This window comes from Sphingobium chlorophenolicum (assembly GCF_000722875.1).
Lineage (GTDB): Bacteria > Pseudomonadota > Alphaproteobacteria > Sphingomonadales > Sphingomonadaceae > Sphingobium > Sphingobium chlorophenolicum.
Genome location: NZ_JFHR01000019.1, coordinates 1 through 55,616, shown reverse-complemented (window position 1 = coordinate 55,616; position 55,616 = coordinate 1). Strand labels below are relative to the sequence as shown.

General features: G+C 66.2%; 57 protein-coding genes and 1 tRNA gene (1 of these 58 running past the window's edge). 32 read left to right on the top strand and 26 right to left on the bottom strand.

Annotated elements, in window-relative coordinates:
- The 4 genes in view from BV95_RS10215 to BV95_RS10200 are tightly spaced (at most 26 nt apart) and all read left to right on the top strand, a layout consistent with a single transcriptional unit that may run on beyond the window.
- Positions 1-1,726, top strand: the 3' portion of a protein-coding gene (locus BV95_RS10215; RefSeq protein WP_037450982.1) for an acyl-CoA dehydrogenase family protein. 14 nt of this gene lie to the left of the window's left edge; the window shows 1,726 of its 1,740 coding nt (coding positions 15-1,740); its start codon lies off the left edge, out of view; its stop codon occupies positions 1,724-1,726.
- A complete protein-coding gene (locus BV95_RS10210; protein ID WP_037450978.1) occupies positions 1,723-2,175 on the top strand; it encodes a MaoC family dehydratase in 453 nt (150 codons plus the stop codon). Before BV95_RS10215 ends, BV95_RS10210 begins: the two co-directional genes overlap by 4 nt.
- Positions 2,176-2,201: 26 nt before the next feature.
- Positions 2,202-3,374, top strand: a complete 1,173-nt coding sequence (locus tag BV95_RS10205; RefSeq protein ID WP_037450975.1) for an acetyl-CoA C-acyltransferase — start codon at positions 2,202-2,204, stop codon at positions 3,372-3,374.
- Positions 3,375-4,379: an NADPH:quinone oxidoreductase family protein gene (locus BV95_RS10200; RefSeq protein ID WP_037450973.1), complete on the top strand. Its 1,005-nt coding sequence runs from the start codon at positions 3,375-3,377 to the stop codon at positions 4,377-4,379.
- A 6-nt stretch (positions 4,380-4,385) separates the two neighbouring features.
- Here BV95_RS10200 and BV95_RS10195 read toward each other — a convergent pair whose 3' ends face one another.
- Both BV95_RS10195 and radA read right to left on the bottom strand, forming a co-directional pair.
- Entirely contained in the window at positions 4,386-4,901 is a 516-nt protein-coding gene (locus BV95_RS10195) for a CvpA family protein (RefSeq protein ID WP_037450970.1), read from the bottom strand.
- 10 nt (positions 4,902-4,911) lie between these two features.
- A complete protein-coding gene (gene radA, locus BV95_RS10190) occupies positions 4,912-6,279 on the bottom strand; it encodes a DNA repair protein RadA (RefSeq protein WP_037450967.1) in 1,368 nt (455 codons plus the stop codon).
- An 89-nt stretch (positions 6,280-6,368) separates the two neighbouring features.
- Here radA and BV95_RS10185 point away from each other — a divergent pair, with 89 nt between their 5' ends.
- The 3 genes from BV95_RS10185 to BV95_RS10175 all read left to right on the top strand — a co-directional run bounded on the left by BV95_RS10185 (position 6,369) and on the right by BV95_RS10175 (position 10,139).
- Entirely contained in the window at positions 6,369-7,067 is a 699-nt protein-coding gene (locus BV95_RS10185) for an endonuclease/exonuclease/phosphatase family protein (protein WP_174544466.1), read from the top strand.
- Between the two features lie 160 nt (positions 7,068-7,227).
- Positions 7,228-9,564, top strand: a complete 2,337-nt coding sequence (locus BV95_RS10180) for a patatin-like protein (protein WP_037450961.1) — start codon at positions 7,228-7,230, stop codon at positions 9,562-9,564.
- Positions 9,561-10,139: a hypothetical protein gene (locus tag BV95_RS10175; protein ID WP_037450958.1), complete on the top strand. Its 579-nt coding sequence runs from the start codon at positions 9,561-9,563 to the stop codon at positions 10,137-10,139. Before BV95_RS10180 ends, BV95_RS10175 begins: the two co-directional genes overlap by 4 nt.
- Here BV95_RS10175 and BV95_RS10170 read toward each other — a convergent pair.
- The gene (locus tag BV95_RS10170; protein ID WP_037450954.1) at positions 10,131-10,418 is read right to left on the bottom strand and encodes a 4a-hydroxytetrahydrobiopterin dehydratase; all 288 of its coding nucleotides are present in this window, start codon (positions 10,416-10,418) and stop codon (positions 10,131-10,133) included. The two genes, BV95_RS10175 and BV95_RS10170, sit on opposite strands and share 9 nt — an antisense overlap.
- Before the next feature lie 101 nt (positions 10,419-10,519).
- Between BV95_RS10170 and BV95_RS10165 the strand changes: the two genes are divergently transcribed.
- From BV95_RS10165 to BV95_RS10155, 3 genes are read left to right on the top strand one after another with little or no spacing between them, the layout of a single operon-like run.
- Positions 10,520-10,927, top strand: coding sequence for a metallopeptidase family protein (locus BV95_RS10165; protein ID WP_174269608.1), 408 nt, complete (start codon positions 10,520-10,522; stop codon positions 10,925-10,927).
- Complete coding sequence (gene ccmA / locus BV95_RS10160) at positions 10,924-11,532, top strand: heme ABC exporter ATP-binding protein CcmA (RefSeq protein WP_037450948.1); 609 nt, start codon at positions 10,924-10,926, stop codon at positions 11,530-11,532. Before BV95_RS10165 ends, ccmA begins: the two co-directional genes overlap by 4 nt.
- Positions 11,529-12,176, top strand: a complete 648-nt coding sequence (locus BV95_RS10155) for a heme exporter protein CcmB (protein WP_037450945.1) — start codon at positions 11,529-11,531, stop codon at positions 12,174-12,176. Before ccmA ends, BV95_RS10155 begins: the two co-directional genes overlap by 4 nt.
- Positions 12,177-12,247: 71 nt before the next feature.
- Here BV95_RS10155 and BV95_RS10150 read toward each other — a convergent pair.
- The 5 genes from BV95_RS10150 to BV95_RS10130 all read right to left on the bottom strand — a co-directional run bounded on the left by BV95_RS10150 (position 12,248) and on the right by BV95_RS10130 (position 14,733).
- Positions 12,248-12,324: transfer RNA gene (locus tag BV95_RS10150), tRNA-Arg, on the bottom strand.
- A 34-nt stretch (positions 12,325-12,358) separates the two neighbouring features.
- Positions 12,359-12,841: a DUF1178 family protein gene (locus tag BV95_RS10145; RefSeq protein WP_037450941.1), complete on the bottom strand. Its 483-nt coding sequence runs from the start codon at positions 12,839-12,841 to the stop codon at positions 12,359-12,361.
- A complete protein-coding gene (locus tag BV95_RS10140) occupies positions 12,838-13,668 on the bottom strand; it encodes a carbon-nitrogen hydrolase family protein (RefSeq protein ID WP_037450938.1) in 831 nt (276 codons plus the stop codon). Before BV95_RS10140 ends, BV95_RS10145 begins: the two co-directional genes overlap by 4 nt.
- A 5-nt stretch (positions 13,669-13,673) precedes the next feature.
- Complete coding sequence (grxC, locus tag BV95_RS10135) at positions 13,674-13,931, bottom strand: glutaredoxin 3 (protein ID WP_037450935.1); 258 nt, start codon at positions 13,929-13,931, stop codon at positions 13,674-13,676.
- A gap of 43 nt (positions 13,932-13,974) precedes the next feature.
- Positions 13,975-14,733 carry a ComF family protein gene (locus BV95_RS10130; RefSeq protein WP_037450932.1) on the bottom strand — a complete coding sequence of 253 codons (759 nt, stop codon included), beginning with the start codon at positions 14,731-14,733 and terminating at the stop codon, positions 13,975-13,977.
- A gap of 41 nt (positions 14,734-14,774) precedes the next feature.
- Between BV95_RS10130 and BV95_RS10125 the strand changes: the two genes are divergently transcribed.
- Complete coding sequence (locus BV95_RS10125; protein WP_037450929.1) at positions 14,775-15,623, top strand: class I SAM-dependent methyltransferase; 849 nt, start codon at positions 14,775-14,777, stop codon at positions 15,621-15,623.
- Positions 15,624-15,911: 288 nt separating this feature from the next.
- On the opposite strand, the gene folP is transcribed toward BV95_RS10125, so the two are convergent.
- A complete protein-coding gene (gene folP, locus BV95_RS10120; RefSeq protein WP_037450926.1) occupies positions 15,912-17,033 on the bottom strand; it encodes a dihydropteroate synthase in 1,122 nt (373 codons plus the stop codon).
- A gap of 287 nt (positions 17,034-17,320) precedes the next feature.
- Here folP and BV95_RS10115 point away from each other — a divergent pair, with 287 nt between their 5' ends.
- Complete coding sequence (locus BV95_RS10115) at positions 17,321-19,384, top strand: acyltransferase family protein (protein ID WP_234703140.1); 2,064 nt, start codon at positions 17,321-17,323, stop codon at positions 19,382-19,384.
- A gap of 6 nt (positions 19,385-19,390) precedes the next feature.
- Here BV95_RS10115 and BV95_RS10110 read toward each other — a convergent pair whose 3' ends face one another.
- A complete protein-coding gene (locus BV95_RS10110; protein WP_234703139.1) occupies positions 19,391-20,104 on the bottom strand; it encodes a FadR/GntR family transcriptional regulator in 714 nt (237 codons plus the stop codon).
- Positions 20,105-20,364: 260 nt separating this feature from the next.
- Here BV95_RS10110 and BV95_RS10105 point away from each other — a divergent pair, with 260 nt between their 5' ends.
- The 3 genes from BV95_RS10105 (at position 20,365) to rpsI (ending at position 22,573) form a co-directional block, all read left to right on the top strand.
- Positions 20,365-21,411, top strand: coding sequence for a COX15/CtaA family protein (locus tag BV95_RS10105; RefSeq protein WP_037450922.1), 1,047 nt, complete (start codon positions 20,365-20,367; stop codon positions 21,409-21,411).
- A gap of 149 nt (positions 21,412-21,560) precedes the next feature.
- Positions 21,561-22,040: a 50S ribosomal protein L13 gene (rplM, locus tag BV95_RS10100; RefSeq protein ID WP_037450920.1), complete on the top strand. Its 480-nt coding sequence runs from the start codon at positions 21,561-21,563 to the stop codon at positions 22,038-22,040.
- Positions 22,040-22,573 carry a 30S ribosomal protein S9 gene (gene rpsI / locus BV95_RS10095; protein WP_037450917.1) on the top strand — a complete coding sequence of 178 codons (534 nt, stop codon included), beginning with the start codon at positions 22,040-22,042 and terminating at the stop codon, positions 22,571-22,573. Before rplM ends, rpsI begins: the two co-directional genes overlap by 1 nt.
- Before the next feature lie 255 nt (positions 22,574-22,828).
- Here the strand turns inward: rpsI and BV95_RS10090 are convergent, their stop codons facing one another.
- The 5 genes from BV95_RS10090 to glmM form a co-directional block, all read right to left on the bottom strand.
- On the bottom strand, positions 22,829-23,467 hold the full coding sequence (locus tag BV95_RS10090) for a L,D-transpeptidase family protein (protein WP_409372091.1): 639 nt from the start codon (positions 23,465-23,467) through the stop codon (positions 22,829-22,831).
- A 52-nt stretch (positions 23,468-23,519) separates the two neighbouring features.
- Positions 23,520-24,119 (bottom strand): ribonuclease HII, encoded by a 600-nt coding sequence (locus BV95_RS10085; RefSeq protein ID WP_037450914.1) that lies wholly within the window; start codon positions 24,117-24,119, stop codon positions 23,520-23,522.
- A complete protein-coding gene (thiD, locus tag BV95_RS10080; RefSeq protein WP_037450912.1) occupies positions 24,112-24,873 on the bottom strand; it encodes a bifunctional hydroxymethylpyrimidine kinase/phosphomethylpyrimidine kinase in 762 nt (253 codons plus the stop codon). Before thiD ends, BV95_RS10085 begins: the two co-directional genes overlap by 8 nt.
- Positions 24,870-25,094, bottom strand: coding sequence for a DUF1272 domain-containing protein (locus tag BV95_RS10075; protein ID WP_037450910.1), 225 nt, complete (start codon positions 25,092-25,094; stop codon positions 24,870-24,872). The genes thiD and BV95_RS10075 overlap by 4 nt, the downstream gene beginning before the upstream one ends.
- A 144-nt stretch (positions 25,095-25,238) precedes the next feature.
- Positions 25,239-26,579 carry a phosphoglucosamine mutase gene (glmM, locus tag BV95_RS10070; RefSeq protein ID WP_037450908.1) on the bottom strand — a complete coding sequence of 447 codons (1,341 nt, stop codon included), beginning with the start codon at positions 26,577-26,579 and terminating at the stop codon, positions 25,239-25,241.
- A gap of 90 nt (positions 26,580-26,669) precedes the next feature.
- Here glmM and BV95_RS10065 point away from each other — a divergent pair, with 90 nt between their 5' ends.
- Positions 26,670-28,043: an alanine/glycine:cation symporter family protein gene (locus BV95_RS10065; protein WP_037450905.1), complete on the top strand. Its 1,374-nt coding sequence runs from the start codon at positions 26,670-26,672 to the stop codon at positions 28,041-28,043.
- 73 nt (positions 28,044-28,116) lie between these two features.
- On the opposite strand, the gene BV95_RS10060 is transcribed toward BV95_RS10065, so the two are convergent.
- From BV95_RS10060 to BV95_RS10050, 3 genes are all read right to left on the bottom strand, one after another.
- A complete protein-coding gene (locus BV95_RS10060; RefSeq protein ID WP_037450902.1) occupies positions 28,117-29,439 on the bottom strand; it encodes an aminopeptidase P family protein in 1,323 nt (440 codons plus the stop codon).
- Positions 29,440-29,566: 127 nt separating this feature from the next.
- Complete coding sequence (locus BV95_RS10055) at positions 29,567-29,749, bottom strand: general stress protein CsbD (protein ID WP_037450899.1); 183 nt, start codon at positions 29,747-29,749, stop codon at positions 29,567-29,569.
- 228 nt (positions 29,750-29,977) lie between these two features.
- A complete protein-coding gene (locus BV95_RS10050) occupies positions 29,978-31,117 on the bottom strand; it encodes a site-specific DNA-methyltransferase (protein WP_037450896.1) in 1,140 nt (379 codons plus the stop codon).
- Positions 31,118-31,406: 289 nt separating this feature from the next.
- Between BV95_RS10050 and BV95_RS10045 the strand changes: the two genes are divergently transcribed.
- Entirely contained in the window at positions 31,407-31,748 is a 342-nt protein-coding gene (locus BV95_RS10045) for an ArsR/SmtB family transcription factor (RefSeq protein WP_037451076.1), read from the top strand.
- Positions 31,749-31,797: 49 nt separating this feature from the next.
- On the opposite strand, the gene BV95_RS10040 is transcribed toward BV95_RS10045, so the two are convergent.
- Both BV95_RS10040 and BV95_RS10035 read right to left on the bottom strand, forming a co-directional pair.
- A complete protein-coding gene (locus BV95_RS10040) occupies positions 31,798-32,595 on the bottom strand; it encodes a nucleotidyltransferase family protein (protein WP_037450893.1) in 798 nt (265 codons plus the stop codon).
- A gap of 36 nt (positions 32,596-32,631) precedes the next feature.
- Positions 32,632-34,158 (bottom strand): M23 family metallopeptidase, encoded by a 1,527-nt coding sequence (locus BV95_RS10035; RefSeq protein ID WP_037450891.1) that lies wholly within the window; start codon positions 34,156-34,158, stop codon positions 32,632-32,634.
- A gap of 238 nt (positions 34,159-34,396) precedes the next feature.
- Here BV95_RS10035 and BV95_RS10030 point away from each other — a divergent pair, with 238 nt between their 5' ends.
- The 4 genes from BV95_RS10030 to BV95_RS10015 all read left to right on the top strand — a co-directional run bounded on the left by BV95_RS10030 (position 34,397) and on the right by BV95_RS10015 (position 38,592).
- A complete protein-coding gene (locus BV95_RS10030; RefSeq protein WP_409372092.1) occupies positions 34,397-37,051 on the top strand; it encodes a helicase-related protein in 2,655 nt (884 codons plus the stop codon).
- Entirely contained in the window at positions 37,044-37,340 is a 297-nt protein-coding gene (locus BV95_RS10025; protein ID WP_007683584.1) for an RNA-binding S4 domain-containing protein, read from the top strand. The genes BV95_RS10030 and BV95_RS10025 overlap by 8 nt, the downstream gene beginning before the upstream one ends.
- A gap of 103 nt (positions 37,341-37,443) precedes the next feature.
- Positions 37,444-37,782: a ferredoxin FdxA gene (gene fdxA, locus BV95_RS10020; protein WP_007683583.1), complete on the top strand. Its 339-nt coding sequence runs from the start codon at positions 37,444-37,446 to the stop codon at positions 37,780-37,782.
- Positions 37,783-38,064: 282 nt separating this feature from the next.
- On the top strand, positions 38,065-38,592 hold the full coding sequence (locus BV95_RS10015; protein ID WP_013847408.1) for a CarD family transcriptional regulator: 528 nt from the start codon (positions 38,065-38,067) through the stop codon (positions 38,590-38,592).
- A 191-nt stretch (positions 38,593-38,783) separates the two neighbouring features.
- Here the strand turns inward: BV95_RS10015 and BV95_RS10010 are convergent, their stop codons facing one another.
- Together BV95_RS10010 and BV95_RS10005 are read right to left on the bottom strand one after the other, a co-directional pair.
- On the bottom strand, positions 38,784-39,032 hold the full coding sequence (locus tag BV95_RS10010) for a hypothetical protein (RefSeq protein WP_037450887.1): 249 nt from the start codon (positions 39,030-39,032) through the stop codon (positions 38,784-38,786).
- Between the two features lie 70 nt (positions 39,033-39,102).
- Complete coding sequence (locus BV95_RS10005; RefSeq protein WP_037450885.1) at positions 39,103-39,570, bottom strand: hypothetical protein; 468 nt, start codon at positions 39,568-39,570, stop codon at positions 39,103-39,105.
- A 128-nt stretch (positions 39,571-39,698) separates the two neighbouring features.
- Here BV95_RS10005 and BV95_RS10000 point away from each other — a divergent pair, with 128 nt between their 5' ends.
- From BV95_RS10000 to ahpF, 3 genes are all read left to right on the top strand, one after another.
- Positions 39,699-40,349, top strand: coding sequence for a TetR family transcriptional regulator C-terminal domain-containing protein (locus BV95_RS10000; RefSeq protein WP_037450882.1), 651 nt, complete (start codon positions 39,699-39,701; stop codon positions 40,347-40,349).
- Positions 40,350-40,469: 120 nt separating this feature from the next.
- The gene (gene ahpC, locus BV95_RS09995) at positions 40,470-41,033 is read left to right on the top strand and encodes an alkyl hydroperoxide reductase subunit C (RefSeq protein WP_013847412.1); all 564 of its coding nucleotides are present in this window, start codon (positions 40,470-40,472) and stop codon (positions 41,031-41,033) included.
- Between the two features lie 156 nt (positions 41,034-41,189).
- Positions 41,190-42,770 carry an alkyl hydroperoxide reductase subunit F gene (gene ahpF, locus BV95_RS09990; protein WP_037451075.1) on the top strand — a complete coding sequence of 527 codons (1,581 nt, stop codon included), beginning with the start codon at positions 41,190-41,192 and terminating at the stop codon, positions 42,768-42,770.
- A 227-nt stretch (positions 42,771-42,997) separates the two neighbouring features.
- Here ahpF and BV95_RS09985 read toward each other — a convergent pair whose 3' ends face one another.
- Together BV95_RS09985 and fsa are read right to left on the bottom strand one after the other, a co-directional pair.
- Complete coding sequence (locus BV95_RS09985) at positions 42,998-43,339, bottom strand: antibiotic biosynthesis monooxygenase family protein (protein WP_037451073.1); 342 nt, start codon at positions 43,337-43,339, stop codon at positions 42,998-43,000.
- 69 nt (positions 43,340-43,408) lie between these two features.
- Positions 43,409-44,062, bottom strand: coding sequence for a fructose-6-phosphate aldolase (gene fsa / locus BV95_RS09980; RefSeq protein ID WP_013040855.1), 654 nt, complete (start codon positions 44,060-44,062; stop codon positions 43,409-43,411).
- 142 nt (positions 44,063-44,204) lie between these two features.
- Between fsa and BV95_RS09975 the strand changes: the two genes are divergently transcribed.
- Genes BV95_RS09975 through BV95_RS09965 form a run of 3 tightly spaced genes read left to right on the top strand, consistent with a single transcriptional unit; the run spans position 44,205 to position 47,259 of the window.
- On the top strand, positions 44,205-44,870 hold the full coding sequence (locus BV95_RS09975) for a DUF2490 domain-containing protein (protein ID WP_037450880.1): 666 nt from the start codon (positions 44,205-44,207) through the stop codon (positions 44,868-44,870).
- Between the two features lie 46 nt (positions 44,871-44,916).
- On the top strand, positions 44,917-47,088 hold the full coding sequence (locus tag BV95_RS09970; protein WP_037450877.1) for a primosomal protein N': 2,172 nt from the start codon (positions 44,917-44,919) through the stop codon (positions 47,086-47,088).
- A 15-nt stretch (positions 47,089-47,103) separates the two neighbouring features.
- The gene (locus BV95_RS09965; protein ID WP_037450874.1) at positions 47,104-47,259 is read left to right on the top strand and encodes a DUF1289 domain-containing protein; all 156 of its coding nucleotides are present in this window, start codon (positions 47,104-47,106) and stop codon (positions 47,257-47,259) included.
- Here the strand turns inward: BV95_RS09965 and BV95_RS09960 are convergent.
- Both BV95_RS09960 and ada read right to left on the bottom strand, forming a co-directional pair.
- On the bottom strand, positions 47,228-48,727 hold the full coding sequence (locus BV95_RS09960; RefSeq protein ID WP_037450871.1) for a tetratricopeptide repeat protein: 1,500 nt from the start codon (positions 48,725-48,727) through the stop codon (positions 47,228-47,230). The two genes, BV95_RS09965 and BV95_RS09960, sit on opposite strands and share 32 nt — an antisense overlap.
- A 75-nt stretch (positions 48,728-48,802) precedes the next feature.
- Entirely contained in the window at positions 48,803-49,864 is a 1,062-nt protein-coding gene (gene ada / locus BV95_RS09955) for a bifunctional DNA-binding transcriptional regulator/O6-methylguanine-DNA methyltransferase Ada (RefSeq protein ID WP_037450868.1), read from the bottom strand.
- A gap of 117 nt (positions 49,865-49,981) precedes the next feature.
- Between ada and BV95_RS09950 the strand changes: the two genes are divergently transcribed.
- The 5 genes from BV95_RS09950 (at position 49,982) to BV95_RS09930 (ending at position 55,459) form a co-directional block, all read left to right on the top strand.
- A complete protein-coding gene (locus BV95_RS09950; protein WP_013846047.1) occupies positions 49,982-51,526 on the top strand; it encodes a S1C family serine protease in 1,545 nt (514 codons plus the stop codon).
- 211 nt (positions 51,527-51,737) lie between these two features.
- Positions 51,738-52,292: a F0F1 ATP synthase subunit delta gene (locus BV95_RS09945; RefSeq protein WP_037451071.1), complete on the top strand. Its 555-nt coding sequence runs from the start codon at positions 51,738-51,740 to the stop codon at positions 52,290-52,292.
- Positions 52,293-52,294: 2 nt separating this feature from the next.
- Positions 52,295-53,824, top strand: coding sequence for a F0F1 ATP synthase subunit alpha (gene atpA / locus BV95_RS09940; protein WP_013846045.1), 1,530 nt, complete (start codon positions 52,295-52,297; stop codon positions 53,822-53,824).
- Positions 53,825-53,944: 120 nt separating this feature from the next.
- Positions 53,945-54,571 carry a LysE family translocator gene (locus BV95_RS09935; RefSeq protein ID WP_013846044.1) on the top strand — a complete coding sequence of 209 codons (627 nt, stop codon included), beginning with the start codon at positions 53,945-53,947 and terminating at the stop codon, positions 54,569-54,571.
- A 3-nt stretch (positions 54,572-54,574) separates the two neighbouring features.
- The gene (locus tag BV95_RS09930; RefSeq protein ID WP_037450863.1) at positions 54,575-55,459 is read left to right on the top strand and encodes a F0F1 ATP synthase subunit gamma; all 885 of its coding nucleotides are present in this window, start codon (positions 54,575-54,577) and stop codon (positions 55,457-55,459) included.
- Positions 55,460-55,616: the final 157 nt, after the last annotated feature.

Sequence of the window (55,616 nt, the reverse complement as noted above, 5' to 3'; positions counted from 1 at the left end):
GGAAAAGCTGCCGTCCCGCGACCTGCTCGCCTTCCAGTTGTTCGACTGGCTGGACACGGGCAGCGCGGAAGAGCGCGAGACGCTGATGGCGATGATCGACGCCACGCAGCGTCTGGCGGCCGAAGCCTTCCTGCCCCATTACCGGCAGGGCGATATAGAGGAACCCCGGCTGGAGGCGGACGGCGTGCATGTCCTGCCCGCCATCCATCAGGCGATGGCCCTCTACGCCGAAATGGGCCTGTTCGGCGCCAGCTTTCCGGAGGAACTCGGCGGTCTTGGCCTGTCCTGCACGGCGTCGCTGGCGATCCACGCGGGCTTTGCGGCGGCGAACGTGTCGACGGCGGGCTATCCGATGCTGACCGCCGCCAATGCGCGGTTGATCGCCGCCTTCGGCACGCCCGCGCAGGTCGACCGTTTCGCCCGGCCGCAGATAGAGGGCCGCTGGTTCGGCACCATGTGCCTGTCCGAACCGCAGGCGGGCTCCAGTCTGGGGGACATCCGCACCCGCGCCGTCGCCGATGGCGAGGATGAACTGGGCGCGCGCTATCGCCTTTCCGGCAACAAGATGTGGATTTCCGCAGGCGACCAGAATATCAGCGAGAATATCGTGCACCTCGTCCTGGCGAAGATCGCGCAGCAGGATGGCGGCCTGCCCGAAGGATCGAAGGGCATATCCCTGTTCATCGTTCCCAAGATGCTGCCGGACGGGACGCGCAACGATCTGGCCGTCGCCGGGCTGAACCACAAGATGGGCTTTCGCGGCACCGCCAATTGCCTGCTCAACTTCGGCGAGGGCGCAGGCGCGGTGGGCTGGCGCGTCGGCGGCGAGGGGCAGGGGCTGGCGCAGATGTTCATGATGATGAACGAGGCGCGCATCTCCGTCGGCATGGGGGCCGCCGCCCTCGCCTATCGCGGTTATCGCCAGTCTCTCCGCTATGCGCGGGAAAGGATGCAGGGCCGGGCGGTCGGCGTCCGGAACGGCGCGCCCATTCCCATTTTCAACCACCCCGACGTGCGGCGCATGCTGCTCCAGCAAAAGGCCTATGCCGAAGGGGCGCTGGCGCTCTGCCTCTATTGCGCGAAGCTGGTGGACCAGGGCGGCGAGGATGCCGAAACATTGCTGGCGCTGCTGACGCCCGTCGCCAAGAGCTGGCCGTCCGAATTCGGGCTGATCGCCAACGACCTCGCGATCCAGGTCCATGGCGGCTATGGCTATACCCGCGATTTCGACGTCGAACAGCTTTGGCGCGACAACCGGCTGAACCCCATTCACGAAGGCACGACCGGCATACAGGCGATCGACCTGCTCGGCCGCAAGATATTGCTGTCGGACGGCCGCCCGCTGGCGCTGCTGCGCGACCGGATCGGCGACACGGCCGGGCGGGCGGCGGAAACGGCCGAATGGGCCTCCGCCGCCGCCGCGCTGCTGGATTATTGGCGGCATGTGGAGGATGTCGTCGCGGGCCTGCGCGCCCTGGGTGGCGCCGAAGCCTATGACGACGCGACACTCTTCCTGCGCGCCTTCGGTCATGGCGTGTTGGCCTGGCTGTGGCTCGACCAGGCGCTGCATGCGCGGGGACATGCCGATTCCGCGATGGAAAGCGGGATCTCCTTCGCCTGCCGCTTCTTCTTCGAAAGCGAATTGCCGCAGGCCGATGCCTGGCTGCGCATCGTCGGCCAGCATGGCGATCTGACGCGGACCATGCCGGACGAGGCCTTCGCATGAGCGCGCCGCTGGACGCCCTGCATGCCGAAATCGGCGTCGCCCGCCATTCGGACTGGATGACTGTCGATCAGAAAATGATCGATGGCTTCGCGGAGGCGACGCTGGACCGCCAGTTCATCCATATCGACCCGGTTCGCGCCGCGCAGACGCCATTTGGCGGCACGGTCGCGCACGGCTTCCTGACGCTATCCCTGCTGCCGCATCTGTTGACGTCGATCCCCGATCCGGCGGCGGCGGGCATGGGCATGAACATCAACTATGGGCTCGACCGGGTCCGCTTCATCCACCCGGTCCGTTCGGGCAGCCGCATTCGCGCCCTGTCGAAGCTCATGTCCGTCGAACAGCGGTCGCCCGGACAATTTCAGCAAACACGGGATATGACCGTCGAGATCGAGGGCCAGGAAAAGCCGGCCCTGATCGCGACCTGGCACATTATTTTCACGATCTGAACCCCCTTCTCTCACAGGAGAATCCCATGCGCGACGCCCTTATCGTTTCGACCGCCCGGACACCGATCGGCCGCGCCTATCGCGGCGCTTTCAACGCCACGCCTTCGCCCACGCTCGCCGCCCATGCCATTCGCGCCGCCGTCCAGCGGGCAGGCGTCGCGCCGGACGAGATTGACGACTGCATCCTGGGCGCCGCCCTGCCGCAGGGCGTCCAGCACAGCGTCGGACGCACCGCCGCGCTGCGGGCCGGCCTGCCCGTCACCGTCGCGGGCATGACGATGGACCGGCAATGTTCGTCGGGCCTGATGGCCATCGCCACCGCCGCCAAGCAGGTGATCGTCGACCGGATGGACGTGGTCGTGGCCGGGGGCGTCGAATCCATCTCCATGGTCCAGACGCCGGATATGCGCGTCGCCCCGGACCCGGAATTGCTGGCCATGCACCCCGACATCTACATGCCGATGCTCCAGACGGCGGAGATCGTGGCGAAGCGCTACGGCATTCCGCGCGAGCGGCAGGACGCCTATGGCCTGCGCTCCCAGCAACTGACCGCGAAGGCCCAGCAGGAGGGCGCCTTCGACCAGGAGATCATTCCCGTCACCGCGACCATGGCGGTGGCCGACAAGGCGACGGGGGAGATTTCCTACCGGGAGGTCACGCTGGAAAAGGATGAGGGCAACCGCCCCGACACGACGGCGGAGGGGCTGGCTGCCCTCAAGACCGTCGTGGAAGGCGGCGTGGTCACCGCGGGCAACGCCTCCCAACTGTCCGACGGCGCGTCCGCATGCGTCATCGTCGACGGGAGCGTCGCGGCCCGGAACGGCCTCACCCCGCTCGGCCGCTATGTCGGCATGGCGGTCGCAGGCACCGAACCCGACGAAATGGGCATCGGTCCCGTCTTCGCCGTGCCCAAGCTGCTGAAGCGCTTCGGCCTCAATGTCGACGATATCGGCCTGTGGGAATTGAACGAGGCGTTCGCCGTTCAGTTGCTCTATTGCCAGAACCGGCTGGGGATTCCGGACGACAGGCTCAACGTCAGCGGCGGCGCGATCTCCATCGGCCATCCCTATGGCATGTCGGGCGCGCGCATGGTAGGCCACGCCCTGATCGAGGGCAAGAAGCGCGGAGCGAAGCATGTCGTCGTGACGATGTGCATCGGCGGCGGCATGGGCGCCGCGGGATTATTCGAGGTGCTGTAGATGAAGACGCTTCTTTCGGTCGATCCCGGCGGACCCGATACGCTTGAACTGCGCGACGTGCCCGACCCGGCGCCCGGCCCCGGCGAGTTGCGCGTGCGGGTGCTCGCCTGCGCGCTCAACTATCCCGACGTGCTGGTGATCGAGGATAGATATCAGGTCCGTCCGCCGCGCCCCTTCGCCCCCGGATTCGAGATTAGCGGCGTGGTCGAGGAAGCGGGCGACGGCGTGACGGGCTGGTCGCCCGGAGACCGTCTGATCGCCGTGCTGCCCTATGGCGGCCTTGCCGAAAAGGCCATCGTGAAGGTCGAGCGGGCGGTCCGCATCGACGCGGACCGCGATGCGGCGGAGGGCGCCGCCCTCATCCTGACCTATGGAACGACGATCTACGCGCTGGCCGATCGCGGCGGGCTGAAACCCGGCGAGACATTGCTGGTGCTGGGCGCGGCCGGAGGCATCGGCCTCTCCGCCATAGAGGTGGGCAAGGCGATGGGCGCGGTCGTCGTCGCCGCCGTCTCCAGCGAGGAAAAGGCGGCAGCCGCCAAAGCGGCGGGCGCAGACCGGACGCTGATCTACGGCCGGGGACCGTTCGACAAGGAAGGCGCGAAGGCGCTGGCGCAGGCGTTCAAGGAGGCCGTCGGCCCGAAGGGCGCAGACGTCATCTACGATCCGGTGGGCGGCGATTATTGCGAGCCTGCGCTGCGCAGCATCGCCTGGGAGGGCCGCTATCTCGTCATAGGCTTTCCCGCCGGCATTCCGAAACCGCCGCTCAACCTGACGCTGCTGAAATCCTGCGACATAAGGGGCGTATTCTGGGGCGCCTTCACGGAGCGCGACCCGGCGAGGAACCGCGAGCATATCGAACAACTGCTCCGCTGGTGGGGCGAAGGGCGGATCAGGCCCCGGATCGATCGCACCTACACCCTGGCCGAAGGCGGCGCGGCAATCGGCCGGCTGGGAAGCCGCGATGCCGTCGGGAAGGTCGTGGTGAAAATCTCCGATAGCTGAAGGGGGCTATTCCGCTTCGGCGGGCTTGCGCGCCCGGCGTTCGGCGACGAATTCGCTGATCGCCTGACCGCTGGCGTTCAGCAGCGGATAGGTGCGGGCGTCGGAAAGCCAGTCCGGCCGCCGCGCCCCGCTGCCGTAGAAAGTATCGTAGACTAGGCTGAACGCCAGAAAGACCAGCGTCGCGCCGATCAGCCCCTTCACCGCGCCGAACCCCGCGCCCAGCACCCGGTCGACCGGACCAAGGACGGACTGACGGGTGCGGCGGCCAATGGCGTGTGCGAGCAGCTTGCCCGCGCCGAAGGTGACGCCGAACACCAGCGCGAAGGCCAGCACCGCCGCCCCGCTGGTGGTGCCGACGAAGCCATCGAGCATTTCCGTGACCGATGCATGGAACAGGCGGATCGCGAAGATCGCCAGCACCCAGGCGATCAGCGACAGGGTTTCCTGCACGAAACCGCGCATCAGCCCGAAAATGGCGCAGCCGCCGATCAGCAGCAGGACAAGAATATCGATCGCGTTCATCGCGCCGTGGCTATCCGCGCCCAAGCATCTGGTCAACAAGTTGCGCGAGCGCGCGATAGCCGCTGACCGAAATGCCCTTCACCCCATCCGAAGCGGCGGCGGGGACGAAGGCGCGGTTAAAGCCCAGCTTGGCCGCTTCCCGCAACCGCAGCGGCGCATGCGCCACGGGGCGGATTTCCCCCGACAACGCGATTTCGCCGAACAGGACGACATCGGCGGGCACGGGACGTTCGGAGAGCGCCGACATCAACGCGGCGGCGACGGCAAGGTCGGCGGCTGGGTCCGACAGGCGATAGCCGCCCGCGACGTTCAGATAGACTTCGCAGGTCGAGAAGCTGAGGCCGCACCGCGCCTCCAGCACCGCCAGCACCATGGCGAGACGCCCGCTGTCCCACCCCACCACGGCGCGGCGAGGGGTAGCGCCGCTGGAAAGCCGCACCACCAGCGCCTGAATTTCGACCAGCACCGGGCGCGTACCCTCCAGCGCTGGAAAGACGGTCGCGCCCGTCACATTCTCGTCGCGATGGGTAAGGAACAGCGCGGACGGGTTGGCGACCTCCTCCAGCCCCTCCGCCACCATGGCAAACACCCCGATCTCGTCCGTGCCCCCGAAACGGTTCTTGATGGCGCGCAGGATGCGATATTGGTGGCTGCGCTCGCCCTCGAAGCTCAGCACCGTGTCGACCATATGCTCCAGCACGCGGGGACCGGCGATGCTGCCGTCCTTGGTCACATGGCCGACCAGGATCAGCGCCGTGCCGCGCTGCTTGGCGAAACGGATCAGTTCCTGCGACGAAGCGCGCACCTGGCTGACCGTGCCCGGCGCGCCCTCGATCAGGTCGCTGTGCATGGTCTGGATCGAATCGATGATCAGCAGGGCTGGCGGCGCGCCCTCCCCCAGCGTCGTCAAAATATCGCGCACGGAAGTGGCGCTGGCCAGTTGCACCGGCGCATTGCCCAGGCCCAGGCGCTGGGCGCGCAGCCGGACCTGATCCGCCACCTCCTCCCCGCTGATATAGGCGACGCTGTGCCCGGCCGAAGCGATGCGTGCGGCCGCCTGCAACAGCAGCGTCGACTTGCCGATGCCCGGATCGCCGCCGATCAGGGTCGCCGATCCGGAGACGATTCCACCCCCCAGCGCCCGGTCGAATTCCGCGATGCCGGTGGTGGTGCGCGGCGGCAGCTCGACCTTGTCGTCCAGGCCCACCAGCGTCAGGGCACGCCCCCCGCTATGCAGGTCATGGCGGGCGGAAAAGATCGTCTCCGCCGCTTCCTCGACGATGCTGTTCCATTCGCCGCAATCGTCGCATTGCCCCTGCCACCGGCCGGAAACGGTGCCGCATTGCTGACAGACGAATTTGCGCTTTGCTCTTGCCATGGCGCACGCATATCAGAACATATGCGGAACACAATTGCTCTTTGCATCTTCCCATGGAAACCGGGCGTGGAGTGGCGCATTGTTTCGCCATGAGGACCGTTCGCGTCGCCAGCTACAATATCCGCAAAGCCATAGGCACTGACCGCCGCCGGGTACCGGAACGGGTGATCGACGTGCTGAACGAACTCGACGCCGACATCATCGCCCTTCAGGAGGCGGACCGACGCTTCGGCGTGCGGTCGGCGGCGCTGCCGCCCTGGCTGCTGGAGAGCATCAGCCCCTACAAGCCTGTGCCGCTGAACGTGCATGTCGATTCCATGGGCTGGCATGGCAACGCCATATTGGTGCGCAAGGATGTGGAGGTCGGCGCGCATGACGTGCTGCACCTCCCCTGCCTGGAACCGCGCGGCGCGACCATGGCGGAGGTGACGCTGGACAAGGCCTCCCTGCGCGTCTTCGGCATGCATCTCGACCTGTCCGGGCTATGGCGGCGCAAGCAGGCGGCGGCGGTGATCCATGCGGCTTCCTCACGCGACGCCATGCCCACAGTGCTGATGGGCGATCTCAACGAATGGAGCGCGGAACGCGGATGCCTGGCGGATTTCGCCCGCCATTACAGCTTCGCACCCTGCGGCCGGTCCTTCCATGCGCGGCGGCCGGTGGCGCGGCTCGACCGGATCATGCATTGCGGGCAGTTGAAGCTGGTCGATTGCGGCGTGCATGAAAGCGCGGCTGCGCGGCGGGCGTCGGACCACCTGCCGATCTGGGCGGAGTTTGCGTTGAGGTGAAGGTTCATGTGCCGTGTTCCTGCGAAGGCAGGAACCCAGTTCCGCCCTCCGACTGCACATGCAAGCGCGGAGCTGGACTCCTGCCTTCGCAGGAGCACGACTCCCTGGGGAAGGAAACGCCCTCTCGACAATCGGCTCCCCCTCTGCAACTCTCAACCCCATGAAAGAGCGGGAACTCAGGCTCGCACTGGTCTGCTATGGCGGGATCAGCCTGGCCGTCTACATGCACGGCATCACCAAGGAAATCTGGCATCTGGCCCGCGCCAGCCGGGCTTTCCACGACGGCGTCCCCTCCCCAGGCGACAGCAGCGAGGCGGTCTATCGCAAGCTGCTGGAGGATCTGGAAAAGGCCTGCGGCGTCAAATTGCGGGTGATGCCGGACATCATCGCCGGGGCCAGCGCGGGCGGCATCAACGGCATCTTCCTGGCGCAGGCGATAGAGACGGGCCAGTCGCTGGACCCGCTGACCGACATGTGGCTGGAAAATGCCGATGTAGAGAAGCTGCTGGACCCCGACGCCCGCCCGGCGCGGCGGATCACCAAATTCTGGGCGACGCCGCTCGTCTGGATGGCGGCGCGGCATCCGGGCGACACGGTCGAACGCACCGTCGCCCCCGACACGCGGGAGGAGGTGCGGCACAAACTGTCCCACTTCATCCGGTCCCGCTGGTTCGAGCCGCCCTTCGGCGGGGAGATTTTCACCGCCATGATCCTGGACGCCTTCGACGCGATGGAGGCGACCGGGCGCGGCCCCGCGCTGCTGCCCCCCGGCCATCCGCTGGACCTGTTCGTCACCGTCACCGATTTCGAGGGGCATCCGCAAAGCCTGAACCTCAACAGCCCGCCGCAAGTGGTGGAGACGGAACATCGCCTCTCCATCGGCTTTCGCGCCCGTGGAAACGGCTCGCGCAACCTTGCCGATCCGGCCGAACTGGTGTTCGCCGCCCGCGCCACCGCCAGCTTCCCCGGCGCTTTCCCGCCCTTCACCGTGCGCGAACTGGATCGCGTGCTGACGCGCCGCCATCGCGCCTGGCCGACGCGGGACGCCTTTCTGGAGCGGGCGCTGCCCCGCCACGCCGCGAAGGGCCGGGCGGAGGACGCCGTGCTGATCGACGGTTCGGTTCTGGCCAACGCCCCCTTCGCCCAGGCCATCGGCGCGCTCAAGAACCGCCCCTCCCGGCGGGAGGTCGACCGCCGCTTCGTCTATATCGATCCCAAGCCCGGCCACCGGTCGATCCAGCTCAACCGACAGGGCGAGGCGGAGGAGGCTCCCTCCGGCGAGGATGCACCGCTGCCCGGCTTCTTCCGCACCATCTTCGGCGCACTCAGCGACATTCCCCGCGAACAGCCGATCCGCGACAATCTGGAGGCGATCGACCGGCACAGCGGCCGCATCCGGCGCATGGCGCGCATATTGAACGCGCTGCGGCCGGGGATAGAGGCGGAGGTGGAGAGCGCCATCGGCGGCATGCTGTTCCTGGACCGGCCCACGCCCGCTCGGCTTTCCGCCTGGCGCGGCAAGGCGCAGCAGCGGGCGGCCAGTTCCGCCGGTTTCGCCTTCCCGGCTTATGGGCATCTGAAACTCTCCGGAATCGTGGAGGATCTGGCCGACCTGCTGTTCCGCCTGAGTGGGGAGGAAAGCCCGCCGATGCGCGAAAGCTACCGCCAGGCCCTGTGGAGCCATGTGCGGGCCACCGGCGCGGACCGGTTGACGGAGGATGTCGGCCCCGCCTCCGCCCCCGTCGGCTTCTTTCGCCAGCACGACCTGCCCTTCCGCATCCGCCGCCTGCGCTTCCTGGCGCGGCGGTTGGCCGATACGCTGGAGGTGGACGCCGCCACGGACGACGCCGTCGTGCAGAAGATGCATGACGCCATCTATGCCGCCCTGTCGCACTATACCGAATGCGAGGGCATCGATTTCTACAATGGAGAGATTCGGGCGGCGGCGCGGGAAGTGCCCAATGATCCGGGCGCCGCGCTGGAGGCGGTGGCGCGGCTGCGCGGCCTGCGCGAGCGGGACGAAACGGCCGACATGATATTGGCCGACGCGCTGGCGGCGCTGCCCAGGGCGGAGCGGCGGACCATGCTGCTCGCCTATCTCGGCTTCCCCTTTTACGACATCGCCACCCTGCCGCTGCTGCAAGGCCATGGGATGGACGAATATGATCCGGTCAAGGTCGACCGGATTTCGCCGGAGGATTGCGTCGCGATCCGGCCCGGCGGGGCGGAAGCGATGCTGAAAGGCATTGAATTCAACAATTTCGGCGCCTTCTTCAGCCGCGCCTATCGCGAGAATGATTATCTTTGGGGGCGGCTCCATGGGGTGGAGCGACTGCTGGATATCGTGATTTCGGCATTGCCCGCAGCAAGCCGCCTTTCGCAGGAAGCGGTGCATCGCTATAGGCGAACCGCTTTTCTGGCGATCCTCGATGAGGAGGAAGAGCGGCTGGACCATGCCGCCGACCTGATCGCCAGCTTGCGAGAGGAGATCGGGTGAAAGCAGGCAAGACGCTGTTGCCGATGGTGATGCTGGCGCTGCTGGCCGGTTGTTCCCAAAGCCCCGGCGAGCGGACGGGCAAGGGGGATGGAACCGGCAGCCGGGCCGCCCTGCCCGATACGTCCATGACGGCGGATGCGTACAGCGACCCGACATCGGCCCCCGCCATCCTTCCCGACATCGATCCCACCCTTCCCGGCGCGCAGGTGGCGTCCGGCCGTGAACGCGCGCCCGCCGATCCGCCCGGCACGGCGCCGATGAAGCCCATGGCCGTCGACATCCCGCCCCCGGCCGATGTCCCGGACCTGCCGCCTGGCGAAGGCGCGGCCGACCCCCATCCCTTTCCCGACGAAGTGACCCGCTACATGGTCGACCGCGACGGGTGCGACCATTTCCGGGGCGAGGAAGCCTATGACGCCGAGCGGCTCGCCTATCTGCAGGATAATATCGCGGCGCTTTGCACCGGCACGGACACCCGGCTGGCGCTGCTGCGGCAACGCTACGCCCATGATCCGGCGGTCATGTCCGCGCTCAGCGGCTATGACGAGCGGATCGAGGGGAATGCCTCACAATAGCGCGTCGATCTGCGTGGCCAGGTCGATGTCGCGGCGCGACAGGCCGCCCGCATCATGCGTCGTCAATATGATGTCGACCCGGTTGTAAACGTTCGACCATTCGGGATGATGGTCCGCCTTTTCCGCCAGCAGCGCCACCTGCGTCATGAAGCCGAAGGCGGCGGTGAAGTCCTTGAAGGTGAACAGGCGGCGGATGCCGTCCGGCTCCTGAACGGCCGCCCATTCGGGCAGATCCCTGAGCGCCAGCGCCCTTTCCTCTCCATCCAGTTTCGCGATCATCGTCTTTCCTGCCTTTGTCCGCCCGATTCCGGCGGCATTAACCCATTTTCCGATGCGTCGGCGGTTTGCAGACGATTCGGAACATGCTTTATGTCTTCCCTATGGACGATGCCGGTCAACCGCCCCGATTTGCGCCGACGCGCGAGGATATCGAAAAGCTGGCGCTGACGGCCTTGTCGCGCCTGCCGGACCCGTTCCGGTCGCACCTGTCGAATGTGGTGCTGTTCGTGGAGGAATTCGCCGATCCCGCCATCCTCAAGGAAATGGAGATTGACGACCCCTTCGGCCTGACCGGCCTTTATTCCGGCCGCCCGGTGGGCGAAGCGGCGCAGACCGGCGACCTGCCCCCGACCGTGCATCTGTACCGCCGCCCGCTGCTGGACGAATGGGTGGAAACCGGGGTGCCGCTCGACATGCTGATCAGCCATGTGGTGGTGCATGAGATCGGCCATCATTTCGGCCTGTCCGACCTCGACATGCACGTGCTGGAGGATATGGTCACCCTATGAGCCGGGTGGGATTGCACCTGTCGGGCGTCGCCTGCGCGCGCGGCGGACGGCTGCTGTTCCGCGGCGTCGACCTGGCCATGGAACCGGGCGGCAGCGCGCTGCTGAAGGGACCGAACGGCATCGGCAAGTCCAGCCTCATCCGCATCTGCGCCGGTCTGCTGCGCGCCTCCACCGGAACGGTGGAACGGCATGGCCGGGTCGCGCTGACCGATGAGCGGCTGGCGCTGGACATGGAACAGCCGCTGGCCGCCGCGCTCGGTTTCTGGGCGCGGCTGGACGCGGCGCCGCCGGGCGCGCTGGACGCGGCGATGGCGGCGATGGCGCTGGAGCCGCTCCGCCAGGTGCCGGTGCGCATGCTGTCCACCGGGCAGCGCAAGCGGGCGGCGCTGGCGCGGGTGATCGCGGGCGGCGCGCCGATCTGGCTGCTGGACGAGCCGGGCAACGGGCTGGACGACGCGGCGCTGGAACTGCTGGGCGCATCCGTGGCGGCGCATCTGGCCGGGGGCGGCATCGTCGTGGCGGCGTCGCACCAGCCGCTGCCGCTGCCGACGCCGGTGGTGCTGACGATGCAGGACTATATAGCGGCGGAGGAGGAGGAGGCGTGAATATCCTCCTGACTTTGGCGATCCGGGATTTGCGGCAATCCTGGCAATCCGCCGGGCTGTGGCTGCCCGTCGCCTTCCTCTTGCTGGTCGCCAGCCTCTATCCCTTCGCCGTCGGCCCCAACGCGGCGCTGTTGCGGCGGACCGGCGGCGGCATGCTGTGGATCGCAGCGCTGCTCGCCAGCCTGCTGCCGGTCGACCGGCTGGTCGCGCCGGACCGGGATGCGGGCATGCTCGACCAGATCGCCCTGCGCGGCATTGGGGAGGAGATGGTCGTGCTGGCGCGGCTGATTGCCCATTGGCTGGGCTTCGGCCCCGCGCTGATGATCGCCACCCTGCCCGCCGCCGCGCTTCTGAAGCTGGACGGGACGACCATCGGCCTGCTGGAGGCGGGATTGCTGATCGGCACGCCCGCGCTGGCGGCACTGGGGCTGCTGGTGGCGACGCTGACGGCAGGGCTGCGGTCGAGCGGCGCGCTGGCGGGGCTGCTGGCCTTGCCGCTGGCCGTGCCGTTGCTGATCTTCGGCGCGGGGACATTGGGCGACGGCAGCGGCGCGGCCCTCAAATTCCTGGGCGCGGCATCCCTGCTGCTGGTCGCCATCACCCCCTTTGCCGGGGGCGCCGCCATTCGCGCCGGGCGCGAATAGGGACGTCGCCTCGCCTCGAACCCGATAGGGTTCGCAAGGCCGCCCGGCGCTTGAGGGCCAAAAAAGAGAAATGGTGCACCCGACGGGATTCGAACCCATGGCCCTCAGATTAGGAATCTGATGCTCTATCCTGCTGAGCTACGGGTGCCCGGTGACGGCTCTATTGCGGGAAAGGGGCGCGGTCAATTCTTCGCTTCGGGGGGAACCACCGGAAAAGGCAGGGGCGCGACCTCCACCCCCTCCGCGATCAGCGCCCGCGCCTCGCTGAGCGCGACTTCGCCGTGGATGCTGACCCGATCCTGCTCGCCATAATGCATGGCGCGGGCCTGTTCGGCAAAGCCGCGCCCGACCCAGGTTGAATCCTCCAGCGCCTTTTGCTGCGCCTTCGCCAGCGCGAGCACCAGTTCGCGCATCTTCGCTTCCTCGCCCGCGCCCATGATGATGGACGCGTCGCCCGACGATGCAACCTGCGGCATGGTTTCCGGACGGCTGTTGCCCTTCGGCGCGACGGCGGGGGCCATCACGGCCTTGCCCACATGTCCGTCGCCGCACAGCGGGCAGGACAGCAGGCCCCGCGCCTTCTGATCCTCATAATCGGCGCTGGAACCGAACCACGCCTCGAACACATGGCCTTGGGATTCGCATTTGAGGTCGAAAACGATCACGACACTGTCACATCCATGGGCAATGATCGCCGGTTGGCGAGCGCAGGCACCCGACCGCGCACCTCCTCTATGCGCGACAGGTCGACATCCGCAAGAGCCAGACCCGCCTGTTCGCCCATCTCCAGCACGATGTCCCCCCATGGGTCGGCGATCAGGCTGTGCCCATAGGTGTCGCGGCCGTCGGCATGATGGCCGGTCTGGGCGGCGGCGATGACGAAGCAGCCCGCCTCGATCGCGCGCGCCCGCAGCAATATGTGCCAGTGCGCCTTGCCGGTCGGCACGGTGAAGGCGGCGGGCGTCAGCAGCACCGTCGCGCCCGCATTGGTGAGCGACCGGTAGAGATCGGGAAAGCGCATGTCGTAGCAGACCGACAGACCCATCCGCGCCCAGGGGGTATCGACCGCGACGACCTGCTCGCCCGGCCCATAGACCGACGATTCGCGCCAGCTTTCGCCGGTCGCCAGATCGACGTCGAACAGGTGGATCTTGTCGTAGCGGGCGCGGATTTCGCCGCTATCGTCGATCATGAAGCTGCGATTGGCCCAGCGGCCGTCGGTGCGCTCATCCTTCAACGGCAGGGAACCGAGATGCACCCACAAGCCCTGTTTCGCCGCCGCCTCCCGCACGGCGGCCAATACCCGATCATCCGCCTCCGACCGCAATGTCGCCGCCGCCCGCTGCCGGTCGCGGTCCAGATAGCCCGCCATTTCGGGGGTGAAGAGCATATCCGCCCCCTCTCCCCTGGCGCGCGCGGCCATCTCCGCGATGGCAGCGGCGTTGGCAGCGGGGTCAATCCCGCTGGTCATCTGGAAGATGGCGGCGCGCACCCCGCCTATGCTCCCAGCAACGCGTCGAGCTCGCCCTGGCGATCCAGCGCCGCCAGATCGTCGCTGCCGCCGATATGCCGGCCGTCGATGAAGATTTGCGGCACCGTCGTCCCGCCATTGGCGCGGTCCAGCATCTCCTGACGCTTCGGCCCGCCCATGGTGACGTCATATTCCTCGAACGCCACGCCCTTGTCGTTCAGCAGCGCCTTCGCCCTGGCGCAATAGCCGCACCAGGCCTTGGTATAGATTTCGACCTTCGCCATGTTTTACTCCTCATCGCCGAAATTGTGGTTCGGCGGCTATTTGTCAATCGATGCCGTCCGGCAGAACCCGCGCCCAGCACAGCAGGTGAACGCTCGCCGCGCCGCCCCGTTTCAGCGTCCGGGCGCAAGCCGCCGCCGTCGCGCCGCTGGTATGCACATCGTCGATCAGCAGCACCGCGCGCCCCTTCAGGCGATGATCCGCCGCCAGGGCAAAGGCCCCGCGCACCGCCCTGGCCCGCATTTCCGGAGTCATGCCACGCAGAGGCCGGGTCCGGCGGGTGCGTAGCAGGGCATGATTATCAACCGGCAAGCCCGTCAGCCGCGCCAGATGGCGGGCGATCAGCGCCGACTGGTTGAAGCCCCGCCACCAGAGCCGCCAGCGATGCAGCGGCACCGGCACTATGACAGCATCCCCCACCGCCGGAACCTGCCGCGCCATCTGCTTCGCGATCAGCCGGGCAAGGCCGATGCGGCGGCCATATTTCAGCCGCAGCGCCACGGCGCGGGCGACATCGCCATAGGCCAGCACCGCCTGCGCGCTGTCGTAAGGCGGCGGATCGGCCAGGCACGCGCCGCATTCCGCGCCTTCCCCCCGATCATAGTCGAACGGCGCGCCGCACCGGGCGCAGCAGGGCGCGCCCAGAAACCGCATCCCGCTCCAGCAACCAAGGCAGAATGCATCGTCCGCATCGACAATCTCGCCACATCCCGGACAACGCGGCGGCAAAGCATAGTCGACCAGCGGCCGCAGCGCGGTCTTGAGAAGCGGGGCCGTCTTGAGAAGCGGGGAAAGCGACATCATCTCCCTTGTTCCCGCTCCTCCGCCGTTGCACAAGGCCCGCCATGACCCATGCCGACATCTTCGACCGCGCCCTGCGCGCCAAAAGGCGCGACCGGATGATGCCGCGCTTCGCCGATCATGACTTTCTCTATCGGGCAATGCTGGACGAGCTGCTGGACCGGCTGTGCGACGTGCAGCGGGACTTCAGGGAAGTGCTGGTCATCGGCTGCCCCGACGGCAGCGCCAGGGCGGCGCTGGAGGCGATGGGGAAGCAGGTCGTCTGCGCCGACCCCGGCTTCGCGGCGGCAAAGGCGCAGGGCGGCGTGCAGGTCGATGAGGACGCCCTGCCCTTCGCCGACGAGAGTTTCGATCTGGTGATCGCCTGCGGAACGCTCGACAGCGTCAACGACCTGCCGGGCGCGCTGATCCTGATGCGGCGGGTGCTGCGGCCCGACGGGCTGATGCTGGCGGCCTTTGCCGGGGCGGGTTCACTGCCCCGGCTGCGGGCGGCGCTGATGGCGGGCGAAGGCGACCGGGCGGGCCAGCATGTCCATCCGCAGATCGACGTGCGCTCGGCAGGCGACCTGCTGGCGCGGGCGGGCTTCACCATGCCGGTCGCGGATGGGGATGCGCTGACGGTGCGCTATGGCGATATGCTGCGCCTGATGCACGATCTGCGCGGGATGGGCGCGGGCAACGCGCTGGTTTCGCGAGCGCCCATGTTGCGGCGGGATGCGCTGGCCGGGGCGGCCCATCATTTCGCCGCCGCAGCCGATCCGGACGGCCGCACCGCCGAGCAGATGGCGATCGTCTATCTGAGCGGGTGGAAGGCCGATCCCAGTCAGGCGCAGCCCGCCCGGCGGGGCAGCGCGACCGTTTCGCTGGCCGACGCGCTCAAGCCGAAACATTAGGCACCTGGACAAATTCAAGACTCGCCGGACGGGGTGATTTGGGTGGTTAGCCGACCTATCCTATTCCTCCCCATCGAGAGATGGGGAGGGGGACCAGCCGCAGGCTGGTGGAGGGGAATGGGGCACAACCTCCGAAATTTCCCCTCCACCACGCTTCGCGCGGTCCCCCTCCCCACGCTTCGCGTAGGGAGGATTAGGAGCGTCCGCTATTGGCCATTTCCCGACATTCCAAATTCGTCCATACCGCCAAGCTATATCGATGGCCGCACCAAAACCCCGCCCATCCCCTCAAACCGCGCTCAACCCCGCATCGGCCAGCCCGCGCCACAGATGCAGCGCCTGCACGCTTTCCTTGACGTCATGCACCCGCACCATCTGCGCACCCAGTTCCACGGCGCGAAAGGCCAGACCCACCGATCCGCCAAGTCTTTCGGCCGCCGGAGCCTCATTGGACAAGGCCCCGATCAACCGCTTCCGGCTCCCGGCGAAGAGCAACGGCACCCCCAGCCCCTGAAACACGGCCAACCCGTTCACCAATGCCAGATTGTCGCCCAATGACTTGCCGAAGCCCAATCCCGGATCGACCATGATCTTCTCGCGGGCCACCCCGGCCGCCAGACAGGCCGCCACCCGCGTCTCCAGCATGTCGAACACATCGGCCACGACGTCGCCATAGCCGTCGGGATTGGCGTGCGGATCGTCCCCGGACGAAGGCGCATGCATCAGGATCACCGGACAGCCTGCGGAGACCACCACCTCCATCGCCCGCGGATCGTGCAGCAGCGCGCTCACATCGTTGACGACCGCCGCCCCCGCCGCCAGCGCCGCCTCCATCACCGCCGCCTTGCGCGTGTCGACGGATATCGGGACGCCCGCCGCCGCCAGCTTCTCTATCACCGGTACGACGCGGGCGATCTCATCCCCTTCCCAAAGCTTCGGCGCCTTGGGCCGGGTCGATTCCCCCCCCACGTCGATCAGGGCCGCCCCTGCCGCTGCCATGGCGAAGCCCGCATCCGCCGCCGCCTGCGGATCGCCGACATGTTTGCCGCCGTCGGAAAAACTGTCGGGCGTGATGTTCAGGATCGCCATCACCTGCGGCGCGTCGAAACGGATCGTCCGCCCCTCCAGCACCAAAGGCGGCCGCTGCGCCGAGATATTGGCGGCAAGGTTGAGCGCCCGCTCCGCCAGCGCATCGGGCAAGCGCGCCACGGCATCCGCGAACTCCGCGACCGGCACCGTCACCCGCGCCACCCGCCGCCCGTCCTTGCGCGCGGTCAGTTCATAGCCCTGGAACCAGATCAACCCATTGCCCATCCGCGCCGCCGACCCGTCGGTCAGACCGATGGGCGTCGGCACGAACCAGGTGGGCCGCAGGTAAAGCCGGGCGTCGGCGGCAAGCTGTGGCAACATTTCCAAACTCCGTTCACCTGATCCTATCGAAGCCTGTCCCAAGCGCATGCCTTGCAGGCAGTCGAAGGGCGCTTCGCCTCTCTTCAAGAAAAGGAGGAGCTTCGGCAAGATCGGCCCGAATGGATATAGAAATTATCCCTGGGTCGCGTGGACAAATTCGCAATGTCGGGAAAGCCATGGCGGTTTCCAAATCACCCACCCCAAAACCCCTCCACACCGCCTAACACCTTTGCCCCCTGCACCTCCCCCGATGCACCGATGCGCCTGCCGCCACAGGCCCTATCACCATGGATGCCGCCAACTCCCTGAAAAAGGAGGGAAGAAGCATCGCCGCCACCCTGTCCCGCCCCGCGTCGCCCGCCGCCGAAACCCTTCCGTCCGCCACCTACCGGCGCGACATAGACGGGCTGCGCGCCCTGGCGGTGCTGCCGGTGCTCTTCTACCATGTCGACCTCTGGCCCTTTTCCGGCGGCTTCGTCGGCGTCGACATCTTCTTCGTCATCTCCGGCTATCTCATCGGCTCGATCATCGCCCGCGAACTGGCGGAGGGGCGGTTCAGCCTGACCGCCTTCTATGCGCGGCGCATCCGCCGGATATTCCCCGCCCTGTTCGCGACCATCGCCGTCACCATCGCGGCGGGCAGCCTGATCCTGCTACCCCTCGACTATCGCGCCCTGGGCATGAGCGCCGTCGCGACGGTCCTGTTCGCCAGCAACCTCTATTTTGCCCGCCACAGCGGCTATTTCGGCAGCGCGGCGGAGGAAGCGCCGCTACTCCACACATGGTCGCTGGCGGTGGAGGAACAATTTTACATCCTCTTCCCGCTGCTGATGCTCTGCGCCTTCCGGGCGGGCGGACGGACCCGGCTCGTAATCGCATCGACGGCGCTCCTGTCCTTCTGGGCCGCGATGCTGCTGGTGGGCCGCGCCCCGGTCCTGGCCTTCTACATGCCCTTCCCCCGCGCCTGGGAGCTGCTGGCGGGCGCGTTGCTGGCTACCGGCCTGCTGCCCCCGCCGCGCAGCCGCCGGGCGGCGCAGCTTTGCGCAGTCGGCGGCATCGCCCTGATCGGCTGGGCGGTGTTCGGCTTCTCCAACGCGACCGTCTTTCCCGGCCCGAACGCGCTTTTCCCTGTACTGGGCGCGATGCTGGTCCTGCACGCCGGACGGGCCGGGTCGACGGTCAGCCATATGCTGGGCGCCGCCGCGCCGGTGGCGGTCGGCCGCATCTCCTACTCCCTCTATCTCTGGCATTGGCCCATCGTCGTCTTCTGGACCTATCGCACCGACGGCGAATGGCGGTTGCGGGAACAGGCCCTGGTCATCCTCCTCTCGCTCCTCGCCGCCGCCCTTTCCTGGCGCTTCATAGAGGAGCCGTTCCGCCGGGCGCGCCGCTTCACCACCGCCCGCGCCTTCGCCTTTGCGGGGGCGATGGCGGCCGCCGGATGCGGGGCAGGGGGCCTGCTCTATTTCTCCGGCGGCCTGCCCATGCGCGTGACACCCACGGTCGCCGCGCTCGACGCCGCCAGCCGCAGCATGGCCTATCTGCCGGAACGCTGTTCGGGCATGGCGGCGGTCCGGCACCGGGCGCTCTGCGCGGTCGGCGCGCATAACGGCACCGCGCCCAGCTTCCTGCTATGGGGCGATTCCCATGCCCATGCGCTGAAGCCCGCCTTCGACCAGGCGGGCGACGCGCTGGGGCTTTCGGGCCGGATCGCTTCCTATCCCGCCTGCCCGACGCTGCTTGGCCTGGACCGGCTGGACCAGCCGCCCAGCCATGATTGCAGCGCGTTCAACGCCCAGGTGCTGGCGCTGCTGCGCGACAGCCCCTCCATCCACACCGTCTTCCTCGTGTCCCGCTGGGGCCTGTGCGCCAACGGCCGCCGTCCCGAAGGCGGCATACCCTGCTATCTCGGCCGGGACGCAGATGACGACCGCAGCATCCGCCGCGACGCCTGGCTGTTCCGCCTGGGCCTCAAGGAAACGGTCGGGACGCTGACCGCCATGGGCAAGCGGGTCATATTGGTCGCGCCCATCCCCGAATTCCGCCGCAACGTGCCCGAAAGCCTGGCGCGGGCGGAACTGTACAGCGAACCGGCCGGGCTGGCGCTGTCGCAGGCCGACTATCTGCGGCGCCAGCGGGACGTGCTGGCCGCCTTCGACCAGATGCGGCGGCGTTTCGCGGCGGACATTCTCTATCCCCACCAACTGCTCTGCCGCACGGGCCAGTGCGCGACGATGGCGCATGGCGTGCCGCTCTATGCCGATGACGATCACCTGTCGCGGCAGGGCAGCCTGTTGCTCAGCGCCATGGTCTATCGGGCGATGCGGCCCGTCGAGGCGCAGCGCAATTGACGTCCGTCAATGAGCGTCGGGTTCGGATATGGCGATATCCATGTCAGCCATGGCCCGACGCAGCAATTCCATCATGCCGTTGCGCGCCGCGGCGGTGTCGCGGCTGGCGATGGCCTGATGGACCGCCTTGTGATCGGGCAGCGGGTCGCGCGGCGACGGGTTGCGGCGATGCTTGAAGGTGGTGGTCCAACCGACCGCCGCCCCGACCGAACTGGCCAGCGCGACCAGCGCGTCATTCTGGGTCGCGACCAGGATCGCATGGTGGAAACGCCGGTCAGCGGCGCGGCCCTCCGGGTCGGACAGGCCCTTCGCCTCCATCTCCTCCAGCGCCTGTGCCATGACGGCCAGTTGCTCGTCGGTCCGCCGCCGCGCCGCGAGTTCCGCCGCCGCCGGTTCGATCACGCCGCGCAGTTCGAACAGGTCGCGGATGAACGTGCGGTCCGGCTCCCCCGCGAACATCCATCCCAGCATCTCCGGGTCCAACACGTTCCAGCGGGCGCGGGGCAGCACGCGGGTTCCGGCCTTGGGGCGGCTTTCCAACATCCCCTTGGCGACCAGGATGCGCACCGCTTCGCGATAGGCGGTGCGCGACACGCGCAGCCGCTCCGACGCCTCGATCTCCCCTTCGAACAGTTCGCCCGGCTTGTGGACGCCCGTCAGGATCGCCGTGCCCAACTGCCGGGCGATGGCCTGGTGGATGCGCAGCGAACCTTCCGCCACAAATCCGCATCCCGTCCCATCCTTGCCCAAGATCTCCGCTCCCCATTAATCGATCGTTGAAAGCCGTTCTAGGACAACCCCGCCAACAATAAAAGCCGCTCACCCATTCCTCCCCATCGAGAGATGGGGAGGGGAACCGCCGCAGAAGGCGGTGGTGGAGGGGAAATGCGCAGGCCATGCCTCGCCACTCCCACCTATGACCTTTTGTCCCGCCCGCTTGCCCTTGCAACCGGCCCGACAAGCGCGCATGGATCGGGCCCATGACCGCGCTGACCCTTAGCCGCCCCGCCAACGCCGTCCCCCGCCCCGCGCCGATCGCGCGCTGGCTGCTGACGGTCGCCTTCCTCGTCTTCTGCATGGTGGTGGTCGGCGGCATCACCCGCCTGACCGAATCCGGCCTGTCCATCACCCAATGGAAGCCGATCGCCGGCGCCATCCCGCCGCTGACCCACGATCAATGGATGGATGCGTTCCGCGACTATCAGAAAATCCCCGAATATCAGCAGTTGCGGCAGGGCATGACGCTGGACGAATTCCAGTTCATCTTCTTCTGGGAATGGGTGCACCGGCTGCTGGGGCGGCTGATCGGCGTGGCCTTCGCCTTGCCGCTGCTCTGGTTCGCGTGGAAACGGGCGATCCCCCGGGGCTATGGACCGCGCCTCGTCGCGCTGCTGGCGCTGGGCGGACTGCAGGGGGCCATCGGCTGGTGGATGGTGAAATCGGGCCTGTCGGTGCGCACCGACGTCAGCCATTACCGCCTCGCCGTGCATCTGCTGACGGCGCTGTTCATCATCGGCGGGCTGGTCTGGACCGCGCTCGACCTGCTGACGCGGGCGAAGACGCCCTTTGCCAAGCCGGCCATGCTGCACCCCTTCGCCGTGATCGCGCTGCTGGCACTGACGGTGCAGTTGATGTTCGGCGCCTTCACCGCCGGGCTGGACGCGGGCTATGTCTCCAACACATGGCCGCTGATGAACGACCGTCTGGTGCCGCAGGGGATCGAATGGCTCGGCTCGCTCTGGGCCACAGTGTCCAGCGATCCCTATCTGGTGCATTTCATCCATCGCTGGTGGGCCTGGGTCGCCGCGATCCTGCTGGTCATGCTGGCGCGCATGGCGAAGCAGGCGGGGCAGCGCGGCCCCTCCATCGCGATCAACGCGGCGGTCGGAACGCAGGTCGCGCTCGGCATCGCGACGGTCATCAGCGGCATCGCGCTGCCGCTGGCGGTGCTGCACCAGGCGGTCGGCGCGCTGGTCGTGGCGTCCGCCGCCTGGGGCGCGCATGCGCTGGGCGAACGCAGGGGTTGATCAGGCCTGCAAGGTACGGGTATTATTTTACCCGTCAGCAAAGCCGCCGAATCTCTTGACTTCCTGCCCCCTACCCGTCATTAGCGCGCATCCTCTGAAAGCTGGAAACAGCGATCAGTTCACCAATTCATTCTTGGAGCATAAGCACCATGAAGGCGCTGATGAAGACCACCAAGCCGGCGACCCCGGCAACGGTCGAAAAGAAGTGGATCCTGATCGACGCGGAAGGCCTCGTCGTCGGCCGCCTCGCCTCGACCGTCGCGAACATCCTTCGCGGCAAGCACAAGCCCAGCTTCACCCCCCACGTCGATTGCGGTGACAATGTCATCATCATCAACGCGCAGAAGGTGAAGTTCACCGGCCGCAAGCTGACCGACAAGGTCTATTACAAGCACACCGGCTATGCCGGCGGCATCAAGGAAACCACGCCTGCCAAGATCCTGGAAGGCCGTTTCCCTGAGCGCGTCCTGGAAAAGGCCGTCGAGCGCATGATTCCCCGTGGCCCGCTGGGCCGCCAGCAGATGCGCAACCTGCGCATCTTCGGCGGCGCCGAGCATCCCCACGAAGCGCAGAACCCCGAAGTGCTCGACTTCGCGTCGCGCAACCGCAAGAACAAGGTGGGTGCATAATGTCCGATAACCGCCAGTCCCTGTCCGACCTCGCGTCGCTGACCGCCAACGCCCCGGCTCCCGCCGCTGCCGAAACCGTCGCCGCCGACGCGCCGATCGCTCCGGTCCAGCCCTCGGCTCCGCTGCGCGCCCAGGAAATCGACAGCCTCGGCCGCGCCTATGCGACCGGCCGCCGCAAGGACGCCGTCGCCCGCGTCTGGGTGAAGCCCGGCACCGGCAAGATCACGGTCAACGGCCGCGATCAGGAAATCTACTTCGCTCGCCCGACCCTGCGTCTGGTGATCAACCAGCCCTTCGGCGTCACCGACCGCGAAGGCCAGTATGACGTGATCGCCACCGTCAAGGGCGGCGGCCTGTCGGGCCAGGCCGGCGCGGTCAAGCACGGCATCGCCCAGGCCTTGTCGAAGTACGAACCCGCGCTGCGCGGCGCGGTCAAGGCCGAAGGCTTCCTGACCCGCGACAGCCGCACCGTCGAGCGCAAGAAGTACGGCAAGGCCAAGGCCCGCCGCAGCTTCCAGTTCTCGAAGCGCTGATCGGTTCGATCGATACGAAATTTGGAAAGGGCCGGATTTTCCGGCCCTTTTCTTTTGCGCGAAAAAATTAGGTCCGGCCATTAGCTGCCACCAAAATCCTCCCTACGCACAGCGTGGGGAGGGTCAAGAGAGGCATGTGCCTCTCTTCGACGCCGCCGAAGGCGGTGGTGGAGGGGAAATGACGTGACCTGCGTATTTTCCCCTCCACCAGCCTGCGGCTGATCCCGCTCCTCATCATCCAAATATTGCCACACCCTATCGCCGCATCAACCGCAGCCGAAAAATCCCCGGATCGACCTCCAGCATCGGCATGGACGGCACCACCTCATCCCTCTGCGCCAACACCACCGGCGCGGCCTGCGGCGCGAACGTCACGACGGCGCTGCCCGGATCGCCCACCACCAGCGCATCCACCATCAGCACCGGACTTAACCGATCCGACGTCACGCTCACCAAAGTCCCGATCTGCGTCATCCCGAACAGCCTGCGCGCAAAATCATAGGGCAGGCGGATGCACCCATGGCTCGCCGGATAGCCCGGATTATGCCCGGCATGCAGCGCGATCCCATCCCAGGTCAGCCGCTGCATGAAGGGCATGGGCGCGTTGGAATAGAGGTTCGACCGATGCCATTGCCGCTTTTGCAGCACCGGAAATTCGCCGGTCGGCGTGCGATGCCCCTTCATCCCCGTGGACACGCTGGCGATTCCCACCAGCCGGTCGCCGTCATAGACATGCGCCATCTGCCGGTCGATGCTGATCACCAGATAGAGCGGCCCGGCGAAGGGACCTTCCTCCAGCCAGCGATAGCCGCCCGCCGCCGCCCGCTCCTGCGCCCCGGCCGGAACGGCGACCGCGCAGAACAGCAAGAGCATCCAGGTCAGAAAAGCGCGCATAAACGCTTTTTTAACCATAAGACGCGTCAACGCCAGCCCGGATCGATGCGATCTACAGCAAGCTCAATTGCGCGACCGGCGCAAAGCTCCTGCGATGCAGCGGCGTCGGGCCATGTTCCCGCAGCGCCGCCAGATGCTTCGGGCTGCCATAGCCCTTGTTGCTTTCCCAGCCATAATGGGGATGCGCCGCGGCCGCCTCCACCATCATCCGGTCGCGCGCCTCCTTCGCCAATATGGAGGCCGCCGCGATGGACAGGCATTTCGCATCGCCCTCCACCACCGCCGTCGACGCCCAGCGCCATTGCGGGCAGCGATTGCCGTCCACCAGCACATGGGCGCAATCATGGGTCAGCGCCTCGACCGCCCGCGTCATCGCCAGCATCGTCGCCCAGAGGATGTTGATGCTGTCAATCTCCTCGACCGAGGCAATCCCCAGCCCCCAGCAGAGCGCCCGCGCCTTGATCTCTCCCTCCAGCACGGCGCGGCGGGCGGCGCTCAACTGCTTGGAGTCGTTCAGACCTTCGGGGCAGTCCCCCCGCCGCAGGATCACCGCCGCCGCCACGACAGGCCCCGCCAGCGGCCCGCGCCCCGCCTCGTCCACCCCGGCCACCAGCCCCGGATGGTGCCGCAGTTCATGCAAGAAATCAGGCATGGTCGTGAAATCCGAAGGGCGCGCCCATCGGCCCATGGCCCTGCCCCAGGCCCGGCGCAAGGGTCAGCGCCGCCAGCACATATTTGCGCGCCCGCTCGATGGCGTCGATCAGGTCCAGCCCCTGCCCCAGCCCGGTCGCAACCGCGCTGGCCAGCGTACAGCCCGTGCCATGGGTGTGCGGCGTATCGATCCGCGCATTGCTCCATGCCTTGCGCACGCCCTGCGGCCCGATCAGCCGGTCGGTCAGCATCGGCCCTTCGCCATGCCCGCCCTTGGCCAGCACATGGGTGGCAAAACGAACAGCAATCTCCTCCCCGCCCAACGCCTCCAACTCCGGAATATTGGGCGTCACCAGCGTGGCGAGCGCCATCAGCTTCTCGAACGCCGCAATGGTATTCGCATCCGCCAGCACGGAACCGCTGGTCGCGACCATGACGGGATCGAAGACCAGCGGCACGCCCTCCAGCGCGGCGAGCCGCTCCGCCACCGCCGCCGCCGTCTCCGCCGATCCGATCATGCCGATCTTCACCGCATCGACGCCGATGTCGCCGATCACGCTCTCCATCTGCCGGAGCACCATATCGGTCGGCACGGGATGAATGCCCTGCACCCCCAGCGTATTCTGCGCGGTGATCGCGGTGATCGCGGTCATGGCGTGACTGCCCAGCAGCGTCACGGTACGGATATCCGCCTGGATTCCCGCGCCCCCACCACTATCGGACCCGGCGATGATCAGGATGCGGGCGACGGTCATGCCTTATATTTACGCTCCGTCGACGCCGGATGCCGCGTCAACGCATCGCCCACCCGCGTCGGCCGGTCCATCAACTCCCCGCCGCAATTGGGGCAGCGGTCGTCCAGCACCTCGGCACAGGGCGCGCAAAAACTGCATTCGAACGAACAGATGAACGCCCCCGGCTCATCGGCGGGCAGATCGACGCCGCAACGCTCGCAATCCGGCCGCATCTCAAGCATGCGCCACTTCCCCCCATTCGTCATTCCCGCGAAGGCGGGAACCCATCTCCTGAATGTTCCGCTTGTCGCTTCTTATGGGAGATGGATTGGCTGCGCCGAACTGGCGTTTCCCGCCTGCGCGGGAATGATGAAAAAGGAGACAGATCACACCGCCGCCTTCGCCACCGCGTCGCAGATACGCTCTACCACATCCTTAACCTGATCCTCCCGGTCCCCCTCGGCCATCACGCGGATCACCGGCTCCGTGCCCGAAGGCCGGATCACCAGCCGCCCGCTGCCGTTCAGCTCCGCCTCCGCCTGGGCGATCACCCGCTTCACATCCTCATGCTCCAGCGGCTTGCCGCCGGAGAAATGGACATTCTTCAACAATTGCGGCACCGGATCGAACTGGTGCAGCACCTCGCTCGCGGGCTTGCCCGAACGCACCAGCGCCGCCAGCACCTGCAACGCCGCCACCGTACCATCGCCGGTGGTCGCATAGTCGGACAGGATCATGTGCCCCGACTGCTCGCCGCCGACGTTGAAGCCGCCTTCCCGCATCCGTTCCAGCACGTAGCGGTCGCCGACCTTGGTCCGCTCCAGCGCCATGCCCTGCCCGGACAGGAACCGCTCCAGCCCCAGATTGGACATGACGGTCGCCACCAGCCCGCCGCCACGCAGCGTCCCCGCCCGCGCGAAATTCCCGGCGATCAGCGCCATGATCTGGTCGCCGTCGACAATCGCGCCATGTTCGTCCACGACGATCAGCCGGTCGGCGTCGCCGTCCAGTGCGATGCCGATATCCGCCCCCGCCGACACGACGCTTTCCTGCAAAAGCTGGGGCGAGGTCGAACCGCAGCGGTCGTTGATGTTGATGCCGTTGGGCGTGACGCCGATCGCCACCACCTCCGCCCCCAATTCCCAGAGGGCGGACGGCGCGACCTGATAGGCGGCTCCATTGGCGCAATCGACCACGATCTTCAGCCCATCCAGCCGCAAATCGGCGGGAAAGCTGGATTTCACCGCATGGATATAGCGGCCCCGCGCATCCTCGACCCGGCGGGCGCGGCCGATATCCTGCGACGCGGCGAGCGGGATGTCCTGCTCCAGCATCGCCTCGATCTTCATCTCATCCTCGTCGGACAGCTTGTATCCGTCCGGCCCGAACAATTTGATGCCATTATCGAAATAGGGATTGTGGCTGGCCGAAATCATGACGCCCAGATCGGCGCGCATCGAATGGGCCAGCAGCGCCACCGCAGGCGTCGGGATTGGCCCGAACTGCACCACATCCATGCCGACCGCAGTGAAGCCCGCGACCAGCGCATTTTCCACCATATAGCCCGAAAGCCGCGTATCCTTGCCGATGACGACGCGATGGCGATGCGTGCCGCGCTGGAAATGCTTACCCGCCGCCATGCCGACCTTCATCGCCAGCTCGGCGGTCATCGGCCATTGGTTGGTGCGTCCGCGAATGCCGTCGGTGCCGAAATATTTCCTGCTCATCATCCTCGCCCGCCGATGCGGTGAAACCTGTTTCCCTCCCATAGCAATCTTTGTTCGACTTTCCAGCAAGGACCGGCCATCCCCTTGCAAATGGACGGATTCAATGCAGCGGTCGACGCCCTTTCCGGCGCGGTCTTCATGAAGGTGCCGGTGCTGGGGACGCAGATCGAACTGATCGTGCTCTATCTGGCGCTGCCGATGCTGTTCTTCACGGTCTGGCTGGGCTTTCCCAATGTTCGGGCGGTGGGCCGAGCGCTCCGTATCCTCCGGACGCAACCGCAGGAGGGCGAGGCGAAGGGCGACGTCAGCCAGTGGGGCGCGCTGTCGACGGCACTGTCCGGCACCATCGGCCTCGGCAATATCGCGGGCGTCGCGGTGGCGCTGACCATGGGCGGTCCCGGCGCGATCCTGTGGATGTTCGTCATCGGCTGGTTCGCCATGACGGTGAAGATGGCGGAGGTGACGCTCGGCCTCAAATATCGCACCTTCGACGGCCGGGGCCATGTGCATGGCGGCCCGATGTATGTGCTGAAGGCCGTGGGCGCGGCGCGGGGTTGGCCCCGGATCGGCCTGACATTGGGCGGGCTTTACGCCTTCTTCGCCCTGTTCGGCGCGATCCCGATGGTGCAGGTCAACCAGAGCTTCGCGCAGGTTAAGGTGGTGACGGGTTTCGGCAACGGCTGGGCCTACGGCATCATCCTGGCGGGAGCGGTGGCGCTGGTGACGCTGGGCGGCGCGGCCTGGCTGGGCGAGGTGGCGAAGCGACTGACCCCGCTCAAGGTCGCCGTCTATCTGATCGGCGTGGCGACGGTGCTGATCCTGCACGCCGCCGCCATTCCCGGCGCGCTGGCGGAAATATGGCACGGGGCCTGGAGCGGGCACGCCGCGACCGGCGGCGCGGTGGGCGCCTTCGTCGCCGGTATGCGCCGCGCCGTATTCGCCAGCGAAGCGGGCGTCGGATCGGCCGTCATGGCGCACAGCCTGGCGCGGGCGCGCCATCCCGTGTCCGAGGGACTGGTGGCCCTGCTGGAGCCGCTGCTCGGCACGATGATCGTCTGCGCCCTGGGCGGGCTGGCGCTGGTGGTCGCGGGCACATGGAAGGACGGGCTGGAGGGCATCGCCATCACCTCCGCCGCCTTCGCGCAGGTGTCCCCTTCCTTCCCCTGGCTGCTCGCGGTGGTCGTGGTCCTGTTCGCCTATTCGACGCTGGTGGCTTGGGGGTTTTACGGCCTGCAAGCCTGGGGCTATCTGTTCGGCAACGGACCCAAGGCGCAGTGGAGCTACAAGATCCTCTATATCGTCGCCCTGCCGCCCGCCGCTGCCATCGACCTGGGCCGGGTGGTCGGCATCGTCGACAGCAGCTTCTTCCTGATGGCGATCCCCAATGTCATCGCCCTCTATCTCTGCGCCGGGGAATTGCGGCGCGACGTGCGGGACTATCTGGCGACGCCTGAAAAGGCTTAACCCGCTTCGTTCCGGCAAGCCGCGTTCCTGCGAAGGCAGGAACCCAGTTCAACCCTCCGAACCAGACGCGAACTCAACGCCCCATCGCCGCCTCAACCTCCTCCACCGTCCGCGGAATGCCCTCGCTCAAACGCTGCGATCCATTCTGGGTGATCAGGTATAAATCCTCGATCCGGATGCCATAATTGGCGGACTGGACATAAAGCCCCGGCTCCACCGTGATCACGGCCCCCGCCGGCAAAGGCTTCGACATATCGCCCACGTCATGGACGTCCAGCCCGACCAGATGGCCCAGCCCATGGGTAAAATCATCGACCCGCCCCGCCTTGCGAAACACGTCCTTCGCGGCCTCCACCAGATCCTCATAATAGACCCCGGCCTTCAGCCTCGCGACGGCCGCCGCCTGCGCCGCCAGCACCAGTTCGTAGGACGCGCGCTGCTCCGGCGTGAACCTGCCGCTCGCCGGAAAGGTCCGCGTCACATCGCTGGCATAGCCGCCAACCGAAGCCGCCGCATCGATCAGGATCAGATCGTTACTCCCGATCACTCCGCCACCCCCGGTATAATGGAGCGAAGCCGCGTTGCGCCCGGTGGCGACGATGCTGTCATAGGCCAGCCCCTCCCCGCCCCCGGCGCGGAAGCCATCCTCCAAGATCGCCTTCAACTGCCGTTCGGTCATGCCCGGCCGCGCCTGCTTCATCGCGGCGATATGGCCCCGCGCCGTCGCCGCCGTCGCCTTGCGGATCAGTTCCAGTTCGCGGGGTTCCTTGACGATGCGAAGCGACGGCAGCAGGCCGCTCTCATCCTTGATCGATACGCCCGGCACCCGCTGCATCACCTTCCCATAAAGCTCCAGCACCTGGGGCACCGGCGCGGAGGCGCTGACGATAGGCCCCAGGAAATGCAGCGTCTTGGAACGTTCGGCCAAGGTCGTGACCAGACTGCCAAGCCCGCCGCTCCGCGCCACGCGGGCAAAGCCGGTGCGCCGCTCCAATTCCGTGCCCAGCGGCAGCCGCTCCACTTCCCATCGTTCCGCCTCCTGATCGCGGGAGGGCAGGAGCAGCCATTCCCTGACGGTCCGCTCCGCAGGCGCTATCACCAGGATCGCGCCGGGTTCGTCGACAATGCCGGTCAGCCAGGCGAAATCGCCATCCTGCACGAAGGGCGGCGCGACGGCGGCGGCGCTTTCCACCGGCCCCGCGCCATAAACAACCGCGACGCCGTCCTTCAGCACCTCCATGACGCGGCGGCGGCGCTCGCGGAATATGTCGGGGGCGAAAGGCGATGTCCCGGCAGGCGTGGCAAAGCCCTGCGGCGGCAATGTCTGCCCGGCGAGTCGCGTGGAAAAGGCCAGCGATGCCGTAGCGCCCGCCAATATGGTCCGCCGATCAAACATGGAAATCTCCCTTGCTGCCCCCGACAGGAGCATGAAAGGACACGTCCGGCAAGAGGCGTATCAGTCCACTGACACAGCAAAGGCCCCGCCGAACGGCGAGGCCTTTTTTCATGGCGTAGCGCGCCGATCAGATCTTGTCGCCGAGCGCTCCCTTCACGGAGCCTTTGATGTCCTGAACCGTACCCTTGGCCTTCTGCGCCTGGCCTTCCGCCGCCAGATCGGGATCGCGCCGGTTCTTGCCGACGGCTTCCTTGACGCCCCCCGCCGCCTTGTTGCCTGCCGCCTTGGCCTTATCGGTCAATTCACCCATGGGACGTCTCCTGTCAGTTGCCGTTGCAGGATCAACCAGCGGAACCGACGGAAAGTTGCCGTCGATGCGGAAACGGAATGATGGATCGGATGAAGGGCCGCGCCCTCCTTCCGCCGTGGAAGAGAGTCACATGCCTCTGTTCGTCCCTCCCCATCACCTGATGGACGAATTAAGAAGTGCACGATCTCCCCAACCTCTCAGCAGGCGAGTCTTGAATGTGTCCTCTGCCTAAGGCTCGTTCGCCAGCAAATAAGTCTGCCGCAGCGCATCGATCGGCTTCAACGCCCCATCCATCTCGCAATGCCAAAAGGTCCAGCCATTGCAGCTCGGCGCGCCCTGGAGCGTCGCCCCCATCTTGTGGATCGACCCCGTATCCTTCCCGACGCTGAGCGATCCGTCCGCCCGCACCACCGCCTGCCAGCGCCGCTTGGCGTCGGTCAACACCGCCCCCGGCTGCAAATAGCCGGTCTCGACCAATGTGCCGAACGCCACCTTGGGCTGTTGCCGCGCCGTCTGCATGATGGTGAGCGCGCTTTCGTCCAGCGGCAAGGCCGCCTCGATCCGCTCCAGCGCGACCTCGATATAATCGTCCTCGCGCTCGATGCCGATCCACTTGCGCCCCAGCCGCTTGGCCACCGCGCCCGTCGTCCCGGTCCCGAAGAAGGGATCGAGCACCACGTCGCCCGGCTTGGTGCAGGCCAGCATCACGCGATAGAGCAAGGCTTCCGGTTTCTGCGTCGGATGCGCCTTGGTGCCGTTGCGCTTCAACCGCTCCTGCCCGCCGCAGATCGGCAGCACCCAGTCGGAGCGCATCTGCAATTCGTCGTTCAGCGTCTTCATCGCCTTGTAGTTGAACGTATATTTCGCGTCCTCGCCCTGGCTCGCCCAGATCAGCGTCTCATGCGCGTTGGTGAAGCGCGTGCCCTTGAAATTGGGCATGGGGTTGGACTTGCGCCAGATGATATCGTTCAGGATCCAGAAGCCCTCATCCTGCAACGCCGTGCCGACGCGGAAGATATTGTGATAGCTGCCGATCACCCAGATCGAGCCGTTGGGCTTCAATATGCGCCGCGCCTCGCGCAGCCACGCCTTGGTGAAGCGGTCATAGCTGCCCAGCGTATCGAACTTGTCCCAATCATTGTCGACCGCGTCGACGCGGCCGCCTTCGGGCCGAAACAGGTCGCCGCCAAGCTGGAGATTATAGGGGGGATCGGCAAAGATCATGTCGATGCAGGCGTCGGGCAGCTTCGCCATTTCCGCGATGCAGTCGCCGCGCAGCAGGCAATCGGTCGCGATCTTCGCCGCCTCGACCCCTGCGGGCGCAACCGCCTTTTTCCGCCGCGGCGCGACGCGTTCCATGACACCCATTAAATGACCCCCGTTTCCTTCTGAGGCTCAGCGATGAGTCCTTGGGAGTCGGCCGTCAAGATCAGCGACTTAGGGTTCATGCCTCATACAAAGGTTAACGTTGCGGAGAACGAACCGGGTAGCCACTAGATATTGAGTCGAACGCGACTCGAAAGACTCAAGATCGGCTAGTGTGACGCAAAAGACTCAGCCGGAAAGGGCCGAAAAGTTTTTTTGGTTAACGCCGTTTGCAGGCGTCCAGAAGGCCCTCCGCTTGACCATTTCATAACCGTTCGATTATGGGATGGCGATGACAGACCATATTCCAAGGGGGGATCGATCGGCCTCCTGCGACGAACTTTTCAAGGCCCTGTCCGACGCCACCCGGCGGGCATTGCTGGAATATCTGGTGCGCGAGGGGGAACAAAGCGTCCACGCGCTGACGGCCATTTCCGGCGTATCGCAACCCATGGTGTCCCGCCACCTCGGCAAGCTGAAACGCGCCAGCCTCGTGACGGCCCGCAGGTCCGGCCGCGAAACCTATTACACCGCCCGCGCCAAGGGGCTGGCCCCGGTCGTCCAGTGGATGGCGGTCTATGGCGCGCTCTGGTCGCAGCGCTTCACCGCGCTGGAGGATCTGGGCGGCTACTAATCGAGAGTATTGAACAACGTGCTCCTGCCTGCGCAGGAACACGAAAGCTCTATTCGGCTGCGTCAGCCAAAATCGCCTCGATCAGCACCACATCGTCCGGCTTGTCCGCATCGATGCAGGCCTCCGCCTTCTCCATCGCCACCAGCCGCGCCGTCAGGCCGAACCGCCGCCCCACCCGCGCGATTCCCCCGCGCAGCGTGGCTATCCGCAGCACCGCCCCCAGCAACGTCAAGGGACCGAAGGCGGACAAAATCTTCCACCCCTTCTTCCGGTCCTGCTCGACCTCCTGCCACAGCGCGATCACCGGCCGCGCTTTCCCGCTGCCGAACCAGAAGATATTCGCCCCCGACCACCAGCCGTCGCGAAATTTCAGCCACGTCCGCCGCGACCCCGGATAGCGCGCCAGCAATGTCGCCCGCTCCACCATGGCGACGGCAATGTCGGCCCCGGACGCTTCCCGCGCCATCTGGTCGAGCATCGCCGCGTTCAGCAGCACATGATCCGCCGTGGTCATCAGCAGCGGAAAGGACAAATCCGCACGATCCAGCAAAGCCGTCAGCGACGACGCAATCCCGCCTCCGCTCTTTTCGAACCGCACCTTGGGATGCTCCGCCAGCCAAGCCGTGGCCGGATCGTCCGCGAACAATTCCGGCGCCTGCGTCAGAACGATCACCCGCCCGATCGCCGGATGCGCCAGCAAGGTCCGCGCCGGATAGTTGATCATCGCCTCGCCCGCGACCGGCGCCAGCGGCTTCGCCGCCACGCCCGCGGCCACGGCCAGGGGATCGGGAACGGGCCGCCACCCGGCCAGCAGGATCGCAGTGATGTCGGAAACCGGAGCGCTCATATTCGCCCGTTAGCCGAGCGAACCCGCACCGGAAAGCTATTTCCCGGTCGCCGCCGGTCCCTGCTTTTGGACCACCTGCACGGGCAATCCCACCCGCAGGCTCTTCAACGCCGCCAGCCGCGCCCGGAAAGCCGCCAGTTCCCGCCCGGCCAGTTGCGCCGTGGTCGTAAAGCGAACCGACAGCGGATTGATCGTCTGCCCGTTGCGATACAGTTCATAATGAAGATGCGGCCCGGTCGACAGGCCCGACGACCCGACATAGCCGATCACCTGCCCCTGCCGCACCCGCTGCCCCGGCGCCGCCGCGATCCGGCTCATATGCGCATAGCCGGTGGCGAGGCCCCCGCCATGTTCCACCCGCACATAATTGCCATGCCCGCCATGCCGCCCGGCATAGGACACAACGCCGTCCGTCGCCGCATAGATGGGCGATCCATAGGCGGCCGCGAAGTCGATCCCCGCATGCATCCGCGTATAGCCCAATATCGGGTGCCGCCGCATGCCGAAGCTGGATGACATGCGCCCGGCCACCGGCGCGGACAGCACGCCCCGCCGCTGGCCGACGCCCGACGCCTCGAACCACTGGGTCCGTCCGTCGCTGTTCCATTTCAGCATGTCGATGCCGCGCCCGCTGGCCCGGTGCAGCCCGGCGAACAGCAGGTCGCCCACCTCTACGTCGCCCGTATCAGCGCGGCGATATTCGGTGACGATGTCATAGCGGTCACCCGCAGAGATCGACCCCAGGTCGACCTGTTGCGCGACGACGCGCAGAAATGCCTGTATCGCCTTGGGCGGCGCCCCGGCGGCCCGCGCCGAATGATAGAGGCTCTCGCCCACCACGCCCTGGATGCGCAGCGGCGTATTGTCGACATGGATAGCCGTCCGCTGCACCTGCAACGCCCCGCCGACCCGCGAAACCTCTATCCCCAGGTCCAGCCGCGCCCTGAAGGCCAGCCTGTCCAGCGGACGCGGCATATCCCGGCTCGCCCGGCGGCCCAGCACGATGTCCAGCGGCGTTCCCGGCTTCATGCCCGCGCCGACATCGCCGGACACAAGGCTCATCACCGTCGCCACGTCGCCGCCGCCTACCCCGGCCCGCGCCAGCGCCCGGCCCAGCGAATCGCTCCCGCCGATCTGCGCCCGCAACTCGATCTGCGGCCGCTCCGGCGTCTCGCGCAGCGGCTGCACGGCGTCGGTCGGCCCCATGCGCCGCCCGCTGTCCGCCCCCATGGCGAGCGGCGTGATCATCTGGCTGCGCACTTCGTCGAATTGCCGGGATACCATCAGCGGCTGCGGCTCGCCCGGCAAAGCATGGAAGCCGGGCGACAAGTACAGCGCCGCCGCGCACAGGCCGAAACAGGTGGCAAGCCCCCGGAACCAGATGAAACTGCCCACCCGCTGGCCGAGGTCGGGGACAAGCTCGACATCCTCGGCCCAGTCGCGCACCTTCTCACGCCAGCCGCGCCGATCTTCGACCGACCCGGCATCGCGGATGGAGTCAGTCAGCCATAGGGACGCGGCGGCGCCCCCCTGCTGGGCGTTGATCTGACTGCCATGAAACACGGTAAAACTGGCCCCCAGGGCGATTTACGCCACGACCCCCGCCGCGCGTTCTTCCCCGATCCTGTAAAGGCATAAGGTTAAAGTCAAATAAAGACGGCTTTTTTAACCCTTTTCCTGCGGCCGGACGTGCCGCAGGACCGACCGATGCCCCGCAGCGGGCCGACATGCCGATTTACCTGCCTTTCCCTTTGCCTTTCCCCTTGCCCTTCCTTCCGCCATGCCCGACATAATGGGGGTCATGGCCCTATTCGCCCGCTCGCCCGTCACCGCCGTTCTGGGCCCCACCAACACCGGCAAGACTCACCTCGCGGTCGAACGCATGTGCGGCCACAGCTCCGGCATGATGGGCTTCCCGCTGCGCCTGCTGGCGCGGGAAGTCTATGACCGGGTGGTCGGCATGAAGGGACCGCAGCAGGTCGCCCTCATCACCGGCGAGGAAAAGATCGTGCCCCCCGGCGCCCGCTATTTCCTCTGCACGGCGGAATCGATGCCGATAGGCGGGGGCCGCGAACCTGCGCAGGAGGGCCTGAAGGATTATGCCTTCGTCGCGCTGGACGAAGCCCAACTCGGTGCAGACCCGGAGCGCGGCCATATCTTCACCGACCGGCTCCTCAGGGCGCGGGGGCGGGAGGAAACGATGATCCTCGGCTCCGCCAGCATCGGCCGCTTGGTCAAGGCGCTGGTCCCCGATGCGGAGATCATCGGCCGCCCCCGCTTCTCCACCCTCAGCTATGCGGGCGCGAAGAAGCTCTCCCGCCTGCCCAAGCGATCCGCCATCGTCGCCTTCTCCGCCGAAGAGGTTTACGCGGTGGCCGAAATGCTCCGCCGCTTCCGGGGCGGCGCGGCGGTGGTGATGGGCGCGCTGTCCCCCCGCACCCGCAACGCGCAGGTGCAGATGTTCCTGAACGGAGAGGTCGATTATCTGGTCGCCACAGACGCCATCGGCATGGGGCTGAACCTGGACGTCGCCCATGTCGCCTTCGCCTCCCTCCGCAAGTTCGACGGCCGCCGCACCCGCCGCCTGACCGTCAGCGAAATGGCCCAGATCGCGGGCCGCGCCGGTCGCCACCACAAGGACGGCACCTTCGGCAGCCTGGGCCATGAAGATGGCGACGCCGCCTTCACCCCCGAAGAGATAGAAGCCATAGAGGCCCATCGCTTCCCCCCGGTGGAACAGCTTTTCTGGCGCAACGGCACGCCGCGCACCGACCGGCTGGACCATCTGCTCTTCGATCTTGAACAGAAGCCCGAACGCCCGGAATTGCGCGCCGCCCCCGAAGCGGTGGACCTGTCGGTGCTCAAACGCCTGGCCGACGACCCCATCGTCATCGAACGCGCCAGGGGGAAGAAACAGGTTGAACGCCTCTGGGCCGCCTGCGGCCTGCCCGATTTCCAGAAGCTGGGCGCGGAACATCATGCCCGCGCCGTCAACCGCATCTGGCGCTTCCTGTCCGAAGGGACGGGCCACATCCCCCGCGACTGGTTCGCGCAGCAGATCGCCCGACTCGATTCGGTGCAGGGCGACATCGACACGCTTTCGGGCCGGATCGCGGCGGCGCGCACATGGTCCTACATCGCCCATCGCGCCGACTGGCTCGCCCATCCGGCGGAAATGGCGGAGCGCACCCGCGCCCTCGAGGAAAAGCTGTCCGATGCCCTCCACGCCGCCTTGACGCAGCGTTTCGTGGACCGGCGCACCACGGTTCTGCTAAGGGATATCGGCCAGAGCGCGGCCAACCTGCCGGTCGATATAGAGCCGGATGGGACAGTCTGCGTCGATGGCGAGACGATCGGGCGACTTGACGGATTTCGTTTCTCGGTCGATCCCGCTACCCGGCATCAGGACAGGAAGATGCTGCTGGCGGCCGCTGAACGCCGCCTTGGAAGGATATTGCGAGTGAAGGCTGACGAATTACTGAGCGCGCCCGATACTGATTTCGCGCTCACGGACGAAGCGGGTCAGGCCCCCGGCATAAGCTGGCAGGGCAATGCGGTGGCGAGCCTGCATGGCGGCTCCGCGCTGCTGGCCCCTGAAATCCGGCTGGACCGCGCGCTCCTTGCCCTGGGCCAGGACGTGCAGAAGCAGATCGCGACCCGCATCGCCACATGGTTCGACGCGCAAAAGGAAAAGCATCTCCTTCCCCTCGCCAAGATGGTCGCGAGCAGCGCCGACCCCGAAGTTCCCGCCGTCGTCCGCGCCGTCTTCGCGCAACTGGCCGATGCGGGGGGCGTGATCGCGCGCACCGATCTCGATTCGGCACTCGGCCATCTCGACAAGGACCAGCGCCACCTGCTGCGCCGCGCAGGCATCGATATCGGCGTCCTCGACATCTACCATCCCGGCCTGCTCAAGCCCGGCTCCGCCCGCTGGCGCGCCGCCCTGCTCGCCGCCCGCATGGCCAAGCCGTGCCTACCGCTGCCTGGCCCCGGCCTCACCCTGATCCCGGCGGGCGAGAAGTTCGATCAGATGGGCGCCCGCATCGCCGGTTTCCGCGGCTTCGGCGACCAGATGCTGCGCATCGACATGGCCGAACGCATGGCCCGCACCGCCCATGAAGCCATAGCCAAGAATGAAGCCTTCACCGCGCAAAGCCCGCAGATCGTCTCCCTCGGCCTGTCGGAAGAAGCCTTCCTCCAACTGATGCGCCTGGCCGGTTTTCGTCCCGTGGAAGCGCCCGAAGAAGGCGGCCCCAACTGGGTCTTCCGCGGCCGCCAGAAGCCCCGGCCCCATCAGCAGCAGCGCGGCGACAAGCGCGGCGCTCCGGCGGCCGGCAAGCCCCAGGGCAAGCCGCGCGGCGACCGACCGCCCCGCCCCGCCGCCTCGTCAGGCCCGGCGCCCACCGGCAACCACGCCTTCGCGGGTCTCGCCGAACTGCTGGGCCGCAATGGCTGACGCGGGCACGGCGTCGGCCCATGGGCCAAGCCTGCGCATCGACAAGTTCCTCTGGTTCGCGCGCCTCGCGAAGAGCCGCTCGGTCGCCCAGAAAATGGCGGAGGACGGCCATATCCGCCTGAACGGCCGCCGCATCGAACGCTCCCATTCTCCTGTGCGGGCGGGCGACCTCATCACCTTCCCTCACCCCAGCGGCGTGCGCGTCGTCCGCATCCTCCAGCTTCCCGGCCGCCGTGGCCCCGCCCCCGAAGCCCAATCCTGCTATGAGGAACTGACGGTCGGCGCCTGACGGAAAAAGCCCGCTACCTGCGCCCCAACATTATCCTCATTGACCTTCGCTGCGACCGCGCATAGCAGGGCGCCGATTGTCCTTATCCCAAGAGTGCTGACCCATGACCTACGTCGTGACCGATAACTGCATCCGCTGCAAATATATGGATTGCGTCGAGGTTTGCCCCGTGGACTGTTTCTACGAGGGCGAAAATATGCTGGTCATCAACCCGAACGAGTGCATCGACTGCGGCGTGTGCGAACCGGAATGCCCGGCGGAGGCGATCCTGCCCGATACGGAGAACGGCCTTGAAAAATGGCTGGAGCTCAACACGAAATTCTCCGCCGAATGGCCGAACATCACCGTCAAGGGTGATGCGCCCGCCGATGCCGACGACATGAAGGGCGTCGAAAACAAGTTCGAACAATTCTTCTCGCCCGAACCCGGCGCCGGTAGCTGATCCGCCGCAGCGCAGCGCAGCGCGCCACCAGCGCCAGGGCTGCCCCCGGCAACAAGCTGTTGCGGTTTATTTCCCTGCCCACTCCCGGATTTTGTGTCCAGGGGTGGCAATTTTGTTACGAATCTGCTAAATAGTCGCCAACAGGTGGACATGGTCGCGTCCGCTACGGAGATAAATGCCTGATGATTTGATGGTGGCGCCGCATCCCCCTCGGCTCGTGCATCCGTTCGCACTTGCAAGGCGAACGCCACCGCTCCTCCCGGAATAATGGAAAGGTTTCAAATGGCTGCCAAGGCGCTGTCCTTTGACGTAGGTGATTATGTTGTTTACCCCAAGCATGGCGTTGGCCGCGTCATAGAGCTTCAGAAGGAGCAGATTGCGGGCATGGAGCTGGAGCTTTACGTGCTCCGCTTCGAAAAGGAGCGGATGACGCTCCGCGTGCCCACCAACAAGGCCGAAGGCGTCGGCATGCGCAAGCTGTCCTCCAACAAGACGCTGGAGGAAGCGGTCGAGACGCTGAAGGGCAAGCCCAAGGTGAAGCGCACCATGTGGTCGCGCCGCGCCCAGGAATATGAAGCGAAAATCAATTCGGGCGACCTGGTGTCGATCGCCGAAGTGACCCGCGACCTGTTCCGCGCCGACGACCAGCCGGAACAGAGCTATTCGGAACGGCAGATTTTCGAAGCCGCGTCCAGCCGCCTCGCCCGCGAACTCGCGGCGATGGAGGAAACCGACGAACCGAGCGCGCTCAAGAAGATCCTGCGCATCCTGAACGAAGCTGCCCCCAAGCACGTCAAGGTGGAAGGCTGAACGACTTCGACTAAGCCGTAACAGCAAACAAAAAAGGGCGCTCCCCAACGGAGCGCCCTTTTTTATTACATCCCCCCTCCCGCAGGTGGGAGGGGGTCAGGGGGTGGGCTAGCGCAACATCCGCATCACTTCGCAACGTCTAAAAGTTCGCGTCGCTCGCAGATCGGCCATTCCGAATTTGCCCACGCTGCCTAATTCGCCGGTTGTTCCTTCACGGACCCAGCCGCATCCTTGGCCGCGTCGCCGACATCGCTCGCCGCCTGGCCGATTTGCGTCGCGGCGCCTTCCACCGCATTATCCTTGCTCGTCTGGCTGCTGACCAGGAAGAAGGCCGCAATCGCAACCACCACGACCAGCAGGAGAACGGCGACCATGGTTCCGCCGCCGCCGCGCTTTTCGATGACCGTGGTCGTTGTCGGGCGCTCCTGATAATCCGCCATAAAGATCCTCCTCCTCTTCATGCCACCCGACGGCATCAATGCGCGGCCCGGCGCAGGAGTTCCCGCGCGCTCAGCGGCAATAGCCCTCCCGTCCCGGCAGGACGATCAGGCAATCCTGACGGTCGGCCAGATATTTGAACCCGGTTTCCGCCCCCTTGCCCGGCCTGATATGCAGTTCCCGGCCGTCCCGCGTGAAGCGAATCGCCGCTCCTTCCGCCACGCCCGCATAGTCGGCCTGCCGATCCAGATTATCCTTGTTCGCGATGGCATAATGACCCCGCCTGCCGTTGGGCGAGGGCTGTATGTCGAGGAAAAGCCCCTCCGGCCCGGTCCACCGCCCCACCCAATCGTCGGTGGGCAAAACCCCCGGCTCCTTGCTTCCGGCCCTGACCGCGTCGGGTTCCTCTATCGCCTCCACGTCCGGCGCCCGCGCAGCATTGTTCGCCGCCGAACCCTGGTCCACGCCCTTGGCGCAACCCGATATCAGCACCCCCAGCATCAGCGGCAGGAATATGCGGCTCGGAACGGGACGCTCCATTCATCTTTCCCCTTGCAATTGGCCCCATAAACGGCTGAACGCCGGTCTTCGATCCATTTGCCTGAAGGGGACGAGACCGCTTGCCAGCGGTTTCGACAGGGAGCAGGATCATGGGCGGGGAAAAAATGATGGACCACAAGGTTGAGGGGCGTCCCGAAAGGGCGCGATTTGTCCGCGAATCCGCGGATTTCCGGCGACAGGCGCTGATCGAGGCGACGGCCCGCTGCCTGGCGGAAAAGGGCGTGGGCGGCACATCGGTCCGGGCGATCTGCGCCTATGCGGGCGTGTCGGCGGGCCTGCTGACTCATTATTTCGAGGGCGTCGACGCGCTGATCCTGGCGACCTACCGCGATGTCGGGGAAAAGGTCTCCTCCGCGATGGAACGCGCCGTGACGGAGGCCGGGCCCGATCCCCGCGACCGCCTCTGGGCCTATCTGCGCTCCAATTTCCAGCCGCCGGTGCTCGACCCCAACCTACTCGCGACCTGGATTTCCTTCTGGAGCCTCAACAAGACCAATCCGGAAATCGCCGCGACCCATGCGGAAACCTATGGCGGCGGTCGCGAACGCATGGAGGTGCTGCTGCGCGAGGCGGCGCCGCAAATCCCCCGCCCGGCGGCGCGCATAGCCGCCATCGCCCTGACCGCGCTGATCGACGGCCTGTGGCTGGAACTTTGCCTCGATTCGTCCACCTTCACCATCGATGAAGCGCTGGGCATGCTGGAGGAAGGGATGAACTACGTCCTGCAAAAGCCCAGGAGCGAAACTGTCGATCAATAAAGCGATCCTTGATCGCTTTTATCAATCAACATGGCCAATAAAACCAATTTCACGGCCCCCTGCGCATTCCCTACATGGGTCGGGCAACAGCAAAACCCCTGAAAAGGAACTGGAAAGCCCATGGCTCTTATCAATACGACCATCAAGCCGTTCACCGCCACCGCGTACAAGCAGGGCAAGTTCGTCGACGTCACCGACGCCGACGTGAAGGGCAAGTGGGCCGTCTTCTTCTTCTACCCCGCCGATTTCACCTTCGTCTGCCCGACGGAGCTGGAGGATCTGGCCGACATCTACCCGACGCTCCAGAAGCTGGGCGTGGAAGTCTATTCGGTATCGACCGACACGCATTTCAGCCACAAGGCCTGGCACGACACCTCGCCCGCCATCGGCAAGATCAACTACTACATGCTGGGCGACCAGTCGGGCCAGATCACCAATAATTTCGACGTGATGCGTCCGGGCGTCGGCCTGGCCGACCGCGCCACCTTCCTGGTCGATCCCGAAGGCGTGATCCAGTTCATGGAAATCACCTCGGAAGGCGTCGGCCGCAACGCGACCGAACTGCTCCGCAAGGTGAAGGCCGCGCAATATGTCGCCGCCAACCCCGGCGAAGTCTGCCCGGCGAAGTGGGAAGAAGGCGAAGCCACGCTGGCCCCGTCGCTCGACCTCGTCGGCAAGATCTAAAGACCTGAAACGGCACTCCGCCGGGTCGGGTCGAAACTTCCCCGGCCCGGCGGGGCTTTATCACGATATTGCATCGCTATCTTCGAGCGCCGGACCCGATCCGGCGAACGGATAGCCGCGTGCCCCGGATCGGCGCGCCCAACCATGGAGACGATAATGTTGGACGCAAATCTCAAGGGCCAGCTCAAGGCCTATATGGCGAACATCACCCGGCCGATCGAACTGGTGGCCTCGCTGGACGACGGCGCGAAGAGCCGTGAACTCAAGACCCTGCTGGAAGAGATCGCCGAACTGTCGGACAAGGTGTCCATCGCCGCCGGCAACGACAAGCGCGTCCCCAGCTTCATGATCCGCCGCACCGGCACGGACATCGGCGTGACCTTCGCGGGCCTCCCCATGGGCCATGAATTCACCAGCCTCGTCCTCGCCCTGCTCCAGGTCGGCGGCCACCCGTCGAAGGCCGCCCAGGAACTGATCCAGCAGATCAAGGACATTGACGGCGACTTCGCCTTCGAAACCTATTTCTCGCTGTCGTGCCAGAATTGCCCCGACGTGGTGCAGGCGCTGAACCTGATGGCGGTCCTCAACCCCCGCATCAGCCACACCGCCATCGACGGCGCGCTGTTTCAGGCGGAGGTCGACGCCCGCAAGGTCATGGCCGTCCCCACCGTCTTCCTGAACGGCGAACCCTTCGCCAGCGGCCGGATGGAACTGGAGCAGATCGTCGCGAAGATCGACAGCGGCGCCGCCACACGCGCCGCCGCAAAGATCAAGGCGCAGGACCCGTTCGAGGTGCTGATCGTCGGCGGCGGCCCCGCGGGCGCGGCGGCGGCCATCTATGCTGCGCGCAAGGGCATCCGCACCGGTGTCGCGGCGGAACGCTTCGGCGGCCAGGTGCTCGACACCATGGATATCGAGAATTTCGTCTCGGTCAGCCGCACCGAAGGCCCCAAATTCGCCGCCGCGCTGGAAGCGCACGTCAAGGATTATGATGTCGAGATCATGAACCTGCAAAAGGCGGAAAAGCTGATCCCGGCCAAGACCGAAGGCGGCTATCATGAGGTGGTGTTGGAAAATGGCGCGTCGCTGAAGGGCAGGACCGTCATCCTCTCCACCGGCGCCCGCTGGCGGCAGATGGGCGTCCCCGGCGAAGAGGAATATCGCAACAAGGGCGTCGCCTATTGCCCGCACTGCGACGGCCCCCTCTTCAAGGGCAAGCGCGTGGCGGTGATAGGCGGCGGCAATAGCGGCGTGGAGGCAGCCATCGACCTCGCCGGCATCGTCGCCCATGTGACACTGATCGAGTTCGATAGCCAGCTCCGCGCCGACGCGGTGCTGCAACGCAAGCTCGCCAGCCTGCCGAACGTGAAGATCATCACCTCCGCCCTCACCACCAAAGTGGACGGCAATGGCGAGCGCGTCACCGGCCTCAGCTACAAGGACCGCAACGGCGGCACGGAACATGAAGTCGAACTGGAGGGCATTTTCGTCCAGATCGGCCTTGTCCCCAACACCGAATGGCTGAAGGACAGCATCGCCCTCTCCCCCCGCGGCGAGATAGAGATCGACGCGCGCGGCGAAACCAGCCAGCCCGGCATCTTCGCGGCGGGCGACTGCACCACCGTCCCCTACAAACAGATCGTAATCGCTTGCGGCGCGGGATCGACGGCAGCGCTCTCGGCCTTCGACTATCTCATCCGCCTGCCCGCGACGGAGGAAACCGCCGAAGCGGCCTGATCATCCGGGCGGAATCACACGGAAACCGCCAGTTTGCGGACATCAATTCCTCCCTACGCGAAGCGTGGGGAGGGGGACCGTCGGCGCAGCCGATGGTGGAGGGGAAATACGCAGGTCGTGTCCCCTCCACCACGCTTCGCGCGGTCCCCCTCCCCATCTCCCGATGGGGAGGATTTTAATGGCAGCTATTTCCGCCTTTCGAATTGGCCCACAGATCGGCGGAAGGCTCATGTGGCCGCCGAAAGCCCCACAGACCGCAGCAGCAGGTCATCTGTCACCGTCATGGTAAAGATGGGATCGGCGTTAGCCGGCACTTCGGCGATGGCGTCGACAAAAGCGGCGCGGGTTTCCGGATCGTCATAGACCATCTTCCGGTCGAACGCGGCCCGCCAGGTCGCCTCGTCGGGCCATTCGGCATAGCCGACGAAACGCCCGTCCGCATCGCGGTGCAGGCGAGAGCCGTAGCTGCCATATTTCTCGCGGATAAGGTCGGTGCCCCGGCGCCAGGCCTTGCGGAACTGCTCTTCCTTGCCGGGGTGGACCCGCCACCAATAGACCGCGACGAACATCATCTCTCTCCTCTTCAGGAGAGAATGATGCGGGGCGCGAGAGGTCGCAATCGCCGCGCCCCTGTCCCGTCAGAGGACCGACTGGCCGGTCTTTTCCCAATCCGCCAGGAAACCGGCAATGCCCTTTTCGGTCAGCACATGGTTGAACAGCGCCTTGATGACAGAGGGTGGCGCGGTCATCACGTCGGCGCCGATCTTCGCGCTTTCCAGCACATGGATAGGGTGGCGGACGCTGGCCACGAGGATTTCGGTGGCGAAGGCATAATTGTCGTAGATCAGGCGAATATCCTCGATCAGCTTCATGCCGTCGAAGCCATTATCGTCATGCCGCCCGACGAAGGGCGAGATGAACGTCGCGCCCGCCTTGGCCGCCAGCAGCGCCTGATTGGCGGAGAAGCAAAGGGTGACGTTCACCATCACGCCCTCGCCCGTCAGCGCCTTGCAGGTCTTGAGGCCGTCGATGGTCAGCGGCACCTTGATGCAGACATTGTCGGCGATCTTCCGCAGGACGGCGGCTTCCTTCATCATCGTCTCATGGTCGAGCGCGACGACTTCGGCCGAGACCGGGCCATCCACGATGCCGCAGATTTCCTCGACCACTTCCAGGAATTTGCGGCCGGACTTGTGGATCAGCGAGGGGTTGGTGGTGACGCCGTCGAGCAGGCCGGTGGCGGCAAGGTCGCGGATTTCATTGGTGTCGGCGGTGTCGACGAAGAACTTCATGGGTCTGCTCCGGCGGAGGAAAGGACGAATCGCGTCCCCTTTAGCGGCTGGCGGCGCAATTAGCCATTATTGCCAGTGCCGGGGCTTTACCGAAGCACACCCGCAACATTATGACGGCGGCACCTTTCCAAAGGACCGATCCATGCCCCGCCTTCAGCGTCCACGCCGCATATCGGACGCGCCCCTGCTCATCGCGATGAGCATCGCCACCCCCGCCGCCGCCGCGACCAGCGAAACCCAGCTATGGACAACTGAATCGGTGGCGATTCAGGCGAGCAAGGCCGACCTCATCACCCTAGACGCCAGCCAGCGTTTCCGCAGCGATGCCGCCAATGGCGAACAGCAGACCGCGCGGCTTCTGATCGACCATGGCATCGCGCCGGGGGTCCAGATCGGCGGGGGAATGGCCTATTTCCGTTCGGGGGCGGAGCAGGAAATGAGGCTGTTCCAGCAGGTGACGCTGACCCGCAGGATATGGCTTTCGCGCACGCGCATCGAGCAGCGCTTCCTGGACACCGCCGACAAGGCAGGCTGGCGGCTGCGGCAAAGGATGCAGGCGTCGGTCCCGCTCGACCGGGCGAAGCGCTGGACGCTGATCGCCGCGACAGAGCTGATGTTCCACCTCAACCGCGCCCGTCCGAGCGACAAGTTGGGCCTGGCCGTCATGCGCAACCAGATCGGCCTGCGCCGTCCGATCGCCAAGGCGCTGGACGTGCAATTGCTCTATATGCGGCAGCAGAGCTTTCGCGAGGGCCGGGCCGATGCGGTGGCGCATATCCCCTGGCTGACCTTGAGCTGGAAAATCTGACGCATCTGCCTTGCCTCACCCGCCCCTGCCATTAGGGAAGGAGGCCATGAGTTCGCGCGCCCGTGTCATCCTGTTGAACGCCGCTTTGGGGCCGCTCGATTATCGGGTGCCGCATGGGATGACGGTCAAACCCGGCAGCATCGTCGTCGCCCCGCTGGGGCCGCGCCAGATCGTCGGCGTGGTGTGGGAGGAGGACAGCTTCCCGGATGTCGAGACGGTGGGCGACAATCGGCTGCGCAATATCGTGGGGCCGGTCGACGCGCCGCCCGTGCCCGAAACGCTGCGGCGGCTGATCGAGTGGACGGCGGACTATTATCTGGCGCCCATCGCCGCCGTGCTGCGCATGACGCTGGCGTCGATGGCGGCGCTGGAGGGGGCGCGGACGGTCATCGAATATCGGGCGACCGGCGACCTGCCGGAACGCATGACCGAGCAGCGGGCGCAGGCGATGGAGCGCATCGGCGAGCGGCAGGGGCTGATCCGCGAGCTGGCGATGATCGGCGGGGTCAGCGATGCGGTCATCCGCGGTCTGGTCAAGGCGGGCGCGTTCGAGGCGGTGGAGGTGAGCGTCGACACGCCCTTCCCCATGCCCGATCCGGATCATGCCCCTCCCCTCCTGTCCGACGGGCAGGGCGCGGCAGCCGACCGGTTCATCGCGGCGGTCAGGGAACGGGATTTCGCGCCCTTCCTGCTCGACGGAGTGACGGGGTCCGGCAAGACGGAGGTCTATTTCGAGGCGATTGCGGCGGCCATTCGCGAGGGGCGGCAGGTGCTGGTGCTGCTGCCCGAAATCGCGCTGACCGAACCGTTTCTGGAGCGGTTCGAGAAGCGCTTCGGCACGGTGCCGGTCAACTGGCACAGCGGCCTGCGGCAGACCGAGCGGCGGCGGGCTTGGCGGGCCATCGCGGCGGGGGAAGCGACGGTGGTGGTCGGGGCGCGCTCGGCCCTGTTCCTGCCCTATCCCAATTTGGGGCTGATCGTGGTCGACGAGGCGCATGAGGCCAGCTTCAAGCAGGAGGATGGGGTCCATTATCACGCCCGCGACGTGGCGGTGATGCGCGGCCTGATCGAGAAATTCCCCGTCATCCTCGCCTCCGCCACGCCCGCCATAGAGACGCGGCATCAGGTGGAACTGGGCCGTTATCGGGAGATCAAGCTGCCCTCCCGCTTCGGCGGCGCGGCCATGCCCGCCATAGAGCAGGTCAACCTGCTGACCGATCCGCCGGAGCGGGGACGCTGGATCGCGCCGCCGCTGGTCAAGGCGATCGACGAGAATATGGCGAAGGAGGAGCAGAGCCTGCTCTTCCTCAACCGCCGGGGCTATGCGCCTCTGACGTTGTGCCGCCATTGCGGATATCGTTTCCAATGCCCCAATTGCACCGCCTGGATGGTCGAGCACCGGCTGACCCATCGCCTCGCCTGCCATCATTGCGGCCATGTCGTCCCCGCGCCCCGCTTCTGCCCGGAGTGCAAGGAGGAGGATTCGCTGGTCGCCTGCGGCCCCGGCGTAGAGCGGATCGCGGACGAGGTGAAGGCGCTCTGGCCGCAGGCGCGGACCGCCATCGTCACGTCCGATACGCTCTGGTCGCCCGCCAAGGTCGCGGAATTCGTGAAATCGGTGGAGGCGGGCGCGGTCGACATCATCATCGGCACGCAACTGGTCACCAAGGGCTATCATTTCCCCAACCTGACGCTGGTGGGAGTGATCGACGCCGATCTGGGGCTGGAGGGCGGCGACCTTCGGGCGTCGGAGCGGACCTTCCAGCAGATCGTGCAGGTGGCGGGGCGCGCCGGGCGGGGGCAGAAGCCGGGCCGCGTCTTCATCCAGACCCGCATGCCGGAGGCCGAGGTGATCAAGGCGCTGATCGCGGGCGATTCGGAGCGTTTCTACGCAGTGGAGACGGAAAATCGCCGCCGCGCCAACGCCCCGCCCTTCGGCCGCTTCGCCGCGATCATCGTGTCCAGCGAGGATGCCGACGAAGCCGCCGAGGTCGCCCGGCTGATCGGCAAGTCCGCCCCCTTGATCGAGGGGATGCGCGTCTACGGCCCGGCGCCTGCGCCACTGTCCGTGCTGCGCGGGCGGCATCGCCATCGCCTGCTGATCCACGCCACCCGGCAGGTCGACGTGCAAGGGGCCATTCGCGAATGGCTAGGCAATCTCACCTGGAAGTCCGGCACGCGGGTAGCGGTAGACGTCGACCCCTACAGCTTCATGTGATGGCTTGAGACCCGCATGGAAAGTCCCTGCGTCAACATCTGCAAGTTGGACAAGGCCGGGCGCATCTGCACCGGCTGCGGCCGCACGACCGATGAAATCCGACGCTGGGCGGGCATGAGCAAGGCCCAGCGCCGCGCAATCATGGAGCGGTTGAAGGGCCTTTCTTCTTAGCGGCCTCTGCATCGAACCGCTTCTTGAGCGCCAGCGCCGAATCGCGCATGCCCGAAGGGTGCGGCGAATAGGCCAGCGGATCGAGCAGGCGGGAGGCAGCGGCATATTCCCCCCGGAACGCCAGGGCCTGCACATAGGCCATGCGATATTCCGGGCGTTGCGGCAGCAGCACATAGGCCTTGGCCAGCCCGTCATAGCCAACCTCCGGCATCGGCCCGCCCTTCATCGCATGATAGCGGTAGAAGAGCGCCAGCGGCACCGGGTCTTCCGTATCCGCCCGATTGGCCTTGACGATGGCGGCGCGGGCGGCCTTCCAATCCTCCTCCCGTCCGTCATCCTGCGCCCGTTCCAGCAGCACGCGCGCCCGGCTGGCATAGGCCCGCGACAGGCCGGGATCGAGCGCGATGGCCCGGTCGGCGTCCGCTAGCGACGCGTCCTTTTCCTCAGCCTCCCACTCCGCCTCCGCCAGCAGCGCGGCGGCATAGGCGCTGGACGGGAATTTGGCGGCGGTGGCGCGGATCGCGCTGACGATGCCGGGCAGCTCCTCCGTATCGGGGCGGTGCATCAGCCGCAATTCATCCTCGACCAGAGCGCCCTGCGCCGGATCGACCGGGCCGATCGCGATCTCGCCGACCGTCACCGCGCTGGGAATGAGCCGCGACGCCGCCAGCGGACGGCGCATATAGGCCTTCACATCCTTTTCCAGCCCGTCGATGCCGCCCGCGAAATAATCGTCCAGCTTCATGTCCGGCACGCCGGAGGTCAGATCCTTCAGATAATGGCTGATTTCCGCCCGCCGGTCGGCCTTATACTGATAATAATGGGTGAGCAGCCAGGCCGTGCCGTAATAGCGGTCGCCATCCCGCAGCCCCAGTCCATCGGTGTCGCGGGCGAACAGATTCTTCAGCGGATAGGGCGAATCCTGCACCAGCGTGGGCGCCCGCGCCATGGGGATGAGCCCGAACTGGATCGACCCGTCCTTGGGGAATTTCACGATGGAGAAGAATTCGGCGAAGCCCTCCACATACCAGGCGGGATATGCGGCGGGAAAATGGTGCAGCATGAAATGATGGGTATATTCGTGGAACAATATATCCTCTGCGCCCACATCATATTCGCTGGCCTTCATGCCCCGCGCCAGCACCGCATAGGCGAAGCGGTCCGAGGTCGTGTAGAAGCCGCCGATATTGGCATTGCGCGCCAGCGCCTTCACCTTGGCGTCGCTGGAAAGCAGGTAGACATGGACCGGGCTGCCCGCCTCCGGATCGGTGATGCCGGTCACGTGGCGCAGCAGGCCGTCGAACTTCTCCAGCTTTTCGGCGAATTCGCGCAGCTTGGCTTCGCTGCCGTCGCTCATGATGGTGAAATGCCGGGTCTTCGCCTGCAACCATGCCGCCTGCGCCGTGCCCGGAAGCAGCGCCAGCGCGCCTGCGAGGAGCAGCAGCCCCTTCAAACCCCAAATCTTCACGCCACCCCCTGCAAACGGCGTTGAACCATGGCGCATGGCCGACAGCCTGCTGAAAGAAAAGCGAAAAGCGGCGGTTCAGCCGCGCCTTTCCCGGTCCAGCAGGGCCCGCTTGCGCTGCGTGCCATAGGCGTAGCCGCCCAGGCTGCCGTCGCTGCGTAAGACACGGTGGCAAGGGATCAGCACGGCCAGCTTATTGTCCCCGCAGGCCGTCCCGGCGGCCCGCACCGCGCCCGGCCTGCCGATGGCCGCCGCAATCTCGCCATAGGTCCGGGTCTCGCCCGGCGGGATGGCGCGCAACGCCGCCCACACCGCCTGCTGGAAGGCGGTTCCGCTGACATCCATCGGCAAGTCGAGGGGTTCCGCCGGATCGGCGATCAGCCGCGCGACCTGCGCCGCCAACGCTGCAAGCCCTTCGTCGGCGGGTAGGATTTCCGCTTTGGGAAAGCGCTGGCGCAAATCCGCCTCATCCTCATCGAAACTGATCCGGCACAGGCCCCGCGCCGTGCCCGCCACCAGCACCGGTCCCAGACCGGTCGGCACCACCGCATGGCGAATCGCGACGCCACGTCCGCCATCCTTCCAGGCGCTGGGGGTCATGCCCAGATGCCGTTCCGCATCGGCATAGGCGCGGCTGGGCGCATTATAGCCCGCCTCATAGATGGCGCCGGTGACGCTGCCCCCTTCCGCCAGCGCACTTTTCAGCCGTTCGGCGCGCAGCGACCGGGCATAGGCGGCGGGCGTCATGCCCGTCTCCCGCTTGAAAAGCCGGTGGAAATGATGCGGCGCATAGCCCGCATGATCGGCCACATCCTCCAGCGAAGGCGGCGTATCCGCGGCGGCGATGAAGGCGATGGCCGCCTCCACCGCCAGCCGGTCGCGCCCCACCTCGTCGGGGCGGCAACGCAAGCAGGCGCGGAAACCCGCCGCCCGCGCCGCGTCCGGGCCGGTCAGGAAGACAACATTCTCCCGCCGGGGATGGCGCGCCGCGCAGCTTGGCTTGCAATAGATGCCGGTGGTCAGCACCGCCCCCACGAATCGCCCGTCAAAGCCGCGATCCCGGCGCAGGAAGGCGTCCCAACAGGCTTCCGGGTCCGGCATTGCAGGCATCGGGGCTTCGATCTCAGTCATCTCGCTCATAGATAGGCGATAGCCGCCGGGAAGACAGCAGGCTTCCCGCCGCTTGCGGTCAAAAAACGGCTTTGCGATTTTTGCGCATTGCCTCTGCCCCGCCATCGCATATGAATGCCGCCAACCATGGTCGCACTTTTCCGTCGCCTAGCCCTGATCCTTGCCCTTGCCGCGCCGATGGGCGCGCATGCGGAGCAGCAGGACATCGCCGCCGCCGCGCGCGGCGTTGTCCGCGTCGTGCTGGTCGCGACCAACGGGTCCGACGCTTATTTCGTCGGCCATGGCAGCGGCTTTGCCGTCGCGCCGGACAAGATCATCACCAACGCCCATGTGGTCGAACTGACGCGGGAGGAGAAGAATCTCGTCATCGGCGTCATCCCGTCGGAAGGGACGAAGACCTATGGCGGCAGGATCATCGCCTTTTCGCCCGGCAACGACCTGGCGCTGATCCAGTTGGAGGAAGGCGGTCTGCCGGTCAGCACCTTCTACGCCGGGGCGGTCAGCGACGGGCAGCATGTCACCGCCATCGGCTATCCCGGCACGGTCGACCGGGCGCAGGGGCTGGGCCTGAAGCAACTGGTGGAGCCGCTGAGCACGGTGAAGACCAGCGGCAATGTGTCGTCAGGGCGGTCCAGCCAGAATTTCGACACGGTGCTGCACACCGCGCCGCTGGCGGCGGGGAACAGCGGCGGGCCGCTGGTGGACGATTGCGGCCGGGTCCTGGGGGTCAACAGCTTCGGGTCCGTGTCGGACGGCAATGACGCGGAATTCGGATTCGCCGTTTCCTGGCGCGAGGTCGCCTCCTTCCTGCGGCAGGCGGGGGTATCCTCCCTGCACACCGTCGTCCCCTGCCGGTCCATGGCGGAGGCCGACGCCGCCGAGGCCGCGCTCACCCAGCGCGAGGAAGCGCAAAGCCAACAGTCGGAGCGCGCCCGCGCCGACGCCCGCGAGGCCGCGATGGACAAGGCCCGCGACACGGCCGAGCGCGACGTCATCTCCGCCCGCGAAAATGCGATGGCGGGGGCCGCCGTGCTGCTGGCGCTGGCGGTGCTGGGGCTGGGCGCGGGCGGGCTGTTCTACAGCCAGGGGCGGGAAAGACGCGCCACCTGGTGGCTGGCGGGCGGCGGCCTGTTGCTGTTCGGTGCGATCGGCCTGTTCTTTCTGAAACCCAGCTTCTCCAGCATCGAGGAACGCATTGCCCTGCCGGAGGACAAGAGCGTCACCGGCAACGGCGCCTATGCCTGGGCGGGCGACAATATCTGTCGGGTCGACGTGAATCGCAGCCGGCTGACCGTGTCGGAACCCAATGATATCGGCTTCCACTGGGCGGAGGGGGGCTGCGTCGACGGCAATGTCCAATATGTCCCGTCCGGCACCGGATGGCAGCGCGCCAACGTGCCCGGCGACCATAATTTCGTGACCGTCAGCCGCTTCGATCCCGCGACAGGCATTTTGCGGGTTCAGCGCTGGCTGCCCGACATCGACACCATGGCCAAGGCCCGCGCCCTTGGAAACGGCCCGATCCGGGGATGCAGCGGCGATTCCGCGCTGCTGACGAAGATCGCGTCGCAGCAGGGCGACCTGGCCGCGCTGCTGCCCGCGCAGCCCAACGAACGGATCGTCTACCATTGCCAGAAGGGGCGGCTGACCCCGCCCGATGGCGAGAAATAAAGCGTTGGACTATCCGATTCCAGCATCATAAAAACTCAGTCAAATAGCGATGATTTCATCCTGACGATGGAATCGCGTTCCATGGCTTGCATAGTCACAATCCCACTGCTAACCGGCCCCCCAACAGGGGACCGGGACGGACAGAACCGCGCCCCCTTTTTGCATGACCGGCAAATTAAGTGCCGGGTATCAAGTGGAGGACGGTAAGCGCGTGGAGACGACCGGCGGTATTCAGGCCAGCCTCAGCGGCCGCTATGCGGTGGCGCTGTTCGATCTGGCCCGCGACGGCAAGACGCTCGACACCGTCGCGGCAAGTCTTGCGGCGCTGAAGGCGGCTATTGCCGAATCGGCTGATTTCAAGGGGCTGATCAACAGCCCCGTGCTCAGCCGGGACGCAGCGGGCAAGACGATTGCGGCGGTCGCATCCTCCATGGGAATCGACGCGCTGACCACGAATTTCCTGGGCGTGCTGGCGCAGAACCGCCGCCTGTCGCAGCTTCCCGCGGTCATCCGCGCCTATGAGACGCTGCTGTCGAATCACAAGGGCGAGGCCCGCGCCGAAGTGACGAGCGCGCATCCGCTCAGCAAAACCCAGATCACCGCTCTGCAAAAGAGCCTGAAGGCCCGTGTCGGCCGCGATGTCGCGGTCGATGCCAGGGTCGATCCCGCGATCCTGGGCGGGCTGGTCGTCAAGATCGGCAGCCAGATGATCGATTCCTCCATCCGCACCCGTTTGAATAGTCTCGCCCAGGCGATGAAAGGCTGAACATGGATATCAACGCCGCAGAAATCTCGAAGGTCATCAAGGACCAGATCGCCAATTTCGGCACCGAAGCGCAGGTGAGCGAAGTCGGTTCCGTGCTGACCGTGGGTGACGGCATCGCCCGCGTCCATGGCCTCGACAACGTCCAGGCGGGCGAAATGGTCGAGTTCGCCAATGGCGTGCAGGGCATGGCCCTCAACCTGGAAGCCGACAATGTCGGCGTCGTGATCTTCGGCTCGGACGCCGAGATCAAGGAAGGCGACACCGTCAAGCGCACCGGCACCATCGTGGACGTTCCGGTCGGCAAGGGCCTGCTCGGCCGCGTCGTGGACGGCCTGGGCAATCCCATCGACGGCAAGGGCCCGATCCAGTATACCGAGCGCAAGCGCGTGGAAGTCAAGGCGCCGGGCATCATCCCCCGCAAATCGGTACATGAACCCGTGCAGACCGGCCTGAAGGCGATCGACGCCCTGGTCCCCGTCGGCCGCGGCCAGCGCGAGCTGATCATCGGCGACCGCCAGACCGGCAAGACCGCCGTCGCCATCGATACCTTCATCAACCAGAAGGGCATCAACGCGGGCGACGATGAGTCGAAGAAGCTCTATTGCATCTACGTCGCGGTCGGCCAGAAGCGCTCGACCGTCGCGCAGATCGTCAAGCAGCTCGAAGAAAACGGCGCGATGGAATATAGCATCGTCGTCGCCGCGACCGCTTCGGAACCCGCTCCGCTCCAGTATCTGGCGCCCTATACCGGCGTCACCATGGGCGAATTCTTCCGCGACAACGGCATGCACGCCGTGATCGTCTATGACGACCTTTCCAAGCAGGCCGTCGCCTATCGCCAGATGTCGCTGCTGCTGCGCCGTCCTCCGGGCCGCGAAGCCTATCCGGGCGACGTCTTCTATCTGCATAGCCGCCTGCTGGAGCGCGCCGCGAAGATGAACGACGCCAATGGCGCCGGTTCGCTGACCGCCCTGCCGATCATCGAAACGCAGGCGGGCGACGTGTCGGCCTATATCCCGACCAACGTGATCTCGATCACCGACGGCCAGATCTTCCTGGAAACCAACCTCTTCTACCAGGGCATCCGTCCGGCGATCAACGTCGGCCTGTCGGTGTCCCGCGTCGGTTCCGCCGCGCAGACCAAGGCGATGAAGAAGGTTTCCGGCTCGATCAAGCTGGAGCTGGCCCAGTATCGCGAAATGGCGGCCTTCGCCCAGTTCGGTTCGGACCTCGACGCTTCGACCCAGAAGCTGCTGAACCGTGGCGCGCGCCTCACCGAACTGCTGAAGCAGGCCCAGTTCTCGCCCCTGCCCTTCGAGGAGCAGACCGCGTCGATCTTCGCGGGCACCAACGGCTATCTGGACGCGATCCCGGTCAAGGACGTGACTCGTTACGAGGAACTGATGCTCGCCTATCTGCGTCACGACCATGCCGACGTGCTGGCCGCGATCCGCGACAGCAAGGATTTGGGCGACGAGCCGAAGGCAAAGCTGAAGGCCGCGCTGGACTCGTTCGGCAAGACCTTCGCCTAAAAAGCACCACCCCGTCATCCCAGCGAAAGCTGGGATCTCAGGCCGGATAGGACGATCCTAGAGGCACGAGATGCCAGCTTCCGCTGGCATGACGAGAAAAGGAAGAACGAAGCCGCGATAATGCTGACCGCCCAATCCCTTCTCGCCTGGACCGTGATGTCGATCGGTCTGGTGCTGCTGCCGGGACCGGACACCATGTTGGTGGCCGGTCACGCGGCGCGCCGTGGGCTGAAGGCGGGGATGGCGGCCATCGGCGGCATCCAGCTTGGCGGACTGTTCTACATGGCGCTGTGCGGCTTCGGCTTCCTCAGCGTCCTGAACGCGGTGCCGGGCCTGTTCATGGCAGTGAAGGTCGCAGGCGCGATCTACCTCGCATGGCTGGGTCTTTCGATGCTGCGCGGCGCGGTGAAGCCCGCCCCCGCATCGGACGCGCCCAGGCTGCGCATCGGCGGATCGCCCTTTACCCAGGGTTTCATCAGCACCGTGCTGAACCCTAAGGTCGCGATCTTCTTCCTCGCCGCACTGCCACAGTTCGTGGGCACCGGCCCGGACGCGCCGTGGCAGGGCATGGCGCTGATCGCGATCGTCTATGCGCTGGGCTTCCTCTGGTGCGCCCTTCTCGCGATCCTCGCCACCAAGGCGGGGCGCAGGGTCGGGCAGAGCAGCGCGATGCGCTGGTTCGAAGGCGCCATGGGCGTCGGTTTCTTTGGTCTCGCGGGTCGTCTGGCCCTTGCTCGGAATGTTTGAACTATGGCTAGCCTCAAGGAACTGAAGCTGCGCATCGGGTCGGTGAAATCGACCCAGAAGATCACCAAGGCGAAGCAGATGGTCGCCGCCGCGAAGCTGCGCAAGGCGCAGGCCGCCGCCGAAGCCGCTCGCCCCTATTCCAGCCGCCTGGAAGCGGTCGTCGCCAGCCTGGCTTCGAAGATCGCGGGCGGTTCGGGCGAAGGCGCATCCCCGCTGCTGGCCGGGACCGGCAAGGATGATGTTCATCTGCTGGTCGTCGCCAACTCCGACCGTGGCCTTGCGGGCGCGTTCAACGCCAACATCGTCAAGGCCGCCCGCGTCAAGGCGGACGAACTGATCGCGCAGGGCAAAACCGTCCGCTTCTACCTGATCGGCCGCAAGGGCCGTCCGGTGATCAACCGCACCTTCCCCGGCATGATCGTCGCCCAGTACGACACCACCGGCGCCAAGGAACCCGGTTATGATCAGGCCGAAGAAGTCGCGCATGAACTGACGCAGATGTATCTGGACGGCAAGTTCGACGTCGCGCATCTCTTCTTCTCGCGCTTCCGTTCGGCGCTGGTCCAGATCCCGACCGAGCAGCAGATCATCCCGGTCAAGATTCCGGAAGACGCCGACAGCAACGCCATCGGCGCGACGGTGGAATATGAGCCGAGCGAGGAAGCGATCCTCGACGACCTGCTGCCGCGCAACGTCACGGTGCAGATCTTCAAGGCGCTGCTGGAAAACAACGCGTCCGAACAGGGCGCGTCGATGACCGCCATGGACAATGCGACCCGCAACGCAGGCGACCTCATCAACAAGCTGACCATTCAGTATAACCGCAGCCGTCAAGCCGCGATCACCACCGAACTGGTCGAAATCATCTCGGGCGCAGAAGCCCTCTAAGAGCCCGATCCGAAACTAAGTTGAGTGGTATCAGTGGGTTAGCTTGACGCTTGCCGCAGTCGTTGATTCAGGGGTTTTGCAACAAACTTCCGGAGATCAACGATGTGGACCGATACCACTCGGGCGCAATATGCCCGCGCGGGACTGACTTTGCCAA

Coding starts and splice junctions, on each gene's coding strand:
- BV95_RS10025 (WP_007683584.1), top strand. CDS start 37,044: ATGGCTGACGCGGGCACGGCGTCGGCCCATGGGCCAAGCCTGCGCATC.
- radA (WP_037450967.1), bottom strand. CDS start 6,279: ATGGCAAGAGCAAAGCGCAAATTCGTCTGTCAGCAATGCGGCACCGTT.
- BV95_RS10200 (WP_037450973.1), top strand. CDS start 3,375: ATGAAGACGCTTCTTTCGGTCGATCCCGGCGGACCCGATACGCTTGAA.
- BV95_RS09935 (WP_013846044.1), top strand. CDS start 53,945: ATGCTGACCGCCCAATCCCTTCTCGCCTGGACCGTGATGTCGATCGGT.
- BV95_RS10055 (WP_037450899.1), bottom strand. CDS start 29,749: ATGGGTGAATTGACCGATAAGGCCAAGGCGGCAGGCAACAAGGCGGCG.
- BV95_RS10105 (WP_037450922.1), top strand. CDS start 20,365: ATGACCGCGCTGACCCTTAGCCGCCCCGCCAACGCCGTCCCCCGCCCC.
- BV95_RS10040 (WP_037450893.1), bottom strand. CDS start 32,595: ATGAGCGCTCCGGTTTCCGACATCACTGCGATCCTGCTGGCCGGGTGG.
- BV95_RS10210 (WP_037450978.1), top strand. CDS start 1,723: ATGAGCGCGCCGCTGGACGCCCTGCATGCCGAAATCGGCGTCGCCCGC.
- BV95_RS10005 (WP_037450885.1), bottom strand. CDS start 39,570: ATGGAGCGTCCCGTTCCGAGCCGCATATTCCTGCCGCTGATGCTGGGG.
- folP (WP_037450926.1), bottom strand. CDS start 17,033: ATGTTGCCACAGCTTGCCGCCGACGCCCGGCTTTACCTGCGGCCCACC.
- BV95_RS10165 (WP_174269608.1), top strand. CDS start 10,520: ATGGACGATGCCGGTCAACCGCCCCGATTTGCGCCGACGCGCGAGGAT.
- BV95_RS10075 (WP_037450910.1), bottom strand. CDS start 25,094: ATGCTTGAGATGCGGCCGGATTGCGAGCGTTGCGGCGTCGATCTGCCC.
- BV95_RS10205 (WP_037450975.1), top strand. CDS start 2,202: ATGCGCGACGCCCTTATCGTTTCGACCGCCCGGACACCGATCGGCCGC.
- BV95_RS10170 (WP_037450954.1), bottom strand. CDS start 10,418: ATGATCGCGAAACTGGATGGAGAGGAAAGGGCGCTGGCGCTCAGGGAT.
- fsa (WP_013040855.1), bottom strand. CDS start 44,062: ATGAAGTTCTTCGTCGACACCGCCGACACCAATGAAATCCGCGACCTT.
- atpA (WP_013846045.1), top strand. CDS start 52,295: ATGGATATCAACGCCGCAGAAATCTCGAAGGTCATCAAGGACCAGATC.
- BV95_RS09970 (WP_037450877.1), top strand. CDS start 44,917: ATGAGTTCGCGCGCCCGTGTCATCCTGTTGAACGCCGCTTTGGGGCCG.
- BV95_RS10045 (WP_037451076.1), top strand. CDS start 31,407: ATGACAGACCATATTCCAAGGGGGGATCGATCGGCCTCCTGCGACGAA.
- rpsI (WP_037450917.1), top strand. CDS start 22,040: ATGTCCGATAACCGCCAGTCCCTGTCCGACCTCGCGTCGCTGACCGCC.
- BV95_RS09975 (WP_037450880.1), top strand. CDS start 44,205: ATGCCCCGCCTTCAGCGTCCACGCCGCATATCGGACGCGCCCCTGCTC.
- ahpF (WP_037451075.1), top strand. CDS start 41,190: ATGTTGGACGCAAATCTCAAGGGCCAGCTCAAGGCCTATATGGCGAAC.
- BV95_RS10000 (WP_037450882.1), top strand. CDS start 39,699: ATGGACCACAAGGTTGAGGGGCGTCCCGAAAGGGCGCGATTTGTCCGC.
- BV95_RS09965 (WP_037450874.1), top strand. CDS start 47,104: ATGGAAAGTCCCTGCGTCAACATCTGCAAGTTGGACAAGGCCGGGCGC.
- grxC (WP_037450935.1), bottom strand. CDS start 13,931: ATGGCGAAGGTCGAAATCTATACCAAGGCCTGGTGCGGCTATTGCGCC.
- rplM (WP_037450920.1), top strand. CDS start 21,561: ATGAAGGCGCTGATGAAGACCACCAAGCCGGCGACCCCGGCAACGGTC.
- BV95_RS10030 (WP_409372092.1), top strand. CDS start 34,397: ATGGCCCTATTCGCCCGCTCGCCCGTCACCGCCGTTCTGGGCCCCACC.
- ada (WP_037450868.1), bottom strand. CDS start 49,864: ATGAGCGAGATGACTGAGATCGAAGCCCCGATGCCTGCAATGCCGGAC.
- BV95_RS10130 (WP_037450932.1), bottom strand. CDS start 14,733: ATGATGTCGCTTTCCCCGCTTCTCAAGACGGCCCCGCTTCTCAAGACC.
- BV95_RS10195 (WP_037450970.1), bottom strand. CDS start 4,901: ATGAACGCGATCGATATTCTTGTCCTGCTGCTGATCGGCGGCTGCGCC.
- BV95_RS10015 (WP_013847408.1), top strand. CDS start 38,065: ATGGCTGCCAAGGCGCTGTCCTTTGACGTAGGTGATTATGTTGTTTAC.
- fdxA (WP_007683583.1), top strand. CDS start 37,444: ATGACCTACGTCGTGACCGATAACTGCATCCGCTGCAAATATATGGAT.
- BV95_RS10050 (WP_037450896.1), bottom strand. CDS start 31,117: ATGGGTGTCATGGAACGCGTCGCGCCGCGGCGGAAAAAGGCGGTTGCG.
- BV95_RS10185 (WP_174544466.1), top strand. CDS start 6,369: ATGAGGACCGTTCGCGTCGCCAGCTACAATATCCGCAAAGCCATAGGC.
- thiD (WP_037450912.1), bottom strand. CDS start 24,873: ATGACCGTCGCCCGCATCCTGATCATCGCCGGGTCCGATAGTGGTGGG.
- BV95_RS10090 (WP_409372091.1), bottom strand. CDS start 23,467: ATGCGCGCTTTTCTGACCTGGATGCTCTTGCTGTTCTGCGCGGTCGCC.
- BV95_RS10115 (WP_234703140.1), top strand. CDS start 17,321: ATGGATGCCGCCAACTCCCTGAAAAAGGAGGGAAGAAGCATCGCCGCC.
- BV95_RS10180 (WP_037450961.1), top strand. CDS start 7,228: ATGAAAGAGCGGGAACTCAGGCTCGCACTGGTCTGCTATGGCGGGATC.
- BV95_RS10085 (WP_037450914.1), bottom strand. CDS start 24,119: ATGCCTGATTTCTTGCATGAACTGCGGCACCATCCGGGGCTGGTGGCC.
- ccmA (WP_037450948.1), top strand. CDS start 10,924: ATGAGCCGGGTGGGATTGCACCTGTCGGGCGTCGCCTGCGCGCGCGGC.
- BV95_RS10065 (WP_037450905.1), top strand. CDS start 26,670: ATGGACGGATTCAATGCAGCGGTCGACGCCCTTTCCGGCGCGGTCTTC.
- BV95_RS09950 (WP_013846047.1), top strand. CDS start 49,982: ATGGTCGCACTTTTCCGTCGCCTAGCCCTGATCCTTGCCCTTGCCGCG.
- BV95_RS10060 (WP_037450902.1), bottom strand. CDS start 29,439: ATGTTTGATCGGCGGACCATATTGGCGGGCGCTACGGCATCGCTGGCC.
- glmM (WP_037450908.1), bottom strand. CDS start 26,579: ATGAGCAGGAAATATTTCGGCACCGACGGCATTCGCGGACGCACCAAC.
- BV95_RS10010 (WP_037450887.1), bottom strand. CDS start 39,032: ATGGCGGATTATCAGGAGCGCCCGACAACGACCACGGTCATCGAAAAG.
- BV95_RS09930 (WP_037450863.1), top strand. CDS start 54,575: ATGGCTAGCCTCAAGGAACTGAAGCTGCGCATCGGGTCGGTGAAATCG.
- ahpC (WP_013847412.1), top strand. CDS start 40,470: ATGGCTCTTATCAATACGACCATCAAGCCGTTCACCGCCACCGCGTAC.
- BV95_RS09985 (WP_037451073.1), bottom strand. CDS start 43,339: ATGTTCGTCGCGGTCTATTGGTGGCGGGTCCACCCCGGCAAGGAAGAG.
- BV95_RS10125 (WP_037450929.1), top strand. CDS start 14,775: ATGACCCATGCCGACATCTTCGACCGCGCCCTGCGCGCCAAAAGGCGC.